This is a genomic window from Actinomadura miaoliensis (genome assembly GCF_039536785.1).
GTDB classification, from domain to species: Bacteria; Actinomycetota; Actinomycetes; order Streptosporangiales; family Streptosporangiaceae; genus Spirillospora; species Spirillospora miaoliensis.
Map to the genome: position 1 here is coordinate 237,525 of NZ_BAAAZG010000052.1, position 54,227 is coordinate 291,751.

General features: G+C 72.2%; 44 protein-coding genes and 2 pseudogenes. 22 read left to right on the forward strand and 24 right to left on the reverse strand.

Going from position 1 to position 54,227, the window contains the following annotated elements; all coding sequences use genetic code 11:
- Positions 1-98: 98 nt before the first annotated feature.
- Positions 99-305: a DUF397 domain-containing protein gene (locus ABD811_RS33760; protein WP_344955889.1), complete on the reverse strand. Its 207-nt coding sequence runs from the start codon at positions 303-305 to the stop codon at positions 99-101.
- 28 nt (positions 306-333) lie between these two features.
- Positions 334-705, reverse strand: a complete 372-nt coding sequence (locus ABD811_RS33765; protein WP_344955890.1) for a Scr1 family TA system antitoxin-like transcriptional regulator — start codon at positions 703-705, stop codon at positions 334-336.
- A gap of 135 nt (positions 706-840) precedes the next feature.
- On the opposite strand from ABD811_RS33765, the gene ABD811_RS33770 reads away from it, so the two are divergent.
- Positions 841-1,257 carry a hypothetical protein gene (locus tag ABD811_RS33770; protein ID WP_344955892.1) on the forward strand — a complete coding sequence of 139 codons (417 nt, stop codon included), beginning with the start codon at positions 841-843 and terminating at the stop codon, positions 1,255-1,257.
- Between the two features lie 266 nt (positions 1,258-1,523).
- On the opposite strand, the gene ABD811_RS33775 is transcribed toward ABD811_RS33770, so the two are convergent.
- Genes ABD811_RS33775 through ABD811_RS33795 form a run of 5 tightly spaced genes read right to left on the reverse strand, consistent with a single transcriptional unit; the run spans position 1,524 to position 6,163 of the window.
- Positions 1,524-2,264 carry an HpcH/HpaI aldolase family protein gene (locus ABD811_RS33775; RefSeq protein ID WP_344955894.1) on the reverse strand — a complete coding sequence of 247 codons (741 nt, stop codon included), beginning with the start codon at positions 2,262-2,264 and terminating at the stop codon, positions 1,524-1,526.
- Positions 2,261-3,028, reverse strand: coding sequence for an SDR family NAD(P)-dependent oxidoreductase (locus ABD811_RS33780; protein ID WP_344955895.1), 768 nt, complete (start codon positions 3,026-3,028; stop codon positions 2,261-2,263). The genes ABD811_RS33775 and ABD811_RS33780 overlap by 4 nt, the downstream gene beginning before the upstream one ends.
- Complete coding sequence (gene hisD, locus ABD811_RS33785) at positions 3,025-4,335, reverse strand: histidinol dehydrogenase (RefSeq protein ID WP_344955897.1); 1,311 nt, start codon at positions 4,333-4,335, stop codon at positions 3,025-3,027. Before hisD (ABD811_RS33785) ends, ABD811_RS33780 begins: the two co-directional genes overlap by 4 nt.
- A 20-nt stretch (positions 4,336-4,355) precedes the next feature.
- Positions 4,356-5,027 carry an alpha/beta fold hydrolase gene (locus ABD811_RS33790; protein ID WP_344955898.1) on the reverse strand — a complete coding sequence of 224 codons (672 nt, stop codon included), beginning with the start codon at positions 5,025-5,027 and terminating at the stop codon, positions 4,356-4,358.
- Complete coding sequence (locus ABD811_RS33795) at positions 5,024-6,163, reverse strand: cupin domain-containing protein (RefSeq protein ID WP_344955900.1); 1,140 nt, start codon at positions 6,161-6,163, stop codon at positions 5,024-5,026. Before ABD811_RS33795 ends, ABD811_RS33790 begins: the two co-directional genes overlap by 4 nt.
- A gap of 121 nt (positions 6,164-6,284) precedes the next feature.
- Between ABD811_RS33795 and ABD811_RS33800 the strand changes: the two genes are divergently transcribed.
- From ABD811_RS33800 to ABD811_RS33835, 8 genes are all read left to right on the forward strand, one after another.
- Positions 6,285-7,283 (forward strand): LacI family DNA-binding transcriptional regulator, encoded by a 999-nt coding sequence (locus ABD811_RS33800; RefSeq protein WP_344955901.1) that lies wholly within the window; start codon positions 6,285-6,287, stop codon positions 7,281-7,283.
- 672 nt (positions 7,284-7,955) lie between these two features.
- Positions 7,956-8,921 (forward strand): carbohydrate ABC transporter permease, encoded by a 966-nt coding sequence (locus ABD811_RS33805; RefSeq protein ID WP_344955903.1) that lies wholly within the window; start codon positions 7,956-7,958, stop codon positions 8,919-8,921.
- Positions 8,918-9,739 (forward strand): carbohydrate ABC transporter permease, encoded by an 822-nt coding sequence (locus tag ABD811_RS33810; protein ID WP_344955905.1) that lies wholly within the window; start codon positions 8,918-8,920, stop codon positions 9,737-9,739. The genes ABD811_RS33805 and ABD811_RS33810 overlap by 4 nt, the downstream gene beginning before the upstream one ends.
- Positions 9,736-11,127 carry an ABC transporter substrate-binding protein gene (locus ABD811_RS33815; protein ID WP_344955906.1) on the forward strand — a complete coding sequence of 464 codons (1,392 nt, stop codon included), beginning with the start codon at positions 9,736-9,738 and terminating at the stop codon, positions 11,125-11,127. Before ABD811_RS33810 ends, ABD811_RS33815 begins: the two co-directional genes overlap by 4 nt.
- Before the next feature lie 8 nt (positions 11,128-11,135).
- Positions 11,136-12,170: an ester cyclase gene (locus tag ABD811_RS33820; RefSeq protein ID WP_344955908.1), complete on the forward strand. Its 1,035-nt coding sequence runs from the start codon at positions 11,136-11,138 to the stop codon at positions 12,168-12,170.
- A gap of 47 nt (positions 12,171-12,217) precedes the next feature.
- Entirely contained in the window at positions 12,218-13,534 is a 1,317-nt protein-coding gene (hisD, locus tag ABD811_RS33825) for a histidinol dehydrogenase (protein WP_344955910.1), read from the forward strand.
- 85 nt (positions 13,535-13,619) lie between these two features.
- On the forward strand, positions 13,620-14,732 hold the full coding sequence (locus ABD811_RS33830; RefSeq protein WP_344955911.1) for an ester cyclase: 1,113 nt from the start codon (positions 13,620-13,622) through the stop codon (positions 14,730-14,732).
- Positions 14,729-15,529: a nitrilase-related carbon-nitrogen hydrolase gene (locus tag ABD811_RS33835; RefSeq protein WP_344955913.1), complete on the forward strand. Its 801-nt coding sequence runs from the start codon at positions 14,729-14,731 to the stop codon at positions 15,527-15,529. The genes ABD811_RS33830 and ABD811_RS33835 overlap by 4 nt, the downstream gene beginning before the upstream one ends.
- Positions 15,530-15,614: 85 nt before the next feature.
- Here ABD811_RS33835 and ABD811_RS33840 read toward each other — a convergent pair whose 3' ends face one another.
- From ABD811_RS33840 to ABD811_RS33850, 3 genes and pseudogenes are all read right to left on the reverse strand, one after another.
- Positions 15,615-16,079 (reverse strand): four-helix bundle copper-binding protein, encoded by a 465-nt coding sequence (locus tag ABD811_RS33840; RefSeq protein ID WP_344955914.1) that lies wholly within the window; start codon positions 16,077-16,079, stop codon positions 15,615-15,617.
- Between the two features lie 90 nt (positions 16,080-16,169).
- Positions 16,170-16,283 (reverse strand): annotated as a pseudogene (locus tag ABD811_RS33845) (LuxR C-terminal-related transcriptional regulator); the annotation flags it as partial.
- A gap of 2 nt (positions 16,284-16,285) precedes the next feature.
- Entirely contained in the window at positions 16,286-18,748 is a 2,463-nt protein-coding gene (locus ABD811_RS33850; RefSeq protein ID WP_344955916.1) for an NACHT domain-containing protein, read from the reverse strand.
- Positions 18,749-19,034: 286 nt separating this feature from the next.
- Between ABD811_RS33850 and ABD811_RS33855 the strand changes: the two genes are divergently transcribed.
- The gene (locus ABD811_RS33855; RefSeq protein ID WP_344955918.1) at positions 19,035-20,024 is read left to right on the forward strand and encodes a hypothetical protein; all 990 of its coding nucleotides are present in this window, start codon (positions 19,035-19,037) and stop codon (positions 20,022-20,024) included.
- A gap of 22 nt (positions 20,025-20,046) precedes the next feature.
- On the opposite strand, the gene ABD811_RS33860 is transcribed toward ABD811_RS33855, so the two are convergent.
- A complete protein-coding gene (locus ABD811_RS33860; protein ID WP_344955919.1) occupies positions 20,047-21,663 on the reverse strand; it encodes an ADP-ribosyltransferase domain-containing protein in 1,617 nt (538 codons plus the stop codon).
- Between the two features lie 308 nt (positions 21,664-21,971).
- On the opposite strand from ABD811_RS33860, the gene ABD811_RS33865 reads away from it, so the two are divergent.
- Both ABD811_RS33865 and ABD811_RS33870 read left to right on the forward strand, forming a co-directional pair.
- Positions 21,972-22,649, forward strand: coding sequence for a macro domain-containing protein (locus tag ABD811_RS33865; protein WP_344955921.1), 678 nt, complete (start codon positions 21,972-21,974; stop codon positions 22,647-22,649).
- Between the two features lie 183 nt (positions 22,650-22,832).
- Complete coding sequence (locus ABD811_RS33870) at positions 22,833-23,072, forward strand: EF-hand domain-containing protein (RefSeq protein WP_344955923.1); 240 nt, start codon at positions 22,833-22,835, stop codon at positions 23,070-23,072.
- A 311-nt stretch (positions 23,073-23,383) separates the two neighbouring features.
- Here ABD811_RS33870 and ABD811_RS33875 read toward each other — a convergent pair whose 3' ends face one another.
- Both ABD811_RS33875 and ABD811_RS33880 read right to left on the reverse strand, forming a co-directional pair.
- A complete protein-coding gene (locus ABD811_RS33875; protein WP_344955924.1) occupies positions 23,384-25,420 on the reverse strand; it encodes a protein kinase domain-containing protein in 2,037 nt (678 codons plus the stop codon).
- Between the two features lie 81 nt (positions 25,421-25,501).
- Positions 25,502-27,736, reverse strand: coding sequence for a WD40 repeat domain-containing serine/threonine protein kinase (locus ABD811_RS33880; RefSeq protein WP_344955927.1), 2,235 nt, complete (start codon positions 27,734-27,736; stop codon positions 25,502-25,504).
- 72 nt (positions 27,737-27,808) lie between these two features.
- Between ABD811_RS33880 and ABD811_RS33885 the strand changes: the two genes are divergently transcribed.
- A complete protein-coding gene (locus ABD811_RS33885; RefSeq protein ID WP_344955929.1) occupies positions 27,809-28,501 on the forward strand; it encodes a TetR/AcrR family transcriptional regulator in 693 nt (230 codons plus the stop codon).
- Positions 28,502-28,543: 42 nt separating this feature from the next.
- On the opposite strand, the gene ABD811_RS33890 is transcribed toward ABD811_RS33885, so the two are convergent.
- Together ABD811_RS33890 and ABD811_RS33895 are read right to left on the reverse strand one after the other, a co-directional pair.
- Entirely contained in the window at positions 28,544-29,173 is a 630-nt protein-coding gene (locus ABD811_RS33890; protein WP_344955930.1) for a hypothetical protein, read from the reverse strand.
- On the reverse strand, positions 29,166-30,137 hold the full coding sequence (locus ABD811_RS33895; RefSeq protein ID WP_344955932.1) for a WD40 repeat domain-containing protein: 972 nt from the start codon (positions 30,135-30,137) through the stop codon (positions 29,166-29,168). The genes ABD811_RS33890 and ABD811_RS33895 overlap by 8 nt, the downstream gene beginning before the upstream one ends.
- Positions 30,138-30,454: 317 nt before the next feature.
- Between ABD811_RS33895 and ABD811_RS33900 the strand changes: the two genes are divergently transcribed.
- From ABD811_RS33900 to ABD811_RS33915, 4 genes are all read left to right on the forward strand, one after another.
- The gene (locus ABD811_RS33900; protein ID WP_344955934.1) at positions 30,455-31,759 is read left to right on the forward strand and encodes a serine hydrolase domain-containing protein; all 1,305 of its coding nucleotides are present in this window, start codon (positions 30,455-30,457) and stop codon (positions 31,757-31,759) included.
- 246 nt (positions 31,760-32,005) lie between these two features.
- Positions 32,006-32,842, forward strand: a complete 837-nt coding sequence (locus ABD811_RS33905) for a CPBP family intramembrane glutamic endopeptidase (RefSeq protein ID WP_344955936.1) — start codon at positions 32,006-32,008, stop codon at positions 32,840-32,842.
- Positions 32,839-33,996 carry a sensor histidine kinase gene (locus ABD811_RS33910; RefSeq protein ID WP_344955938.1) on the forward strand — a complete coding sequence of 386 codons (1,158 nt, stop codon included), beginning with the start codon at positions 32,839-32,841 and terminating at the stop codon, positions 33,994-33,996. The genes ABD811_RS33905 and ABD811_RS33910 overlap by 4 nt, the downstream gene beginning before the upstream one ends.
- Positions 33,993-34,652 (forward strand): response regulator, encoded by a 660-nt coding sequence (locus tag ABD811_RS33915; protein WP_344955939.1) that lies wholly within the window; start codon positions 33,993-33,995, stop codon positions 34,650-34,652. Before ABD811_RS33910 ends, ABD811_RS33915 begins: the two co-directional genes overlap by 4 nt.
- A 40-nt stretch (positions 34,653-34,692) precedes the next feature.
- Here the strand turns inward: ABD811_RS33915 and ABD811_RS33920 are convergent, their stop codons facing one another.
- The 4 genes and pseudogenes from ABD811_RS33920 to ABD811_RS44065 all read right to left on the reverse strand — a co-directional run.
- Positions 34,693-36,735, reverse strand: coding sequence for a WD40 repeat domain-containing serine/threonine protein kinase (locus tag ABD811_RS33920; RefSeq protein WP_344955941.1), 2,043 nt, complete (start codon positions 36,733-36,735; stop codon positions 34,693-34,695).
- 119 nt (positions 36,736-36,854) lie between these two features.
- Complete coding sequence (locus ABD811_RS33925) at positions 36,855-37,589, reverse strand: SDR family oxidoreductase (protein ID WP_344955943.1); 735 nt, start codon at positions 37,587-37,589, stop codon at positions 36,855-36,857.
- Positions 37,590-37,653: 64 nt separating this feature from the next.
- Entirely contained in the window at positions 37,654-38,214 is a 561-nt protein-coding gene (locus tag ABD811_RS33930) for a hypothetical protein (RefSeq protein WP_344955945.1), read from the reverse strand.
- Between the two features lie 236 nt (positions 38,215-38,450).
- Positions 38,451-39,707: pseudogene (locus tag ABD811_RS44065) on the reverse strand (AfsR/SARP family transcriptional regulator); the annotation flags it as partial.
- A 310-nt stretch (positions 39,708-40,017) separates the two neighbouring features.
- Here ABD811_RS44065 and ABD811_RS33935 point away from each other — a divergent pair.
- From ABD811_RS33935 to ABD811_RS33945, 3 genes are read left to right on the forward strand one after another with little or no spacing between them, the layout of a single operon-like run.
- Positions 40,018-43,200 (forward strand): lantibiotic dehydratase, encoded by a 3,183-nt coding sequence (locus ABD811_RS33935; RefSeq protein ID WP_344955947.1) that lies wholly within the window; start codon positions 40,018-40,020, stop codon positions 43,198-43,200.
- Between the two features lie 29 nt (positions 43,201-43,229).
- Positions 43,230-44,582, forward strand: a complete 1,353-nt coding sequence (locus tag ABD811_RS33940) for a lanthionine synthetase C family protein (RefSeq protein ID WP_344955948.1) — start codon at positions 43,230-43,232, stop codon at positions 44,580-44,582.
- Between the two features lie 13 nt (positions 44,583-44,595).
- Positions 44,596-45,507, forward strand: a complete 912-nt coding sequence (locus ABD811_RS33945) for a JmjC domain-containing protein (protein ID WP_344955951.1) — start codon at positions 44,596-44,598, stop codon at positions 45,505-45,507.
- 102 nt (positions 45,508-45,609) lie between these two features.
- Here ABD811_RS33945 and ABD811_RS33950 read toward each other — a convergent pair whose 3' ends face one another.
- The 3 genes from ABD811_RS33950 to ABD811_RS33960 all read right to left on the reverse strand — a co-directional run bounded on the left by ABD811_RS33950 (position 45,610) and on the right by ABD811_RS33960 (position 49,048).
- Positions 45,610-46,845: a cupin domain-containing protein gene (locus tag ABD811_RS33950; protein WP_344955953.1), complete on the reverse strand. Its 1,236-nt coding sequence runs from the start codon at positions 46,843-46,845 to the stop codon at positions 45,610-45,612.
- A 19-nt stretch (positions 46,846-46,864) separates the two neighbouring features.
- Positions 46,865-48,742 carry an ABC transporter ATP-binding protein gene (locus ABD811_RS33955; protein ID WP_344955956.1) on the reverse strand — a complete coding sequence of 626 codons (1,878 nt, stop codon included), beginning with the start codon at positions 48,740-48,742 and terminating at the stop codon, positions 46,865-46,867.
- A gap of 90 nt (positions 48,743-48,832) precedes the next feature.
- The gene (locus ABD811_RS33960) at positions 48,833-49,048 is read right to left on the reverse strand and encodes a hypothetical protein (protein ID WP_344955958.1); all 216 of its coding nucleotides are present in this window, start codon (positions 49,046-49,048) and stop codon (positions 48,833-48,835) included.
- Positions 49,049-49,508: 460 nt separating this feature from the next.
- Between ABD811_RS33960 and ABD811_RS33965 the strand changes: the two genes are divergently transcribed.
- On the forward strand, positions 49,509-50,309 hold the full coding sequence (locus tag ABD811_RS33965; RefSeq protein ID WP_344955961.1) for an SAM-dependent methyltransferase: 801 nt from the start codon (positions 49,509-49,511) through the stop codon (positions 50,307-50,309).
- Positions 50,310-50,425: 116 nt separating this feature from the next.
- Here ABD811_RS33965 and ABD811_RS33970 read toward each other — a convergent pair whose 3' ends face one another.
- Positions 50,426-50,824 carry an AQJ64_40280 family protein gene (locus ABD811_RS33970; protein ID WP_344955963.1) on the reverse strand — a complete coding sequence of 133 codons (399 nt, stop codon included), beginning with the start codon at positions 50,822-50,824 and terminating at the stop codon, positions 50,426-50,428.
- Between the two features lie 265 nt (positions 50,825-51,089).
- On the opposite strand from ABD811_RS33970, the gene ABD811_RS33975 reads away from it, so the two are divergent.
- Positions 51,090-51,485: a hypothetical protein gene (locus tag ABD811_RS33975; protein WP_344955964.1), complete on the forward strand. Its 396-nt coding sequence runs from the start codon at positions 51,090-51,092 to the stop codon at positions 51,483-51,485.
- Positions 51,486-51,568: 83 nt separating this feature from the next.
- On the opposite strand, the gene ABD811_RS33980 is transcribed toward ABD811_RS33975, so the two are convergent.
- A complete protein-coding gene (locus ABD811_RS33980) occupies positions 51,569-54,166 on the reverse strand; it encodes an ABC transporter permease (RefSeq protein WP_344955966.1) in 2,598 nt (865 codons plus the stop codon).
- Positions 54,167-54,227 lie beyond the last annotated feature (61 nt).

The window sequence follows — 54,227 nt, forward strand, 5'->3', positions numbered from 1 at the left end:
GCGCTGACGCCGTTTGCTTGGTGTGAGCAGGGAGGCGTCTCCACGCGGCGCTTTGTCGCCGCTGCTGAGCTTCCCTGATCGAGGTGTGCGCTATCCGGCTACAGGTCGTGTCGTCCGGCTCGCGCTTGGGTCACGAATGCGGCCCATACCTGCGGACTGAAGATGAGATGACCTGAGTCGGGGGCCTTGCTGTCGCGCACTCCGATGTTGGCCACGAGGTTGGCGACCTCGACGCAGTCACCACCGGCGCCGTTGCTTCTGGAGCTCTTGCGCCACGTGGCGCGGGAAGCGTCCGGGGATCGCATGTTCTCCCGCACCTCCTGCCTTCCATTGTCACGTGGTTCGCGACATCTCGTCGGCTACGCGGGCGATGAGCGCCTGGGAGTCGCTGGGGCGCAGGGCCGCCGCGCGCAAGTGGTCGAATGCCAGCGTATATCGCTCGATCTCGTGTGGCTTCTCCAAGTAGAGCCGTTCGGCCAACTGTTCCGACGGTGGCTTGCGGCCGTTCGCGACTCGCGACAGGTGACCGGAATCGCACGGCACTTCACGCGCGAGTTCACGAATGCCGACGCCGCGATCAGCCATGAGCTCGCGCAACCTCTCGCCGAAGGTCATAGCTTCACCCGCTTTGCCCGCGTTGACCCTGCTGACCTTGCTGCTCTTGGACACAGACAGCAGGTCATCAGTTCCAACGTAGTCGTTCATGCGCTGGTCTGGTCCGCACGGCACAAAAAGCGGGCCCGGACACAGCGATTGCGCCGCCGATCCAGGCCCTTGACCGGAAGGAGCCTCCGGCCCATGAACGATCCTAGGTCCCACCGTGGCGAGGAGTGATCGCTAATGGGGCTGCACGCCCGCCACCGCACCCGTCCGGACTCTGGCGGAAGAGTCATCGGCCTCCCGGCCGTGGAGGAAACGTCCGACAGGCCCGGGGATTACTCGCCCCGGCTGGAACTCATCAAGCCCGTTCACGGTGAGCGCATGGAAGCGCTGGAAGTGATGCACGCGCTTTTGATCACAGACGTGAGACTCATGTGCACGATCACGGAAGACCAGGGTTACCCGGTGTTGGACGTGTACCGCGTGCGCAACCTGCGGCAGGGGGTTCGGTCGAAGCGCATCCGGGTTGGTCTCGCGTACGCCGACGACGAATGGTGGTTCGTGACTCCAGGCCCGGACGGTGGTACGCGCTTCATCGCGGCCATGCGGGATGGTGTCATCGCGGCCCGCATCGTTCGGAAGACGCTGCTCCCGTGACCTCCCGCCACGATGCGGGCCGCTCACCAGATCGCGGCGGTGCGGTGGTGATCGTGTGGGGCCGCGTGATGACCGGCCACCTGGCCGGCACTGCGGGGGTGAACGTGCGGGAGGTGCGCCGGTTCGTCCGGGAGGCGCTCAGCTCCGAGGACGGCACGTCGCGGGTGACGCGCGGGTCGGCGGGCAGGTGGAGGGGCGTGCCTTGGCTAGTGCGCGGACGCAATGAGCACCGGCCCGCGCGTCGGCGGCGACGCGCGGGCCGGGGGTTAGGGGGTGGGGCGGGGTTCGGTGAGGGTGCGGAAGGTTGTTAGTAGGACGTGGGCCAGGTTGTAGACGATCAGGCCCGGTGGGGCCTCGGCGGCCTGGGGTGGTGAGTTGACGATCGTCATCATCGGGGTGCCGGACGCCTCGGCGGCGGAGCGGACGCGGGCGGTGGCTTCCTGGACGGCGGGCTCGGCGGCGCCGCCGGTCAGGCCCATCGCGACCGACAGGTCGGCGGGGCCGATCATGATCGCGTCGACGCCCTCGACGGCGAGGATGGCCGGGGCGTTGGCGCAGGCCTCGGGTGTCTCGGCCATGACCACGACGAGCGTGCGGTCCGCAATGTCCCGCAGGTGGTCGGGGATGCTCGCCGCTCCGAACCGGCCTGCCCTGCTGTAGGTGGCGAAGCCCCGTTCGCCGAGCGGCGGGTAGTGCGCGGCGGCGACGGCGCGGCGGGCGTCCTCGGGGGTGTCCACGTGCGGGACGATGATGCCTGCCGCGCCGAGGTCGAGCACGCGCAGGACCAGGCCCGGATCGTCCCGCCCAACCCTGACCAGCACGGGCAGGCCGTGCGCCTGCGCCGCGGTCAGATGGTGCTGCAGGGCGACCAGGTCGGCCGGGCCGTGCTCGCAGTCGATGACGACGTAGTCCAGCCCGGCGACCCCGGCGAGCTCGACGAGGAACTCGCCGGGCATGCGCAGCAGGCCGCCGACCAGGGTCTCCCCATCGCGCACCCGTTGCCTCACCGCGCCACCATTCCCGCGGACAGGTCGATGTCGGCCGCGCACAGGCCCGGCATCGACAGCATCGCCAGCAGCGCCGCCGCGACCTCCTCCTCGGTGACCATGCGGCCCAGCGCCGAGCGGGAGACGAACGCCCGCTCGGCCTCCTCGTAGGACGTGCCGGTGCGTTCGGCCTCCAGCCGGAAGTTGCGCTCCATCCGCGGGCCCGCGACCGGGCCGGGGGACAGGGAGTTGACGTTCACGCCCGCCGGGCCGACCTCGGCGGCCAGCGTGGTCGTCAGCCCGATCACCGCCATCTTGGACGCGCAGTACGGGGTGCGCGCGGTGAGCGGACGCTTGCCGCTGACCGACGCGACGTTGACCACGTCGCCCGCGCCGCGCTCCACCATGGGCGGCAGGAACGCCCGGCACATGAGGTAGACGCCGCGGACGTTGACGTCGAAGACCGCGTCCCATTCGGCGGGTTCGATCTCGGTCAGCGGTTTGACGGGCCCCGGTACGCCGGCGTTGTTGACAAGGACGGAGATCTCCTCGTCGGCCAGCTCGGCGGCGAGGGCCGCGACGCTGCTCGGGTCGGAGACGTCGCAGGCGGCGGCCCGGCCCGGCGTGGAGAGCCTGGCCACGGCCGCCTCCGTCTTGGCCCGGTCCCGGCCCACCGCGATCACCCGGGCGCCGGCGTCCGCCAGGGCCCGGGCCATGGCGAGCCCGAGGCCGTTGCCGCCGCCGGTCACCAGTGCGGTGCGCCCGGCGATCCGGTTGCTGTTCACGCGTACGCCTCGTCGCGCCAGGGGAGGGACGCGTCGCCGAAGCGGGCGGCGCGGACGTCGCCGGAGCGGGCGTGCCCCTCGAACAGCTCGACCCGCGAGGCGCGGCCGCAGACCTCGCCGAGCCGGGCGCTCGCCGCCGGGTCGGTGACCTCCTGGTAGGTGACGGTCTTGAGGTACTTGCCGACCCACAGCCCGCCGGTGTACCGGGCCGCGCCGCGCGTCGGCAGGACGTGGTTGGTGCCGATGACCTTGTCGCCGTACGACACGCAGGTGCCCTCGCCGAGGAACAGCGCGCCGTAGTCGCGCATCGACTCCAGCGCCCGGCGGGGCTCGGCGGTGAGCACCTCGACGTGCTCGGCGGCGTAGCCGTCGGCGACCGCGAACGCCTCCTCGACCGAGTCCACGACGACCACTTCGCCGTGGTCGCGCCAGGCGGGCTCGGCGAAGTCGCGGGTCGGCATGCCGGGCAGCAGCCGCTCGACGTGCGCGATGACCTCCCGGCCGAGATCGGCGGAGGTGGTGACCAGGATCGCGGGGGAGTCGGGGCCGTGCTCGGCCTGCGACAGCAGGTCGACCGCCACGGTGAACGGATCGGCGGTCTCGTCGGCGATCACCAGGATCTCGGTGGGCCCGGCGAACAGGTCGATGCCGACCTCCCCGAACAGCTGCCGCTTGGCCTCGGCGACGTAGGCGTTGCCGGGCCCGGCGATCATGTTGACGCGGCCGATCGTCTCGGTGCCGACCGCCAGTGCCGCCACCGCCTGCACGCCGCCGAGCAGGTAGATCTCGTCCGCCCCGGCCAGGTGCATCGCGGTGACCGTCGCGGCCGGGACCTCGCCGCGGATCGGCGGCGTGCACGCGGTCACCCGCGGCACGCCGGCGACCTTGGCGGTGACGATCGTCATGTGCGCTGACGCGGTCAGCGGGTAACGGCCGCCCGGCACGTACGCTCCGGCCGCGGCGACGGGGATGTGCCGCTGTCCGAGCCGCACGCCCGGCAGCGTCTCGGCCTCGAAGTCGGTCAGCGAGTCGCGCTGCAGCTGCGCGAACCCGCGCACCTGCTCCTGCACGAACCGGATGTCCTCGATCACCTGGGCCGGGACGCCCGCGACGATCCGTTCGACCTCCTCGGGCGCGAGCCGGAACGACTCCGGCGACCAGCCGTCGAAGCGTTCGGAGTACTCGCGGACGGCGGCGTCCCCGCGTTCGCGCACGTCGGCGATGATCGCTTCGACGCGCTCGCGGACCTGTCCGAGGTCGTGGGCGACGCGTTCCTTGGGGACGGGCTTCTTCAGGATCTGGGGCACGGGGTCGCTCTCCTTCGTCGTCAGTGTTCGTTCAGCCACTCGTTCAGCAGGCCCGCCAGGACGCGCGGGCGTTCGATCGGCAGCAGGTGGCCGGCCCCCGGAAGGATGCGGAGCCGTCCCCGCCCGTCCGGCACGGCCTCGGCGATCCGGCGGTGGAACCCGACCGGGCACAGCGCGTCGCCGCTGCCGCAGACCGTCAGCACCCGGCACGACGCGGACGCGAGCACGCCGAACGCGTCGGTGCGGGTCGCCTGCGCCGCCAGCTGCGCGCGGAAGGTGTCCGGGCCGACGCGGCGGGCCATCCCCAGGAACCTGTCGTCGTGGCCGGGCTCGGCGAACATCGTCGGCAGGATGTCGTCGCGGACGACCGCCTCGAAACCGCCGCTCGCCGTGCGTTCGTCCATGGACCGCCAGCCGGCGCGCTGCTCCGGGGTCGGCGCGGCCGCGTTGGTGGAGATCGCGCACAACGCCGTGACGCGCTCGGGCGCCAGGCGCACCACCTCGAACCCGACGATCGCGCCGAGGCTCAGCCCGACCAGCGTGAACGGCCCGTCCACCGCGGCGAGCACCTGCTCGGCCATACCGGTGATGGTCGGCGCGGTGATCTCGGCGTGCACGGCGTCCGGCAGCTCCACCCCGGACCACAGGTCCGCGTCGCAGAGCATCCCGGGCACCAGGACGGTCGCCGTCACCGCCGCGGCACCAGCGCGGAGGGGGCCAGGTAGCCGCCGTGGTCGAGCGCGACGCCCGCGTCGGCGGCCCGCTTGACGACGTCCTCGTCCCACTCCAGGCGCACGCGGCCCTCGCCGCCGGTCACCACGACCATGGACGCCTCGGCGTCACCGGCGTTGCGGACGGTGCGCCACGCCCCCTCGGGGACCGACAGCATGTCCCACGGACCGAGCCGCACCGACAGCTCCTCGCCGGGGCCGTTCAGCGTGACCTCCCACTCGCCGTCCTTGACGATCAGCACCTGCGACCGGTCGTGGCGGTGCCGCGACACGCCCTGCCCGGGCAGCGCGCGCAGCCACGCGATCGAGTGGCCGTGCGGATTGCCGATCACCGGTTCCTGGAACCGGTCCTCGGTGATCCCATGGCCCACCACCGCGGCCAGCCGCGCGCCGCCGCCCGGCAGCCGGGCGTCCAGGAACGGCGTCTCACTCCACACCAGGTCATCGGGGGTGGCCACGCGCCGGCGCATCTCCTCGGCGGTGTAGGTGCGCAACCCGGCGATCTGCTCCGGCGTGATCGGCCGGACCAGTTGCGCCTCGTCCGGGAGCGGGTCGCCCGCGACCGTGTCGACCAGTTCGCCCGACGCCGTCAGGTACAGGCCGTGCTTCTCGGCCTCCCGCAGCACCGAGGGCGCCCAGATGATGCCGCCGGTGTCGTCCTCGCCGAGCGTGGTGAACAGCCAGCCGTCGTCGGGGCCCACGTTGGTGAAGCCGCGGAAGATCCAGGTGGGGATGGAGGCGATGTCCCCCTCGCGCAGCAGCAGCTCCCCGTCGACCCCGTCGGTGCCCCAGCGCACCAGGAACTCGCCCCGGAAGCACAGGAACACCTCGGCGGTGAAGTGCAGGTGCATGCTGTTGGTCACGCCGTGGGGCATGGCGGCGGCGCCGACGTTGAAGCCGTGCGGCTCGCGGAGGTTGATCACCTGGCCGGGGCTCTGGCTGACCCCCGGGCCGATCATCGCGTAGTTCTCCTTGCGGTCCGATCCGGGCGTCCGGCAGTCGATGAACGCCTGGTCGCAGGAGACGAAGTCGCTTCGCCGGATGGTGCGCCGGGCCAGCTCGGCCTGGTCCACCCGGACCGTCGTTATTGCGTTCATACGTATGCACGATACGGCAGTGCCGCGTCGGCTTGTCAACGAGGGCGTCGTTCTCCGCCTGGCCGAGGCGATGAAAGACGTATGCTTTCGGTCAGTACCGCTCAACCCGTGGAGGCAGCCGGTGGGCATCACCAGCCGTGACGTCGCCCGCCTGGCGGGCGTCTCCCAGCCCACCGTGTCGCGGGCGCTGCGGGGCGACCCGCGGATCTCCGCCGAGACGCGCCGCAAGGTGAAAGAGGCCGCGGAGGCGCTGAACTACGTCCCGAGCGAGGCCGGGCGCAGCCTGTCCACCCGCTCGACCAAGCGCGTCGGGGTCCTGGTCACCGACCTGACCAACCCGTTCTATCCGCATCTGGTCGCCCCCCTGCACGACGAGCTGGAGCGCCTGGGCTACCGGATGATGCTGTTCGCCGAGCGGTCCGACGAGGTGATCGCCTCCGAACGGCTGCTGGACCGCTCGATCGACGGCGTGGTGCTCACCACCCCGACCCTCGACTCCGGCCTGCCCGCCGAGTTGCACCGGCGCCGGCTGCCGTTCGTCTACCTCAACCGGGAGAGCGGGACGCCCGCCGACGCCGCCGTGGTCGACAACCGGCAGGGCGCCGGACTGGTGGCCCGGGAGCTGGCACGGCTCGGTCACACCCGGATCGCCGGGATCTTCGGCCCGGACGACACCAGCACGGGACGCGACCGCGAGTACGGCTTCCGGCTGGCGCTCGCCGAGGTCGGGATCGGGCTGCCGGAGGAGCGGGTGCGCCGCGGCCCGTTCGAGTACTCCACAGGCCGCGACGCCCTGGCGGAGCTGCTGGCCATCGACCCGCGCCCCACCGCCGTCTTCTGCGGCAACGACGTGATCGCCCTGGGCGCCCTGGACGCGGCGCTGCAGGCCGGCGTCCGCGTCCCGGACGAGCTGACCGTGATCGGCTTCGACGACATCCCGATGGCGTCCTGGACCGCGTTCGAGCTCACCACCGTCCGCCACGACCTGCACGGCATGGCCCGCGCCGCCGCCCGCCTCCTGGTGGCCCGCATCGACGCCCCCGACGCCGACCTGGAGCGCGTCGTCTACACCCCCGAACTGATCCTCCGCCGCACACACGCCCCCGCCCCCACCTCCTGACCGCCGCGCCGTCTCGGGCGCGCTTGCCTAGTCCGCGCCGGCGCTGTCACGCCGGGTCACGCCCGTCGAGTCCACGCCGGGTCCGGTCGCGCCGCCTCGAGAGCGCTTGGCTCGTCCGCGCTGACGCCGTCACGCCGTTCTCTTCGGGTTGGCCCGTTCACGTCAGCCCGGTCACGCGCTCACCGTCGCGTCGGTCCTCCACGTTGGCCCTGGGCACCCCGCCACAGTCGCGCTTGCCTTGTCCATGCTGGCGCCCCCTTCGCGTCGGCCTCGTCCACGGCACCTCGTCCACGCCAGGGCGGTCGCGCTGGCTCGGTGGCGCTTCTGGGGGGCTGGGTGGTGGGGGTGGGTGTGGGCTTGGGGGCTGACCTGGGTGTGCGCGGCTCTGGGAGGGAAGGGGCGGCGCGCATACGGGTTCCGGTTCGTGTCCGACTTGTCTGGCTTGTCGTTCGGCCAGTTATGCATACGGATATTCGCAGGGTGGCGGTCCGGGCGGGCTGACCAGCGGCTATGGCGGTGATGAGCAGGGTAGAGCCAGTGGTCATGGCGGAGAAAGTCCCTGGTGATGCCTTGATCCTCCGTTATGAATACGCATACACTGCCGGACACCTCAGCCCCCGTGCGATCCCGCCCTAAGGAGACCGCAGTGAAGCCGAACGGATGGAACGCGCCATGACCGCGGCCACGGCCGAGCGCCCGACGCGCCCCGCGAGGGACCGGCGGGCCGCGGCCAAGGGACCCCGGCGACCAGGCCGGCGCCGCCTGCGCCACCTGGCGGTGCCCTACGCGCATCTGGCGCCCGCGCTGATCGCGATTGTGCTCACCACGGTGTACCCGCTGGTCTCGGCGCTGGTGACCAGCTTCCGGCACTGGAGGCTGAACGAGACGCGCGCGCCCGGACGGTTCGTCGGCTTCGACCAGTACGTCCGGGCCTTTCACGACGGCACGTTCTTCAACAGCGTCTGGGTGACGGCCTGGTTCACGCTGCTGTCGGTGACGCTGTCGGTCGGGCTCGGTCTGGTGATCGCGCTGATCCTGAACCGCCGCGGCCGGCTGACCGGGCTCACCAAGGCGCTGCTGATCCTGCCGTTCGCGGTGGCCCCGGCGCTGAAGGGCTTCTCGTGGCGGTTCATGCTCAACCCCGACCACGGCGTGTACGACAAGATGCTCGGCGCGGTGCTGCCGTTCACCGCTGACGTGGACTGGCTCGGGTCGCCGTTCTGGGCGCAGATCGTGGTGGTGCTGACCGAGGTGTGGGGCTGGGCCCCGCTGATCGCGCTGATGCTGCTCGGCGGGCTCGGCTCGATCCCGCCGGAGGTGCACGAGGCGGCGCGGGTGGACGGCTGCGGGGCGTGGCAGCGGTTCCGGTACGTGACCTGGCCGCTGCTGCGGCCGCTGGTGCTGATCGTGATCTTCCTCAAGGCGGTGTTCTCGCTCAAGCTGTTCGACCAGGTCGTCACGATCACCGGCGGCGGGCCGGGGCGGGCCACCGAGACCCTCAACTTCTACGCCTACGCGCAGGGGTTCACCTTCCTCGACATCGGCTACGCCTCGGCGATCTCCTGGATCCTCGTCGTGGCCCTGGGCGTGCTCGCCGCGCTGTACCTGATCCTCATGGCCCGGCAGGAGGCGAAATGAAGGCCGGCCGCATCCTCGGCCGCGCGTGTCACGTGGTGGCGACGCTGGCGATCCTGTTCTTCGTCCTGTTCCCGATCGCCTGGCTGGCGATCACCGCGTTCCGGCCCGAGAAGGACGCGTTCTCCCCCTCGCCGTGGTTCTCCCCCACGCTGGAGAACTTCCGCGGGATCATCGGCGGTGAGAACGATCTGGTCGCGGCGACCCTCAACAGTGTGGTCGTCGGCGTGGCGACCACGGTGATCGCGATCCCGATGGCGCTGCTGGCGGCCTACGCGTTCTCCCGCCACCGCTTCCCGGGGCACCGGTCGATGCTGCTGGCGATGGTCGCCACGCAGTTCATTCCGGGTGTGGCGATCGCGCTGCCGTTCCTGACGCTCTTCCGCGACCTGGGCCTGCTGGACACCCGGACGGCCCTGGTGGTGGTGAACCTCTCGCTGGTGGTCCCGTACATCACCTGGCTGCTCAAGGGGTTCGTGGACGGGCTGCCGCTGGAGATCGAGGAGGCGGCGCGGCTGGACGGCTGCGGTCAGGTCCGGCTGCTGTGGCGGGTGGTGACCCCGCTGGCGGCCCCCGGGATCTTCGTCTGCGCGGTGTTCTCGTTCCTGCTGTCGTGGAACGAGTTCCTGTTCCCGACCTTCCTGGCCAAGGAGAAGGCGACGACGCTGCCGGTCGGGCTGATGACGCTGGTGCGCCCGGAGGGCGTGGCATGGGGGCAGATGGCCGCCGCCGGGCTGATGGTGATGGTCCCGATGCTGGTGCTGTCGCTGTTCGTCCGCAAGCACTTCGCCCAGGGCATGACGATGGGAGCGATCAAATGAGGCTGGCCCTGCTGCGGCGGCGCGCGACGCCGCCCGTCGCCCTCGCCCTGGCCTGCGCGCTGCTCGCCGGCGGCTGCGGCTCGGCACGGGCCGACCGCGACCTGACCGAGGTCGTCCGGACGGGCGCCGTGGACGACCTGGGACTGCTCACCGGCAAGCCGTACGGCGGGCAGAAGATCAGGCTGCTGATCTGCTGCAACACCGCCGCGCAGTTCCTGGGGCTGCGGGAGCGCACCGCCAAGGAGTTCACCCCGCGCACCGGGATCCAGGTGGAGTGGGCCAACATCCCCTACGAGTCGTTCCTGCAGAAGATCGTGGCCGAGAGCGCGCTCGGCACCGGCACCTATGACCTGGTCGGCTGGACGGACGCGTTCGGCGCGTCGATCCGCGCCGGGGTGCAGCCCCTCGACGGCGTGATGAAGCGGACCGGGATGACCCTCGACGACTTCCCGCCTCCGTTCCAGGAGGCCGCCACGGCCGGCGACCCGAAGGGCACCACGTACGGCATCCCGTTCCGGGGCTACGCCTACGCCCTCTACTACCGCAAGGACGAGTACGCCGAGCTCGGCCTCAAGCCACCGGAGACGTGGGACGAGTACATCGCCCAGCTCGAGAAGCTGAAGGCGAACGACTCGCGGCACCCGCTCGCGGGCCAGTACGGGCGCGGCAGCGGCCAGAACCTCTTCACGTGGCTGTCGATGCTGTGGAGCAACGGCGGCGACCTGTTCGACAAGGACGGCCGCGTCGCCTTCGACGGCCCCCAGGGCATCGAGGCCACCGAGAAGTACATCTCCATGATCCGCAAGCGGTACAGCCCGCCGGAGTCGGCCAACTGGACCGAGACCGACGCCACGCAGTCGATGGAGCAGGGCAACGCCAACACCGTCCTCACCTGGACCTGGCAGTACGACGACTTCACCGACCCGCTGAAGGTCAAGCCGGACGTGGCGAAGAACGTCACCCCCGCGCAGCTTCCGGGGTGGCCGGGCAAGCCGCGCGTCTCGTACGGGATGACCTGGCTGATGGGCGTGCTGCGCAGTTCCGAGAAGCAGGGCGCGGCCTGGGAGTACATCAAGTGGCTCACCCACCCCAGGACCGAACGCGCCGTCGCGCTCGACAAGTCCGACCCCAAGAAGGCCACCGGCGTCACCGTGCACGTCTCGAACATGCTGGACGAGCAGGTCAACAAGGCCAACGGCGGAGTGCCCAGGCTGCAGGAGGCGGCGCTGCGCAACGGCCGCATCATCCCCACCTCGATCGACTGGCCGCAGATCCAGGACGCCCTGGAGGTCGCGATCAACAAGATGGCGCACGGCGCGGACGTGCGCACCGAGCTGGCCGCGGCGGCCGACCGCATCCGGCAGATCAACGACGGCGAAGGGAACTGATCGCGGCCATGCAGCCGGAAGAGACGGCCCTGGAGAACGCGGCCCTGAAAGAGGTGGCCTACGCGCCGTACCGCGATCCGGAGGAGTTCATCGTCGAGTGGACCGACCGGATCTGGGTGCGCCGCGGCATCGGCCTGATCCGCGACAACTACGCTCCCGACGCCGTCGTGCACGGCGCCTACGGGACGGTCCGGGGCGTGGAGCCGGTGGTCTCGGGGACGCTGCAGAAGATCAACGCGTTTCCGGACCGGGTCGGGCAGGCCGACGACGTGGTGTGGGAGGCGCGCGGCGACGACGCGTTCGTCAGCTCGCACCGCGTGTTCAGCGCGGGCACCCACACCGGGATGTCGCACTACGGGCCGCCCACGCACCGGTCGTTCGCGTCCCGGACCATCGCGACCTGCCTGTACCGGCGGGGCGTCATGCAGGAGGAATGGGTCGTCCGGGACGAACTGGCGGTCGTGCGGGCCCTCGGCCTGGACCCGGACGAGGTCGCCCGCGGCCTGGCCTTCGCCCCCGGCGGCGTCGTCCGCGGCGAACCCCCGGAGTCCCCGCTGACGTGCGGTGACTCGGGCCCGCGGCCGGACGGCGGGGCGGCGTTTCGGGGCGAGTGCGAGCACGTCCTCGGGCTGGTCGAGGAGGTGTGGAACGGGCGGCGGCTCGACCGCGTCACCGAGTGGACCGCCCGCGACGTCACCTGCCACACGACCGGGCACCGCGACGTCATCCGCCCCGAGGGCTACCAGCGGGCGCTGCTGGACCTGCTCGCCCCGTTCCCCGACGCGCGGATCGAGGTCCGCGACGTCGCCGCCAACCACTCCGCCCCGCACGGCGGTGTCCGCGTCGCCGTGGTGTGGGTCCTGCGCGGGATCTACGACGGCGTCCCGCGCTACGGCCGGCCGACGGGCTCCCCCGTGGACGTGCTGGGCGCCTCGCAGTTCCTCTTCCGCGACGGCCGGGTCGTCCGGGAATGGCGGATCTACGACGAGATCGCGATCCGCGCCCAGATCGCCCACGCCCGCGGCGACGAGCCGTCCCCCTGACGGTCGTCCCCCTCGGCAAGTACCGACCCTGAGTGTGAGGTTGTGACATGCGTTTCACCCCTGCCCGTCTCGCCGAGCTGGACGGCGCCTACCGGATCCTGAAGGCGCCCGGCTCCGACGCGCCCGCGGCGCAGACCGTCCCGGGCGTCGCCGAGCGCGTCTCGGGCATGCTGGCCGACATCGAGCGCGGCGGCATGGACGCCGTCCTGCGGTACGCCCGCGAGCTGGACGGCTGGGAGCGTCCCGACGTGGAGGTGTCCGGCGCCGACCTGGCGCGGGCGGGTGACGGGCTGTCGCCGGAGCTGCGGCGGGCGCTGGAGCTCGGCGTGGAGCGGACCGGCGCGTTCGCCCGCGAGCAGCGCGCCCGCCTGACCGACTTCGAGGTCGAGCTCGCCCCCGGCCTGGTCGCGGGGCAGCGGTACGTCCCGGTCCAGCGGGTCGGCGCCTACCTGCCGGCCGGCCGCTTCCCGCTGCTCGCGGGGGCCTGCATGACCGTCGGGGTCGCCAAGGTCGCGGGCGTGGAGACGGTACTGGCGTGCACCCCGCCGCGCCCCGACGGGAGCGCCGACCCCGCCGTCCTGTACGCGGCGCACCTGTCCGGCGCCGACCGGGTGTACGTGCTCGGCGGCGTGCAGGCGCTCGCCGCGATGGCGTTCGGCCTGCTCGGCGAGCGTCCCGTCGACATGCTCGTCGGGCCCGGCAACGCCTACGTGGCCGAGGCGAAGCGGCAGCTGTTCGGGACCGTCGCGATCGACCTGCTCGCGGGGCCGTCCGAGGTCGCCGTCCTGGCCGACGAGACCGCCGACCCGGAGCTGGTCGCCGCCGACCTGCTCGGCCAGGCCGAACACGGCACCGAGTCGCCCGCCGCGCTGGTCACCACCTCCGAGGCGCTGGGCGTCAAGGTGATCGAGGAGGTCGAGCGGCAGCTGGCGGGCCTGGCGACGCGCGACATCGCCGGTCCCGCCTGGCGCGACCACGGCTCGGTGACCTGGGCCGCCGACCGGGAGACCGCGGTGGCGCTGATGGACGACCTGGCCCCCGAGCACCTGGAGATCCAGACCGCCGACGATGATTACTACCTGAACGCGCTGCACAACTACGGTTCGGTGTTCCTGGGGCCGTGGAGCACGGTCGCCTACTCCGACAAGGGCATGGCGGGCACCAACCACGTGCTCCCCACGGCGGGCGGCGCCCGGCACAGCGCCGGGCTGTCGGTCTCGCGGTTCCTCAAGCCGCTGACCTACCAGCGGGCCGCGCGGGAGGCGACGCCGCTGCTGGCCGAGGCCGTCGAGGTGATCTCGGAGTACGAGGGCATGGCGGCGCACGGCGCGACGGCGACGCTGCGCCTGGCCCGCCACCGCTGACCGGAACCGAACAGAGAAAGGCCGAGAACATATGGAGACAGAGCGGGATTCCGGGCCCGACCGCCCGGCGGGTGCGCCGATCGCCATGTCCGCGCCGATCCAGCGGACGATGCCGTCCGACTTTTCCATCGCCGTCCGCCCCGGCAACGGCGCGGACCTGCCCGGCGGCCCGGTGCACGGCGCGCGCCGGCAGCCGATGCGGGGCTTCGAGGACACCTACACCGACATCGTCGACTACATCGTCCGCATCACCCACCGCATCTGGGAGGACCAGGACGTCGGCTACATCTACGACACCTACAGCCCCGGGTGCCGCCTGTACGACGACAGCGGGCTGCGGTACGGGGTCGAAGGTCTGGTGAACGGCACGATCCAGAGCATCAACGCCTTCCCCGACTGCCGCCACTACGCCGACGACGTGATCTGGGCGGGCGACGAGGACCAGGGGTTCGTCACCTCGCACCGCGCCATCAACATCGGGCACCACACCGGCCCGTGGCGCTGGGGCCCGCCGACCGGCCGCCGCCTGGAGACCTGGGTGATCGCCAACTGCGTCGTCCGGGAGAACGAGATCTACGAGGAGTGGGTGCTCTACAACACGGCCGCCAAGCTGGCACAGCTCGGCATCGACGTGTACGAGGCGGCGCGGGCGTTCGGCAACGAGGGCGGCGCCGTGCCGTTCGCCAACCGCAACGTCACCGAGGTCGAGCGGCTGGTCGGCGGACGCAAGCCCCAGCCCTACCCGGCGGCCGACCCGAGCGCCGGCTTCGACCTGGAGCACACGGTGCGGGCGCTGTTCCACGACACCTACAACCGGCGCGACCTCAGCGCGATCGACCGCGCGTACGCGCCGAACGTGCGGTGGCACGGAACCACCAACCGCACCGGCTACGGCCGCGCCGACGTGCGCGGCATGGCCCGTAACCTGCTCGCCACGTTCCCCGACCTGGGCATGCAGGTCGACGAGGTCTACTGGATGGGCAACGACCGCGACGGCTACGCGGCGTCCGTGCGGTGGACGGCGGTCGGCACGCACCGCGGCTACGGCATGTACGGGCGGCCGACGGGCCGGCGCGTCCATCTGTGGGGCATTTCGCAGCTGTACTTCTCCGCTGGGCGGATAGTGGAGGAGTGGACGCTGTTCAACGAGTTCGACGTCCTGGCCCAGCTCCTGCGCGACGACCCGCCGGCCCGGTGATCCGCGTCGCCTGCCGTCAGCTCGCGCCGCGTCTCGGCGACCTGCCCGCCAACCGCGAGCTGACGGCCAGCGCGATCGGCGCCGCGGCGGCGGGCGGCGCGGACGTCGTCGTCCTGCCCGAGCTGGCCACCTCCGGATACGTCTTCGAGTCGCGGGAGGAGGCCGCAGCGGTCGCCGTGACGCCCTCCCACCCGCTGTTCGAGGAGTGGGCGTCGGCAGCCGGCCGGGCCGTGGTCGTCGGGGGGTTCTGCGAACGCGGCGAGGACGGCCGCCTGTACAACAGCGCGGCCGTCGTCGACCGCGGCGGCGTCCGCGTCGTCTACCGCAAGACCCACTTGTGGGACGGGGAGAAACTCCTGTTCACGCCCGGTGACCGGCCGCCCCCGGTGGTCCCGACCGCGGCCGGCCCGGTCGGCGTGCTGATCTGCTACGACCTGGAGTTCCCCGAGATGACGCGGACGCTCGCGCTGGCGGGCGCCCACCTGGTCGCCGCGCCCGTCAACTGGCCGCTCGTGGACCGCCCCGAGGGGGAGCGGCCGCCCGAGGTCGTCATCGCGATGGCGGCGGCCCGCGTCAACCGGATGGTCATCGCCTGCTGCGACCGGTCCGGCACCGAACGGGGCCAGGAGTGGACCGCCGGGACCACGATCGTCGGCGCCGACGGCTGGGTGCTCGCCGAGGGCGCCCACGCCACCGCCGACGTCGACCTGGACCACGCCGCGTCCAAGGCCCTCAATCCCCGCAACGACCTCTTCCGCGACCGCCGCCCGTCCCTCTACACCACCCTCCACAGGTGATGCCGGACGGGATGGTCCGACCTCACGCCCAGGTACTTCGCGATCGGCGCGGCGTGCGTGGGGCGTGAGGTCGGGACGCTCCCGTTCAGATGCCCTGCTGAGGCGCCGCCTGGTGCGGCTGCTGCACACCCGCGCCGCTCGGCGTGAGGTGAGGCACCAGGTCCCTGAGGGCCTGCTCGGTCTCCTGGCAGGACTGGGCGCACAGGCGGCAGTGCTCGTGCTGCTCGCTGTGCTCGGCGCAGGAGTCCCCGCAGGTCTTGGTGGCCTGAATGGCCGCTTCGACCTGGGCCTTGGTCAGCCGGGCGTCGTAACCGGTGTGCCGTGACAGCACGGCGGCGGTGGCCGTGCAGATGTCGGCGCAGTCGAGGTTGTCGCGGATGCAACGGGCCAGCCTGGGCAGTTCGTCGGCGGGCTCCGACAGACAGGCGTCGGCGCAGGCGGTGCAGGCCTGCGCGCAGCTGGTCAGCGCGTCGATGACACGGGACAGCCGGTCGTGCTCCAGGTTGATCTCGGCCGGATAGGTGTCCAGCATCTGCGCTGTGTACGTCATGGGTATCACCTCGCTATCTGTGTGCTGCCCTACCCTCCGGCCGCCCGGCAAACGTTCGCGGCGGCCGGCCACCGCACCCCCGCGCCGATGTCAGCCGGCCAGGCCGGACTGGTAGGCGAACACCACCAGCTGGGCGCGGTCCCGGGCGCCGAGCTTGACCATGGCGCGGCTGACGTGGGTGCGGGCCGTGGCCGGGCTGATCAGTGTCACTCCCGTCGAGCCCGCCGACGCGGTGCTCCATGAGGGGCGACATGCCGGGGCCTGGGGCTGACCGGGGGCCTGCCGGCGCCACTCGTGTGGTGGGCCGCGAGCCGGTCCTGGAGCTTGGCGTTCCGGAACTGGTGGACGGTTCCGGTCTGACGCAGCAGGCCGAGCCGGTGGGCGTCCTCCAGGAACCGCATGAGGCGAAGCGGCGCCATCCGGCGCGAGCGCAGGTACAGCAGCGCCACCAGGTACGTGCCGCTGCAGCTCCTCAATCCGATCATGAGGGCGAACGTGAGGCCGAACAGCAGCCCATAGCTGACCCCGTTCACGGGGCCGGCCACCATGCCCGTCGCGAGCCCGAAGGCCAGACCGACCGCCAGCCCCAGGGTGTGGGCCTCCAGGCACGCGACCAGCAGATCGCGGCGAAGTGACTGGCGCGGGGTCTGCGGCGGGCCGGTGGCCTGGGGGACGCGCGACCAGTTCCGGATTCCCAGCCCGACCCCGAACGTGAGACCGAACGTGATGCTCAGCGCGTAGTACATGCGCGACTGGTCGGTGAGGCCGTCCGTGACCACGTACACCGCCTCGTTCCCCAACGCGCCCGCCAGCACGTCCACGAGCCCGACCGCCGGTCCCAGCAGCAGCCCTCCGGCGAACCAGATCGCGACGTGCCGGAGCAGGGAACGGGCACGGCCGCGAAGCCGGAAGTCGGCGTGGACGGGTTCGGCGTCCGGCCCGCCGGCGCCGAAGAAGCCGGTCGCCAGGCCGTACGCGAGTCCCACGCCGAGCCCGTCGGCGAGGCCGATCGTCAGCCCGTCCGAGAGGCCGTCGCGGAGCCCGTCGGTGAGCGCGTCACCGAAGCCGCACGTCAACGCGAAGAGCAGGCCGCCGACGAGCCACTGCGCGGCCCTGCGCAGGCATTGGTCCCGCCGTCCGGCGGTCGCGCGGGCCGGTCGCCAGGTGAACACCCGGTGCATGACCACGAAGGCCGGCCCGTACGCGAGCGCGTTGCCCAGCTTGTCGCTGATCCCGAAGATGACCAGGTTCGTCAGTGCCAGGGTGACACCGGCCGGCAGCCCGACCGCGAGGGCGGTGAGGTTGTCGACGGTGCGGCGCGGCAGCATCCCGGGCAGGTGCCACCAGGCGATGTCGGTGGTGCCGGCCGCCCGCAGGTGAAGCGCCAGGTACGACAGCCAGCGGCGGACGTCCTCCGGCCGGTGGGCGCGGCGCGGCCGTGACGGGCGGCCCTCGTCCCGTGCGTCGCGGTTCGCGGGGACCAGGGCGTCGACGAGGTCGTCGAGCAGATGGTCGACGATCGCGCCGGGGCCGGTGAAACGCGACGCGTCCAGGAGCGGGGCCGGGTCGGTCCGCGTGTCGACGTAGACCTTGCGCAGGAGCCACAGGGCCAGCGGGGTGGCGAGCGCCCGGGTGAGCGGCGTGCGCTCGCCCGCGGCGAGGGCGGCGAGCAGGTCGGGCCACGCGCCGCAAGGACGCGGCGGCAGGCTGTGGGTCACGTAGGCGGCGATGTCGGCCGGCCGCAGGGGGCGGGGCTCGACGACCGCCCCCGCGGTGAGGACGTCGCCGCCCGGCGCGTTCACGGCGGCCTCGTACTCGGCGGTGCGGCAGGTGAGGATGACCGGATCGTCCTCGGTCAGGGCCTCGTTCAGCGCGCTGATCACTTTCGGGCGCGATGGTTCGGGCAGCTCGTCCAGACCGTCGAGGACCGGCAGGACGCGGCGTTCGCGCACCAGGGCCCTGGGCGCGTCCGGGCCGAAGGCGGTCGCGCGCAACGCCGGATAGGTCTCGGTGAGCCGGCCGGCGAGCCACTCGTCGAACGACACGGCGCCGGGGTCCCAGCCCGACAGCGACACCATGACGGGGACCCGCTCTCCCGGCCGCCGTTCCTGGAGCAGCCGGCGCAGCAGCAGGACGGCGAGCGTGGTCTTGCCCATGCCCGGCTCCCCGAGGATCACCAGGCGGCGGCGGGGCAGGTCACGGTACGCCCGTACCAGGTCGGCGACGCGGTCGCTGCGGCCGTCGAGCCGCGGCCGGTCCGCGCCGAACGGGAACCTGCGAGCCCGGACGACGTGCGCGGAATGATCCATCACGGGCAGCTCGGTCAGCCGCCACCGCACGGCCATCGGAGCCGGATCGTCCAGCCGGCGGACCCGGATCTCCTCACGCCACTGCTCCGACACCAGCCCGGCCAAGGTCTCCCGGGCCCGATCGAGCTGCTCGGGAGTGGACGTCCGCGCGTCCCGACCCGCTCGCCGCCACCCGGCGACCACGCTGGGCACGAGCGGGACGACCGCCAGGGGGATCGACGCCAGCTGAGCCCAGTTCGCCGCGGTCTGCAGCCCGCTCCGGCGCAGCACCACGACCAGACCGATGGAGATCGTCAGGATCAGCACGCCCAGGGCCGTGGCCCCCAGACTCCGCCACCACCCCGACCGGTAGCCCGCCACGATCACATACTGTCAACGCACATGGCCCGTCCGCACGCTGGGCAAGCAGACAACTACCTTTCGTCACGCTCCTGCGGCCGACGCCGCCGCCGGGTCGAGTGCCGTACGCCCCGGAGCGCTGCTGCAGTCCTCGCTGGTAACGGGCACAATGTCTGGCGCGGTCATCTCGCCCCTTCCGCCCTGGCCGGTGAGGGAGCGCGAGACGACCTCCTCAAACCACGGCGACACGTCCGTCCAGGCGTCACCGGGTACGAGGGCATTCGGTTCCTGACCCGTGGACGTGAAAATGGACGCTGAGACACAAGAGGCCCCTGGAAGGCTCACGAACATTCGGCTGAGGCTGTCCAAGGCGCAGGACCGGCCCCCGGCGTCGGTGTTCGTCGTCGGCACCCTGTTCTCGGGCTCGACGCTGATCGGGCGCGACATGACCACCCGCATCAGGAAGGCCCACTACGTCGGCGAGCTGAACAACTTCACGCAGTTCCCGGACCTCAGCCACCCGACCTCCGGACGGGAGTGCGGCCCCTGCTCCCTGCTCGGCAGGCAGTGCCGGCACTTCACCGACGCGCTGCGGGAACGCGTGACGTACGACGACATCCTCGGCATGCACGGGCAGTTCGCGCGGTCGCTCGGCGTCTCCGTCATCATCGACGGCAGCAAGTACGTCGCATGGCTGCGGCGCGCCGTCGAACAGCGGAGCGCCGACCCGGCGAACCGCACCCCGGTGAACGTGATCGCCACGGTGCGGAACCCGATCGCCTTCGCGATCAGCCACCGCAACCGGACGGGCGAGCCGCTGTGGCAGGGAGCCGAAATCTGGCGGGACACCTACGTCGACGCCCTCCGCACCGTCAACACGTTCGGGCTCCCGGTCCTGACGATGCGCTACGAGGACTACATGGCGGACCCGGAACGCTCACTGGAACGCCTGAGCGCCTTCCTGCATCTGCCGCTGGACGCCGAGCCGGACAACACCAGGCTGCACGACACCGGCGGGAACTGGAGCTCCTTCGTGCCCTACGTGGGCAAGGACCAGCTCGACAAGTTCATCGAGCGCCTGGACGGACCCGGGCGCGCGGAGGCGGAGAAGTTCGTCGCCCACGCGCGGGCGTACTGGAATGACGAGAAGCCCAGGGAGGACACCCGCTGGCATCGCAGCCTCAACGCCGGTGAAGCCAACTCGGTCCTGAGCACCCCCGGACTGGTCGACGTGGCGAGCCTCCTCGGCTACAACGTCGCCGAAATCGTCCACACGGCCGTCCGGGGGCGCGACTGAACAGGAGACAAGGCGCGAGTGGTCACGTCACCAGGGGCTGCTCTTCCAGTTCGGTCAGTTTCACGGTGCACAGGCCGCCGCGCTCGGCCTTCGTCTCCGTCACCTTGAGCCGCGTGCCCGGCGGGAGGATGAATTCCTCCTCGTCGGTGAACGCCGAGAAACTGCGGATGCCCACGGCCCGGGCGGGGGTGATCTCGAAGAGCGTCCGCTTGCCGCGGCCGCCGAGGAACGCCCGAGCCACGCCCAGCTTGGACGTGCAGGAGGACACGCCCCACCACGTCACGGTCCGGCCGAGCGGGTACTGCGCGCGGAGGTCCAGCGACACGCCCCGCCACAGCGGCTCCCTGCGGGCGGGCAGCCGGGACACCGCCGAGAACAGCAGCCGCAGGTACGGCAGGTACGGGACGGCCTTGCTCCGGTCCGGGTCGCGCAGCGTGGCGTTGATCCGCCGGTAGAACGCGGACTCGCAGGTGTAGAGGTAGAGCGCGGCGATCTCGTCGGCGGACGGGCCCCCGGCCGCCGCGTCGGCCTTGCGTTTGCCGAACTCGTGTGACGACTGGACGTGGTGGTCGAGACCCGACAGCAGCTTGGCGACCGGTGCCACCGCGTCACGGAAGTCCATGAGCGGGGTGTCGAACACGCCCGTGATCGGGGGCAGGACGAGCCCCTCGTCTTTGACGCTCGCGAGCCGTTCGAGGTAGAGCTGGTGCAGTTCCATGGTGGAGGCGATGAACGCGCTCATGCGGTCGGCCGTGTCCGCGTCCGTCCCGCCGGACTCCGCCGCCTGCTTCTGCCAGCCCCTGCTCGGCAGCCAGTCGATCTCGTCGGCGCCCAGGGAGGCGAGCGCCGCGTTCACCATTCCGAAATGGTCGCCCTCGCAGAAGATGTCGCCCTGCGCCGCCGGGTTGGGGTGGTCGATGTGCCGGACCTCGACCTCGGGGTACTTCTTCTGGAGCCGGAGGACGACCTTTTTCAGGTTGCGTGCGTGCGCCCCCCACCACGCGAACACGACGCCGCGGTCGTCCTCGTCCGCGTTCTGCTTGGCCCGGAGGATCTCCTCGATGATCCGCTCGACGACCGGACGCCAGAACGCGGTGTGCCGATCGGGCCCCATCGCCCCGTCGCCGCTGGCGGTGAGCGCCGAGTTCAACAGCAGCACGCCCTGCGTGAGCATCGCCTGGAACCACTCCGGCGGCTGGACGGTGTCCCGCTCCTTCAGCAGCGCACGGATGTCGGCGATCGGGGTCTTCTTGGGGATGCCGTACTTCCACATCGCCGCGGCCTTGATGATGCAGCGGATGCTGACGACCCTGCCGAACTGGCTGTCCTTCCAGTCGTGGAAGGTGTTGTCGAACATCGCGATGCCGGTGGCGCTCTCCGGCCGCGGGTAGGGGTTCTGGCCGAAGACGACGACCTTCCACTTGTGCGGCGGGTTGGGCTTGAGCGCCTGGAAGGTCAGTTCCCGGACGGGCACGATCTGCGGGCCGCGCCCCGGGCCGACGAACGTGGCCGCGTCCGGTTGCGCCTCGATGACCGGCTTCAGCAGCGGAAGCCATGGCTCGCCGCCGCCCCTGAACAATTCGGCGAGGGCGAGCGGGTCATTCGGGTCGGGCTGCGCGGGGGTTTCTGTGTCGCTCATCGTAAGGCTCCGAATTGTCGAACCGTGCTGGTGTCGGGGCGTGACCGGACGAGGCGGTGAATTTCCACGTGAAAGGCGCTGGACGCGATGTGGAGAACCCGTCCTGTCCGTTGGAATGGTGGGTTCTCCCGCCGCGGGTGACGGCTTTCAGGGCCTCGCCTGCGGAAGGCTGGCGGCAGGCTAACACCAGGTCAGAGCGTCCGCAATCGTGACGACAGGGGACGGATCTCCGTCCGGCGGTCGTTTTGTCGGTGGGGCGCGGTAGCGTCGTGAACGGTGGAAAGTCCGTCCCCGGATCGGAGTGATTCATGTCCGTCAATCGCGTGCCGTCGCCGCTCAGGGTGGTGCTCACCGACATCAACTCGAAAGTGGTGGATTCATGGCGGGCGGCGTTTGCCGGCACTCCTGGGATCGAGATCCGTAAGGGCTCGATTCTCGACGAGCACGTCGATGCCTGGGTCAGTCCGACCAATTCCCGCGGCCGGATGGACGGCGGCGTCGACGCGGTCATCAAGAGGCACCTCGGGGCGGGCATCCAGCTGCGCGTGCAGCGGGCGATCCGCGACGAGTTCGACGGCAGGCTTCCGGTGGGCGGTGCGGTGTGCGTCCCGTCCGGCGCGACCAATCCCCGGTTCCTGATCTCGACGCCCACGATGGAGCGGTCGTCGCAGAACGTCAGCGAGACCCTGAACGTGGCGCTGGCGTGCGCCGCGGCCTTCCAGGCGATCCACCGTCAGAACCAGGACGCTCCGGGCAGCATCACGTCGGTGGCGCTGGTCGGCATGGGCGCGCAGACCGGCCGGGTCCCGGCACGGGTGTGCGCCAACCTGATGTGGGCGGGCTACACGCTGTTCAACGACTACCGCTTCACTGACTACGACGAGCTGCGCAGCACGATCGTCGCGCAACTCGACGACATCGAGAACGCCCCCGAGGACCAGCGGGTGCGCATCCAGCCGCCCAAGCGTCCCGCCTCCCGTCGCTGACACGGCGGACGCCCCGCCCCTCCTGCTGGCACGGTGACACGGCCTGTCGTGGGACGAGCGGCGGCCGGAACGCCCGGCAGCCGGGCATCGGCCCGGTACGTCGGCGTTCGTGCCGTCCGGGGCGGTCGTCTCGTCCGGAAGTCGTTACGATCAGGGGCCACGGCTGCGTCGCGGAAGGGAATCATGTCCGATCAGTACGAGGCGGTGTTCGCTCGATACGACACCGATGGGGATGGGCGGCTCACCGTGGAAGAGGTGACCGCGGCGATCGCGGGGATGTTCCCGGCGGCCGAGGTGAATGATCTGTCCGGGATCGTCAGGGCGCTGTTCGCCGAGTACGACACCGACAACGACGGTCTGCTGACGGCGACCGAGTTCGTGCCGCTGGCGGAGAACCTCCCCGAACTCGGCTCGGAGAACTGAACGCCCGGGTGACACGGACCCGGTAGTCCACCGTCGGGCCCTTGCCGGTTGTTCGCCGTCAGGGGCGGCCGGCGGACGCCGCGTCCCATCGAGCCCATCGCGTCGGCCCGTCCCGGCACCGTGTCCCTGGGACTGGCCGACGCGCGTCCACGGCCGCACGCGCCCGCGCCGGTGGCCGCCGCGGTGAGGCTCGGTGCGGCAGGGCCCGGCGCGCCACTCACACGCCGCGTTGGCCGGCGCGCCGCGACGTCCCGTGCCCCGACCGCTGGGAACGGCACTTCACCAGCTGTCCACCACCGGGCTGCCGACGTCTAGCCCTTCCCCGGCACCGGCCACAGGCGTACGGTGTCGTCCCCGCCGCCGGTGGCGACGGTACGGCCGTCCGGGCTGAACCGCACGCTGAAGATGACGCCGTTGCTGCCGCTGAGCGTGGGGCCGATCTGCCGGTGGTCGGCCACGTTCCACAGCCGGACGGTGGTGCCCGAACCCCCGGCCGCCAGGGTGCGGCCGTCGGGACTGAACGCCACGGTGTAACAGCGGCCGTCGCAGCGGTACGGGGCGCCGACCTCCTGGTGCCGGGACACGTTCCACAGGCGTGTGATCTCACCGCCCGCGACGGCCAGCGTCCGTCCGTCGGGGCTGAACGCCACGCCCTGCGTCCAGGAGTCGTGCCCGGAGAAGTTCTCCCCGAGCTTCTTCCGGTCGTACACCTCCCACAGTTGCGCCAGGCCCTGGGTGTTGCCGGTGTCGAGGTTCTTCTCGGTGCCGGTCGTGCCGATGGCCAGGGTGCGGCTGTCCGGAGCGAACGCCAGGGCCTCGACGCCGCCGGCCTCCGTCTCCAGCAGCGGCCCCACCTTCCCGTCGTCCAGGTCCCACAGCCGCACGGACTGGGCCGAGTTGCTGGTGGCCAGGACGCGGCCGTCGGGACTCAGGGCCATCTCGGTGAGCGGGCCGAGCCCGGTCTCGAAACCACTCGAACGGCCGCGGCCCGACATCGGCCAGATCCTGAGGTAGCCGTCGTCGCCCGCGGTGTACAGGGCGCTGCCGTCATGGCTGATCGCCAGAGCGTTGAGGCCGTCGGGGTGACGGATGGGCGTACCGCGCTGCTTCCGGCTCGGCACGTCCCACAGCCGGACCGTGCCGTCGTCGCTCGCGCTGGCCAGCGTCCGGCCGTCCGGGCTGAACGCCACGTCGTACACGGCCGCGGTGTGCCCGCGCAGCTGCCAGTGGGCGGGCGGGGCCGCGGATCGGGACGGCTGCGGGGCGGTCCGCGCGGCCGACCCCGGCCCCGACCACGGCGCCACGATCACGACCGCGGTCACCGCCACCGCCACGGCGAGTGCGCCGCCCGCGAACGATACGCCCCGGCGGGTGCCGAGGACGGACAACAGGCCGCGGCGGGCGCCGTGCGGGCCGGGCACCGGGTCGATCACGGTCGGCGTCTGCGGCGGGCCGGCGACGGGCCCGAGCATCCTCGCGATCGCGGCCCGCCGTTCCTCGATCATCTGCTGAACCGCGGGCGCCCAGGGCCGGGTGGCCGGGGCGACCGCGCCGATCATCGCGGCCAGCCGGTCGGGCGTCGGCCGCTGCTTCGGATCCTTGGCCAGGCAGGCCGCGACGATCGGGCGGAGCCGGCCGGGGACGGCGGCCAGGTCGGGTTCGGCGTGCACCACGTTGTAGAGCGCCTGGGCGATGCCCGGGCCGTCGAAGGGCCCCTGGCCGGTGCAGGCGTACACCAGCACCGAGCCCAGCGAGAACACGTCCCCGGCCGCGGTCCCCGGCCCCTCCTGGGCCTGCTCGGGCGACATGTATCCGGGCGTGCCGGCGAGCGGGGAGGCCTCGGCCTGGTCGCCGCCGTCGGCCTCGATGGCCCGCGCGACACCGAAGTCGATCACTTTCGGGCCGTCCGCGGCCAGCAGCACGTTGGACGGCTTGAGGTCGCAGTGCACGAGCCCGGCCCGGTGGATCTCCAGGAGCGCGGCGGCCAGCCCGGCCGCCAGGCGCAGCGCGGCCTGCTCGGGCAGCGGACCGGCCGCCCGGACCGCCTCCCGCAACGACGGCCCCGGCACGTACACCGACGCCAGCCAGGGGGACGGCGCGTCCGCGTCCGCGTCGAGCACCGCCGCCGTGTACGCGCCGGACACCGTGCGGGTGGCCGCCACCTCGTGGCGGAACCGGTCGCGGAAGCCGGGGGCGCCGACGAGCCGGGCGTGCACCAGCTTGAGCGCGACCAGCCGCCCGTCGGGCGCCGACCCCAGCAGCACGCGGCCCATCCCGCCCCGGCCGAGCTCGGCGAGCATCCGGTAGTGCCCGACCCGGACCGGATCGGACGCGGTGAGCGGCCGCATGGGCAACCTCGATTCCGGTACGGCCGCCCCCGCGGCCGGTGGCGAGCGGCCGGTGGACGAGCGGCGGGTGGGCGGGGTGGGTCAGCTGCTGGTGCGGTCGGCGACGTTCCACAGGAACACGGTCTTGTCGCCCGCGGTGGCCAGGAGTCTCCCGTCCGGACTGAACGCCACGGCGCTGGCTGTCTTGACCCCGCTGGTGAGCGGTTTTCCGAGGGGCGCGCGCTTGGCCACGTCCCACAGCCGTGCGGTGGCGTCGTGGCTGACGCTGGCCAGGAACCGCCCGTCGTGGCTGAACGCCAGCCCCTGGATGACGTGGGAGTGGCCGCGCATCGGCTGCCCGATCGGCGTCCTGCTCTGGATGTCCCACAGTCGTATGGTCGTGTCCCAGCCGCCGGTGGCCAGCGTCCGGCCGTCCGGGCTCATCACCGCGTGGGCGATCTTGGCGGTGTGTCCGAGGAGGGACTGACCGACCTGCTTGCGGGAGTCGGCGTCCCACACCCGGATGAGCTGGTCGTCGGGAATGGCCAGGAGCCGCCCGTCGCCGCTGAAGGCGATCTGCGTCATCAGGTTGACCTTGTCGAAGGTCAGCGTGCCGGTCTTGTCGCGGGAGTCGGTGTCCCACATCTGCAGCATCTTGGTGCCCGCGGCGGCCAGCGTGTCCCCGTCCGGGCTGAAGGTCACGTCGCTCACCGGGCCGGGCCGGTCGCTGAAGTCGAACATCGGCACGCCGAGGGTCTCACCGACCTGGCGGCGGGTCTTGACGTCCCACAGCTTGACGGCACCGTCCACGCTGGCGGTGGCCAGCAGCTCTCCCACCCTGTCGAACGTCGCCTTGCGGGCGGACTCGGCGGCCACCTTGAGCGGTTCTCCGGAGATCTGCCGGGCGCGGACGTCCCACAGCCGCACCGTGCCGTCCTCGCCGGCGGTGACCAGCAGCTCCCCGCTCGGGTTGAACTCCGCGTAGTGGATCGAACCGGCGTGGCCGGTCAGGGTGGCCAGCGGTGACGCGGCCGCTCCGCCGGACGCACCGCTCCGCCTGGGTTCGGGCTTGTCGTCCCCGCGCAACGCCCACGCGATGGTGCCGCCGATCGCGCTGAGGCCGAGGACGGCGCCGCCGCCCGCCATCAGCAGAACGCGCCTCCGGTCAGGCCTGGCCGGAGCCGCACCGCCCGGACGTCCGCCCCCGGGGCCGGGCGGCTGCGCCATGCCGACGCCCCCCGGCGCACCCGCCGGAACGCCGGAGGGAACACCGTAGGACACGCCGGGCGGGACACCGGGGTGAAGGCTCGGTTGAGGGCCGGCTGAAACGCCGGGGTGAGAGCCGTGGTGAGAGGCCGGTGGGACTCCGGGGTGAGAGCCGGGGTGAGGAGCCGGTGGAACGCCGGGGGGAACGCCGGGCGGTCCGTGCGGCGCCTGGGGTTCAGGGGCGCGGAGCAACCGGGCGACCTCGGCGTCCTGCCGCGCGATGAGCTCGTGCACCGGTGCCGGCCAGGGGCGGGCGGCCGGCGCCACCTCGCCGATCGCGTTCAGCAGGTCGGCGGGCTTCGGCCGGGCGGCCGGGTCCTTGGCCAGGCACGCCGGGACGATGTCGCGGAGCCGGTCGGGGAGCGTCCCCAGGACGGGGTCGGCGTGGATCACGTTGTGCAGGGTCTGCGGGGTGTTCCGCGCATGGAACGGTCCCCGGCCGGTGCAGGCGTACACCAGCACCGAGCCCAGCGAGAAGATGTCGCTGGCGGTGGTCAGCGCCTGGCCGAGGGCCTGTTCCGGTGACATGAAACCGGGGGTGCCGACCAGGGCGCCGGTGCGGGTGACCTGGGTGCCGTCCTCGATCTCGGTCGCCCGCGCGATGCCGAAGTCGATCACCCGCAGGCCGTCGTCGGTGAGCAGCACGTTGGACGGTTTGAGGTCCCGGTGCACCAGCTCGGCCCGGTGGACCTCGATCAGCGCCGCGGCGAGGCCCGCGGCCAGCCGCAGCGCCGGCTCGGCCGCCAGCGGGCCGATGGTGTCGACCACCTCGCGCAGCGACGGCCCGGGCACGTAGACCGACGCCAGCCAGGGCTCCGGCGCCTCGGCGTCCGCGTCGATCACCGCCGCGGTGTAGGCGCCGGCGACCTTGCGGGAGGCCCGTACCTCGCGGCGGAACCGGGCGCGGAACCCGTCGTCGTTCACGAACTGCTCGTCCACCAGCTTGACCGCGACCAGCCGCCCGTCCGGTCCGCCGCCCAGCAGAACCCGCCCCATGCCGCCCCGGCCGAGCTGGGCGAGCATCCGGTAGTGCCCGATCTGAACGGGGTCCGACGTCTCCAGCGGTTGCACAAACCACCTCCCGGTCCTCAGAAAGACAATACCGTCTGAGTGATCGAGTGGTATGTCCTTTATCGTGGTCGGATGCAGGAGTCCGGGGCCCGCCGCCTGCCTCGCGGGCGCCACGCTCTGCCACGCGCGGAGGTGCAGCGCATCCAGCGGTCGCGGTTGTGCCGCGCGATGGCCGATGTGATGGCGGAGAAGGGGTACGTGGCCACGTCGGTGGCGGACGTGCTCAAACGCGCCGTGGTGTCGCGGCAGAGTTTCTACGAGCTTTTCGAGTCCAAGCTGGACTGCTTCATGGCCGCCTTCGAGGCGGCGGGCGAGCTGCTGTTGCAGCGGATCGCCGAGGCGGTCGACGACGGCGCGGGCTGGGCGCGCGACGGCGGGCCGCCCGCCGAGGCCGCGGGGGACCGGCTGGGGTTGTTCGAGCGGGCGATCACCGCGTACCTGCGCGCGCTGTCCGAGGAGATGTCCTACGCGCGGCTCTTCCTCGTGGAGGTGCACGCGGCCGGGCCCGAGGCGCTCCAGCGGCGCGCCGGGTTGCAGGACTACATCACCCAGGCGCTGGCCGACCTGCTGGGAGTGACGGACGAGGCCGGCCGCTTCGCCTGCCACGTGATCGTGGCGGCGACCAGCGCGATGGTGACCTCGGCCGTGGCCGACAACGACCCGGACGCGCTACGGGCCCTCGGGCCGCGCCTGATCGCCCATGTGCGCGTTCTGTGGGACGCCGGAGTCCTCGCCCCGTCCACAGGGCAGCCCGACGGCGCCTGAGCCGGCGGGCCGGCTCTGAAGTCCGGCGGTTTCAGGGGTGTTTCAGAAGTCCGGTTCGGGGCGGAGCGGCACTCCCAGGCCGATATGGGGCTCCCACAGGAGGAGTGCCAGCGCATACAGGCCGATGACCAGGACTGGCGACAGCCATGCGGCCACCCGTGAACGGCGCCCCTTCCGGAACAGGACCCACAGCACGAGGGTCGGTGCCAGCGAGGCCGCCACCCCGAGGACGTTGAGGACCGGACCTGGGCGGTGTACGCAATCGAACGATCCTTGCCCGCCTCCTTCACAGACTTCGCCGAGGACGAACCACACCGCGAGCGTGTACAGCCCGCCCAGCAGCCACGCCCCCACGCCGAGCACCAGGCCGAATCTCTGTGCGGTGCCGATGCCCCCGTAGGCGCTCTCCGCACGTCCGGAGTCGCTCTCCGCGCGTCCGGCGTCGATCATCGCCAGGGCGAACAGGACCGCGATGACACCCGCGAGGGCCAGCGTCCCCGCGTGCCATCCCAGCCCCCACATGCGGTCGGGCTCCGTAGTGCCGCGACCGTCATCGCCGAGGAAGGACAGCACCCTCATGGCCAGGGCTGTGATGGCCGCCAGGCCCACGCCGACGACGCCCGCCTCGTACAGCGGCCGCCAGGCGCCTGTGATCACCACGCGGTCAGTCATCTCCAGCCTCCCGCCACAGCCTGATTCCGTACCCCGCTACGGCCACCGTCCGCCCGTCCGGGCTGAACGCGACCGCGTCGATCCTGCTGACGTCCTCGTCGCCGGTGTTGACGACGGCGAGGTACCGGCGGTCGGCGACGTCCCACAGCCGCAGGTCCTGATCTCCCCCGATGGCCAGGGTCGCGCCATCGGGGCTGAACACCGCCGAGTTGACCCTGTGCTGGTGCCGCGAGGTGACGACGGCGGTACTCCGGCGGGCGGCCACGTCCCACAACCGGATCTCCCCGTCGTCTTTCGCGTTGGATCCGCTGGTGGCCAGGGTCTTTCCGTCCGGGCTGAACGCCACCGAGCGGAGCCGATGCCCGTGCGGGGCGGCGATGGTGGCGGTGTTCCGCCGAGTGCCCACGTCCCACAGCCGCACGTACTCGCTTCTCTCGATGGCCAGGGTCTTTCCGTCCGGGCTGAACGCCACCGACCCGTTCGCGTCGCCGGGCTCGGTGATGGTGACGGTGTTCCGGCGGGTGGTCAGGTCCCGCAGCTGAACGTTCCCTCCTGCGACGGCCAGGGTCTTACCGTCGGGACTGAACACCACCGATACGGCGGAGTTGCCCTGAGGCACCGTGAAGGGGTTCGACACCCGTCCTGCGGCCAGGTCCCACAGCCAGAACTTCTCGCGGCCTCCGCCGATCGCGACGGTCCTGCCGTCCGGGCTGAAGGCCACCGACGTGACCGGGAAGGTCCGCTCGATGGTCTTTCCGCGCTCCGGGCCCGGCACCCTGCCCGTGTTGGGGACGGTGATCTCGTTCGACATCCGGCGGGCGGCCACGTCCCACAACCAGACCTTCGCCTCGGCGTGCGGCCCGGTGTTGTGCTCCCCACCGACGGCAAGGGTCTTCCCGTCCGGGCTGAACGCCACCGAGGAGGCGTTGTAGCCGGGAGGGAGGAGACGAGCGGTTGAATGCACCGGTATGTGCTGATATGACGCATTCCAGAGCAGAACGCTCGCCAGGATCGCGGCAAGTCCCGCGACGAGCAAGGCCCACCACGGCCGATTCCCCTGCATAGCCCGGCCATTATGGGGCGTTCGTCTCCGGCCGACCACTGCTTCTCCTCCTCCACCGCCGCCCTGACCTGTCCCCGGCTCCCGGAGAACCTGGACCGCATCCCACTTCCTGTCGACCTCACCACACCGTGACGGAAAGCGGCACCCGCGCCACCAAGATCATGTAATTTCCGTGATCTCCCCATCGCAAGGGGTGGCGAGGCGAGCCAGGAGGACGGGTGTCACAGGAATTCCGCCGACGTGACTTCGGCAAGCTCATGGGACTGGCCGGGCTCGGCCTGGCGGTGCCCGCCCTGGCCGGAGGCTGCTCGACGCAGTCGCGCCCGGCCGCCCGGACGGGCGCCGCGGCGGCTCGGACGTGGCGGGTCTCCGGGACGGCGGGCGCCGGGCTGGACGGCTTCGACACCGCCGTCAAGAAGCTGATGCAGGACCGGAACATCCCGTGCGGGGCGCTCGCCGTGATGCGCGGCGGCAGGCTGCTGCACGCCCGCGGCTACACCTGGAGCGACGACACGTCGCTGAACGTCCAGCCCACGTCCCTGTTCCGGCTCGCCAGCCTCAGCAAGCCGATCACCGCGACGGCCGTCATGACGCTCGTCCAGGCCGGCCGGCTGAGCCTGTCGGCGCCGGTCACCGACCTGCTGACGCTGACCCCGCCGCCCGGGCGGTCGCTCGACCCGCGTCTCGGCAAGGTGACGGTGCGGCGCCTGCTCCAGCACCTCGGCGGCTGGGACCGCGACATCTCCGGCGACCCGACGTACAAGGACCGCGCCATCGCCGAGCTGCTGGGCGTCCCACTGCCGATCACCCGGGAGCACATGGTCCGCTACGGGGCGGGCCTGGCGCTCGACCACGACCCCGGCACCACCTACGCCTACAGCAACTACGGCTACCTGCTGCTCGGCCAGATCATCGAGAAGGTCTCGGGCATGGGGTACGCCGAGTACGTCCAACGCCACGTCCTGGCGCCGGTCGGCATCACCCGGATGCGTCCCGGCAGGACCATGCGGGCCGACCGCGCGCCGGGCGAGGTCCCCTACTTCTCGCAGCGCACCGGCCCGTCGGTGTTCGACGCGGCCGGGACGACCGTCCCCGCCCCCTACGGCACCTTCAACGTGGAGAACCGGACCGCGATGGGCGGCTGGCTGGCCTCCGCCGTCGACTACGTGCGCTTCACCACGATCCTCGACGGCGGGACGAGCGTGCTGAACGCCTCCTCGATCGCCTCGATCTTCGCCAAGCCGGAGACCGGGTTGAACTCCGGCGGCTCCTACTACGGCTTCGGCTGGCAGGTCCGGGACGTGACCGGGGGCCGCAACACCTGGCACGACGGCGCCTACGACGGCACCAGCACGATCGTGACCCGCCGCTACGACGGCGTGACGTGGGCGCTGCTGTTCGACCAGCGCGACGACCCGTCCGGCCTGCCCTACACCTACACCGACTTCAGCGCGCCCTTGCACACCGTCGCCAACGGCCTGAAGACCTGGCCGACCAAGGACCTGTTCGGCGACTATTTCTAACCGAACCCGTGAGGCGCGCGGTCCGCCACCAGGGAGGAAAGTGTCCGAGCCGCTCGACGGAATGGCCGCGTTGCGCGTGCAATTCGACCAGGCACGGACCTCGAAGCGCGATCGCGGCGGGGTTGTCCCCCGTGCGAGCTACACACGAGTGTCCACCGTGCGGTGAAGATTCGGGGCTGACGAATCCATAGCGTTTCTCCACGTCGCCGCGGCGCTCCGGCCGCGGAATCTCGCTAAGGAGTCGTCATGCGCCTGTTGGTGCAACTCGTGGCCGTCGCGGCGGTCGCCTTCGTCGGCAGCACGGCCGTCGCCGCGGTGGAGGGCAACGCCCTGCTCACCCTGGTCCTCGGCCTCGCGACGGCCGTGCTGGCGGTGGTCGTCTACGGACGTGTGGTGCGGTGGACCGAGCGCCGCGCGCCGGTGGAGGTGGCCGTGAAGGGCGCCGCCGCCGCCGTCGCCCGCGGGCTGGTGATCGGTGTCGCGATGTTCGCGGCCGTCATCGGGAACATCGCCTTCAACGACGGCTACCGGATCGACGGGCTGGGCTCGCCGGAGGGCGCGGCGGGGCTGGCCGGCTTCATGGCCGCCGCCGCCGTGACGGAGGAGCTGCTCTTCCGCGGCGTCCTGTTCCGGATCATCGAGGAGCGCATCGGCACCTGGCTGGCGCTGTCGCTGACCGGCCTGCTGTTCGGCCTGTCGCACCTGACCAACCCGCACGCCAGCCTGTGGGGCGCGATCGCGATCGCGATCGAGGCCGGCGGCATGCTGGCCGCCGCGTACGCCGCCACCCGCAACCTGTGGGTGCCGATCGGCCTGCACTTCGGCTGGAACTTCGCCGCGGCCGGCATCTTCAGCACCGAGGTCTCCGGCAACGGCGCGACGGAGGGGCTGCTGCGCGGGGAGACGTCGGGCCCGGCCCTGTTCACCGGCGGTGAGTTCGGGCCGGAGGCGAGCCCGCCCGCGATCGGGTTCGGCGTGCTGCTGACGATCGTGTTCCTGTGGCTGGCCCACCGGCGTGGCAACCTGGTTCCCCGCCGTCGGCGCACCGCCCCGGCCGCCGCGACCGCTACCCTCTCCCAGTGACCGATCTTCGGCGCATTCCGGACCTGTGGCGGCGGTGGGACGTCACGGTACGGGACCTCCCGTTCGCGCTGCTGCTCACCGTCGTGTCACTCCTGCCGGCGTTCCACAACCAGGGGACGCAGGTGGGCGACCTGCCGGCCCGCCCCTTCGACGAACTGGCCGTCGTGGCGGTCGCCCTGCAGTGCCTGCCGCTCGCCGTGCGGCGGCGGTGGCCGGCCGTCTGCGTCGCCCTCGTGGCGCTCGGCTTCGCCGTCGACCAGCTCCGCGGCTACCACGCGTACGCGGGCACCGCGCTGCCGATCGCGTTGCTGAGCGCGGGCGCCCATCTGGAACGTCACCGGCGCGTCACCGCCGTCCTCGCCTCGGTGGCGTACGTGCCGCTGGCGGTCGCGCTCGGCCGGCTCGGCTCGGGCGCCGGACCGGAGGAGTTCGTGACGTTCTACCTGGTGCTGGCGGGCGCGTGGGGGGTCGGGTCCTGGATGCGTTCCACCCGGGCGGCCGAGGCCGAACGCCGCCGTCGCGTCGCCGAGGCCACCCGCGCCGCCGAACGCGCCCGCATCGCCCGGGAACTGCACGACGTGGTGACCCACCACGTGACGGCGATGGTCGTGCAGGCCGAGGCGGCACGGTACCTGACCGCCGTGCCCGATCGTCTCGACGAGACCCTGAGCGCCGTCACCGACACCGGCCGACGGGCCATCACCGACCTGCGGCACCTGCTCGACCTGCTCAATCCCGACCACCAGGACACCGGCGACAGGACGCCGTCCGTCGGCGACCTGCACGCGCTCGTGGAGCAGACGCGCCGGGCCGGGCAGCCGGTGGAGTTCACCGAGGAGGGCAGGCCGGCGGAGACCACCGGAAGCGCCGAGCTGGTGGCGTTCCGGGTCGTGCAGGAGGCGTTGACGAACGCCCTCAAGTACGCCCACGGCAGCCGCACGGAGGTCGGCGTGCGCCATGGCGAAAAGGAGATCACCGTGGAGGTCAGCACCGACGGCACCGGCTCGAGCGCCGGCTCTCCCGGCGGAAGCGGGCGGGGCCTGGCCGGGCTCCGCGAACGGGTCGACGCCCTGGGCGGCGAGTTCACCGCGGACCGGCGGCCGGACGGCGGCTTCGTCGTGCGGGCCCGCATCCCCGCGGGGAGCCCGTCGTGAGCGCGCCGATCCGGGTCCTGGTCTGCGACGACCAGGCGCTGATCCGCACCGGGTTCGTCACGATCATCGATGCGCAGCCCGACCTGGAGATCGTGGGCGAGTGCGGGGACGGGCGCACCGCGGTCGACCTCGCCCACCGCCTGCGCCCGGACGTGGTGGTCATGGACGTGCGGATGCCGGTGCTCGACGGCATCGAGGCGACCCGCCTGCTGGCCGGTGCCGGGGTGTCGAAGCCCGTCAAGGTGCTCGTGGTGACGACGTTCAACCTGGACGAGTACGTGTACGAGGCGCTGCGGGCGGGGGCGAGCGGGTTCCTGCTCAAGGACGCCCCGCCGGCGCAGCTGCTGCACGGCATCCGCACCGTCGCGACCGGTGCCGCGCTGCTGGCACCGGAGGTGACGCGGCAGCTCGTCGGCAAGTACGCGGCGCGGATCCGTCCCGCCGAGACCACGCCGGGCGACGTCGCGTTGACCCCGCGCGAACTGGAGGTGCTGCGCCTCATCGCCAACGGGCTGTCCAACAGCGAGATCGCCGCGACGTTGGTGATCAGCCAGGAGACCGTGAAGACGTACGTGTCGCGCATCCTCACCAAGCTCGACCTGCGCGACCGCGTGCAGGCGGTCGTCTACGCCTACCGCAGGGGCCTGGTGACCTGAAGCCGGCCGCCTCCGCTCATGGCCTCGGCGGACTCCGCCTTCACCCGAGGGTCCAGAGGGTGAGCTTCCGGCCTCCGGCGGTGATGGTTCCGCCGTCCGGGCTGAACGCGACGCACCGGATCTCGGTGTTGGCGCCGGTGCTCAGGACGGTGACGCTCTTACCGGCGGTGACGTCCCACAACGTGACGGTGCCGTCGTTGAAGCCGCCCGCCAGCAGCCCGTTCGGACCGAACGCGATGCAGGTGACGCCGGAGCCGGGACCGGCGAGGGTGGCGGCGCGCTCCCGGGACGGCACGTTCCACAGCGTGATCAGGCCGTCGTTGCGGAGGTTCGCCAGCGTCCTGCCGTCCCGCGCGAACGCCAGGGACTGCACGTCGGAGTTGGTACGGGCCAGCGTGGCGATCTGCCCGTGGGTGGAGGTGTCCCACAGGTGGAGCAGTCCGTCGCCGGCCTTGTTACCGGGATTGCCGTTGCCGCTGGCGGTGGCCAGGACGTCGCCGGACGGACCGTACGCCATCGCCTGGACCCAGTAGCCGTCGCCGCTGGTGAGCGTCGCCCTGACCGCGCGGGCGGCCGGGTCCCACACCCTGACGATCGGGGCGTCGTAGGAGAACGCCACCGCCCCGTCCTTCGGGTTGACCGCGACGCAGCCGGTGGCGCTGTTCCACAGTTCCGGCTTGGGGGAGGGGAGGGTGGTGACGGCGGCGGTGGCGATGTTCCACAGATCGATCGTCCCGTCGCCGTTGCCGACCACCAGGCCGGACCCGTCCGGGGTGAACGCCGTCGAAAAGGTCGTCCCGAACTGGGGGTTGAAAGAGGTGACCCGGTCGAGCGAGGTGTTCCACGGGTTGGTGACCTTGTGGGTGAAGGTCTTGGCGAGCCTTCTGCCGTCGACCGTCCACAGCCTGGCCTTCCCGTCGTCGCCGACGGCTGCCAGGAGGTCGCCCTTCGGGCTGAACGCCATCGACCGTACGATTCCGTCGCCCTCGAACAGGGTGACGGGAGCGCCGGGACGGAGGGACGCCCTGGTCCGGCCCGGTTCGGGGGTGCGGGAACCGCCCGCGCGCGCGGGCAGTGACCGCAGCAGGGCGACCACCGGAACGCCCGCGGCGCCCCCCAGTCCGGCCAGTAGGAAACCCCGGCGGCTCGGCCGCCGCCGACGGTCGGCCCGCGTGGTGAGCGCCGTGTCGGCGGTGTCGTGGGGGCGGTCCGTGAAATCGCGGTCGTACTGGCTGATCAGCGCGGTGACGGTGGGGGGAAGCCACCCGCCCGAGTCGGACGGGGCCGACGGGACGGCCGCGAGGCTGTCCAGGATCTGGGCGAGGCGGGGCCGTTGCTCCGGGTCCTTGGCCAGGCAGGCGCGGACCAGGCCGGCGAGGTGGGCGGGCAACCCGGTCAGGTCGGGCTCCTGGTGGACGATCCGGTAGACGATCGCCTCGGCCGACCCCGTGCCGAAGGGGCCGCTCCCCGTCGCGGCGAACGTGAGCACCGAGCCCAGCGCGAACACGTCGCTGGGCGGCCCCACGTCCAGTCCGCGTGCCTGCTCGGGGGACATGAACCCGGGCGTCCCGAGCACGGCGGTGGAGGTGTGGGCGGCGTCCAGCGCGCGGACGATGCCGAAGTCGATGACGCGGGGACCGTCGGCGGCGAGGATGATGTTGCCGGGCTTGAGGTCCCGGTGCACCAGGCCCGCGCGGTGGATGGCGGCCAGTCCCTCCGCGAGGCCCGCTCCCAGCACGCCGAGGGTCCGCGCCGGGAGCGGCCCGTCTTCCTGGACGGCCTGCAGCAGTGACGGGCCGGGGACGAAGGCCGTGACGAGCCACGGCGGGTCCGCGTGGGGATCGGCGTCGACCACCTGGGCGGTGTAGAACCCGCCGACCCTGCGGGCGGCCTCCCCCTCCATGGCGAACCGCCGCCGGAACGCCGCGTCCCCGGCGAGTTCCGGGCGGACCACCTTCACCGCGACCGGCCGTCCGCCGGGGGAGCGGCCCAGGAACACCTGCCCCATCCCGCCCCCGCCCAGTCTCCGCTCCAGCCGGTACGGTCCCACCTGGCGCGGATCACCCGGTTGCAGGGGCATCATGAGGGCACCACCTCAAATGAACATCGATGTACGGTCAACGGATTCGATGCTCTCAGGCGCCCAACCGTTCGTGGAAGTTCCGTCCGCCGACGCCGCGCGCGGCTCCGGAAGGAGAACCCTCAGCGGGACCGCAGCCAGTCGCGGTAGCGCGTGGTGGCGAGGTGGGCGCCTTCGGGTGCGGTGAGCACGTCCCCCTTGGCGGCGGCGAACAGGCCGGCGGTGTCGTCGGTGACGACGCGGCGGCCGTCGCCGGTCGCCTCCAGGGTGATGCGGCCGAGTTCGTCCAGCGGGAAGACCTCGGGCCCGGCGATGTTCCGCGTGCCCCGCAGCGGGGCGCCAGTGGCGACTTCTGCGACCGCGGCGGCGACCTCCGCGGAGCTGATGGGCTGGATCGGGGTGGACGGCAGGCGCACGACGTCACCGTCGGTGGTCGCGTCCAGCACCGCCGGGATGAACTCCATGAACTGGGTGGCGCGGACGATCGAGTACGGGACGGACCCGGCCTTCACCAGGTTCTCCTGCAGCGTCTTGGCCCGGTAGTAGGCGAGTTCGGGGACCTGGTCGACGCCCACGATCGACAGCGTGACGACGTGCCCGACGCCCGCCTTCGCCGCGGCGGCGAGCAGGTTGCCGACCGAGGTGCGGAAGAAGTCGAGGGACGCCTCGTCGAAGGTCGGTGAGTTGCTCACGTCCACCACGGCCTGGGCGCCGCGCAGCGCCTCGTCGAGGCCCTCGCCGGTGAGCAGGTCGACCCCGGTGGAGCGGGAGTGACCGGCCGCGTCGTGGCGGGCCGCGGCGAGTTCGCGGACGACCTGCGAGCCGATGAGACCGGTGCCGATGACTGCGATCTTCATGGGATGTCCTCTCCGTCCGCCGTACTCCGGCCGCCCCGCGCCGAGCACCCCTCCGACCAGGGTGTTACCCCTCCAGGGCGTAAGTGATCCCACCCCCGACATCACTACGGCGGTTCACGGCGTACGCCGTCCGCCCGCCTGTGTCCTGCCACGGCAGCGTCTCCCAGACGAACGCGGAACGGCCGGCCGCGTCGATGCCGGCGGCGCGCGGCGTGCCCGGGCCCGGCGGGTCCCCTGCCGTGCCGACCGTGTGCTGCCACGAGAAGTACCGGCGCAAGGCGGCGGCGCGGTCCTCCTCGGCGTCCTCGGTCCGGGCCTTTTCGACGGCGTAGAGACGGAGCAGGTCGTGCAGCCGGTACCGTTCGCCGGGCAGGGGCTGCACCAGGTGGGACGCGGCCAGATCGGCGAGCAGCAGCCGGGCCCGCCCGAGGGGGACCGCGATGAGCGCGGCGGCGGCCGGCGCGGGGCAGGAGCGCGTCGGCGCCAACCCCAGCGCCCGGAACATGCGCCGGGCGTCCGGGGACACCGCCGCGTACGAAAGGTCGAAGGCGGAGCGCACCGCGACGGCCGGGTCGCCGCGCAGCACCAGCCGGTCGAGCGGTCCTGCGCTCGCCAGGTCGGCCACGTACTCCGCGATGCTCGGCTGGGGACGTCCGGACAGATCGGCCGCGGCGATGCGCAGGGCGAGGGGAAGGCGGGCGCAGAGCCGCGCGAGCCCGGCGAGCGCACGCCGCTCCCGGCCGGCCCGTTCCGTGCCGAGAAGGCGGGTGAGCAGCGTCTCGGCCTCACCCTGGCCCAGGACGTCGACGGTGAAATGCCGTGCGCCGTACAGCGCGACAGCGCGGACTGGTCCCTGCGGCTGGTCGCGAGGACGGCACAGCCGGGAGTGCCCGGAAGGAGCGGGCGGATCTGCCCGGTGTCGCGGACGTCGTCCACCACGAGCAGCACCCGCCGGTCCGCCAGATGGGCGCGGAGCATGCAGGCCCGGCCCTCCAGCGACGCCGGTACCTCGCCGCGTGGGATCCCGGCGGCCTCCAGCACCTCGGCCAGGACCTCGGCCGGATCGCGCGGCGCGGGTCCGGATCCCTCCATGCGCACGTACCACTGCCCGTCGGGGAACCGGGAACGCAGCGAGTGGGCCACCCGGACGGCGAGCGCGGTCTTGCCGGCCCCGGGCATGCCGGAGACGGCGACGATGGGAACCGCGGTGTCCGTCCCCTGGCCGGTGAGCGACGTCGTGATCTGTTCGAGAAGCTCCGCCCGCCCGGTGAAACCGCCGATGTCGGGTGGAAGCTGGCAGATCGCCTTCCAGGGCGGCGCCGGCGCGTGTTCGCACGTGACGGCGGTCGTCCGTGCTCCCGGCAGCAGGTCACGGTCGTTGTCCAGGATGGCCTGATGGATCCGGCGCAGCCGCTCACCCGGATCGACGCCCAGTTCCCACCGCAGTTTCTCCGACACCTCACGGTAGGCCGTGAGGGCCTCCGCCTGGCGCCCGCAGTGGAACAGCGCGAGCATCAGCTGCTCCCAGAACCGCTCGCGCAGCCCGTACGCGCCGGTGAGCCGCCGCAGCTCGCCGACCACCAGGGAGTGCCGGCCGAGCGCGAGGTCCACGTCGACGCGCCGTTCCACGGTCTGCAGCCACAGCTCGGTGAGCCGCGGCGCCTCCTCCCGTTGCAAGGACTCGGACGGCACGTCCATGAGGGCCGGGCCGCGCCACAGGGAGAGCGCCTCGGCCAGGTGGCCGGCTTCCCCGCTCAGGTCGCCGCGCCTGGACGCGGCCCTGCCCTGACGCCTCAGGGCCTCGAACCGGTTGAGGTCAAGGGCGTCGGGTGCGATGTCGACGAGGTAGCCGTCGGCGCCGGTACGGATCACGTCGTGTCCCGAAGGGGCATGCGGGTTCAGGATCCGCCGCAGGCGCATCACATAGGTCTGGAGCGTTCCCTTGCCGTACTGCGGGGGCGCGTCACCCCACAACCGCTCGACCAGCCGGGTCACGGGAACGGGCTGGTTCGCCTCCACGAGCAGGGACGCGAGCAGCACACGATGTTTGGCCGCGGACAGCGGCAGGGATCGTCCGTCGGCGGTGACCTCGAGCGGGCCCAGGATCGCGAAGCGCATCCGCGTCTCACCCCCCCACCTGCGTATGTCCAGCGGACCGGCCACCCGGAAGCACTCGCCCCCGCGAGAGAGCTTCGGCGCGTGACGGCACGGCCTCGTTCAGATGCCCGATCCGTCTCCAGAGCCCCTCACGGTAGGGGCCGGTGCTTGCGTTCCAGTTACACCGTGCTTACTCAGTGCGCCCGTCTTCGGCGCGCCTGTCCGCCGTGCCCTCGAACGGCCGGTCCGCGTCACCCGGACGACAGCGAGAAGAGACCGGGCGCGGGCAGTCTTGCGCAACGCCGACCATGCGAGAGAGGTGGACTCCGTAGTGCGCGACGTAGCGTTCCGTGCGGCGGATTTCGGCATAGCGCGGCTGCCGCTGCTGCCGGCGGAGCATCCGGTCCCGCGACCGCCCGGAGACCTGGACTCCACAGAGGAGACGCGGGACTTCCTCCGGCGACTGGCCGCCGATCCGGTCGTCCGGGAGGCGATCGCGGTGTCCAGCGGACCTCTGGACGCGATCCTGGAGAAGGTGGCGTCCGGCGTGCCGGTCGAACCGCCGAGGCTGCGGCGGGCCGCGATCTCCGCCGCCCGCTACCTGTCCCGGATGACGTCCCGCGCGACCCCCTTCGGGCTGATGGCCGGTGTCGCCGCGGTCCACGTGGAGGACGAGCCCAAGGTGCGGATGGAGGGCCGCCATCGCAGGCGGGTCCGCGCCGACATGGGATGGCTGACCGGCGTGGTCCGGGGCTGGGAGACGGATCCGGCCGTCCTCTCGCGGCTGCGGCTGGTCGCCAACGACCTGTGCGGGGTGCGCGGCGACAGGCTCGTCCTGCCCTACATGCTGGATTCCGGCGGACGGGACCCCGACGAGGACTGGGCGCCCGACGACAGGGAACGCACGATCCGTCACACGCGGGCCGTGCGCCTGGCCATGGCCGCCGCCCGGACCCCCGTCCGCCACGCCGACCTCGTCTCCCGGCTGGCCGCGGAGTTCGGGGACGTCGACAGGTCCGTGATCGAACGGATGGTCGCCGCCCTGGTCGAGGGGGAGTTCCTGCTCACCGACCTGCGGCCGCCGGCCGACGCCGAAGACCCCGTGGACCATGTGCTCGGCGTCATGGCGGCCCTGCCCGAACACCCCGGGCGGGCGGCCCTGGCCGAGGTCCGGGACGCCCTCGGCGCCTACCAGGCCACGCCGATCGGCGAGGGGCACGCGGCCTGGCGGCGGGCGACGGCCATGATGCGCGCCCTGCGGGCGGGCGACCGCCCGATCCAGGTGGACATGGAGGTGAACGCCGACATCGTGCTGCCGCGCGACGTCGTCGCCGAGCTGGAGCGGGCGGCGTCGGTCGCGTGGCGGGTGGCCCCGCCCAAGGACGGACGGAGCGACCGGCTCGGCGACTACCGGATGCGGTTCATCGAGCGTTACGGCGTCGACGTCGCGGTCCCGGTCAAGGAGGTGATCGATCCGCAGCTCGGGATCGGGGCCCCCGGCGGTTACCTGCTGCCGCCCGGCGGAGCCCCGAAGCGGGACCACCACCCGGCCGCAGAGCCCAACGAGCGCGACGTGCTGCTGTGCGCCCTGGCCCAGCGCGCCGCCGCGGACGGGGCGCGCGAGATCGTGCTGGATGACGAGCTCGTCGGCAGGCTCACCCGCCCGGGAGCGGCCGAGGAGCCCGCGAGCTATGTGGAGGCGGCGGTCCAGATCCTCGCGGACTCCGAGGACGACCTGCGCGACGGGGACTTCCACCTGGCGCTGGCCACGCCGATGATGAACCGTCCCGGCGCGATGTTCGGACGGTTCCTCCACCTGCTTCCCGGGCTGCGATCCGACTTCGCCGCACTCGTCCGGGACATCACGGCGGACGAGGACACGGGGAGCGGCGGCACCCCCGACGGCGCCGCCGACGGGGCGTCCGCGATCGCCGCCCAACTGCAGAGCATCGTGCTGCGGCCCCGCATCCTCAACGTCACCCAGGTGCCCACGCTCACCGGGACGACCGTGCGGGCCGGCGTCTTCGCCGACCGGGCCCGGCCGGACGTGCTCGGGCTCGACGACCTGGCGGTCAGCGCCGACTACGAACGGTTCAAGGTCGTCGCGACGCGGACCGGCAGGGAGGTCGTCCCGCTGCCGTTCCACGCGCTCAACCCGACGCTGACCCTGCCGAACGCGCTGCGCCTCCTCGCCGAGATCGGGGAGGAGCGCACCCGTCCATGGCCCCTGTGGAACTGGGGCCTGGCGAACCGGCTGCCCTACCTGCCTCGGGTGCGCCACGGGCGGACCGTGCTGGCACCGGCCCGCTGGCTGCCCGATCCGCGGCTCGCCGACTCCGGCCTGAGCCCGCACGAGTGGACGCGGTGCCTTGATCGCTGGCGCGCCCGGTGGACGCCGCCCGACGTCGTCTACGCGGTGAACGGGGACCACCGGCTCCGGCTGGACCTCTCCTCCGCCGCCGGACGGCGCCTGCTGCGCGACGAACTGCTCAAACGTCCCGGCGCCGTCCTGGAGGAGGAACCGCTGGGCGGCGCGGCCGGCACCGGCTGGCTCAACGGCCATGCCCACGAGATCGTCGTCCCGCTCCGCCCGGCGCGGCCGCGCCAGGCCGCTCCCGCACCGGAGGCCCGGTCCGCCGGCCGGACGCCGATCGCGGTGCGGCGCGTGCACCAGCCCGGCGGCGAATGGCTGTACGTGAAGGTCTACGCGGCCGAGGGACGCCACGGCGAGCTGCTCACGCGGCATCTGCCGGCGCTGGTCGAACAGGCCGCGCCCGTCTGCGACCGCTGGTTCTTCCTGAGGTACCGCGACGACGAGCCGCACCTGCGCGTCCGGTTCCACGGCGAGCCGGCCGCGCTGAACGGCCGCCTCCTGCCCGTCGTCCACCGGTGGGCCGCCGCGCTCGCGGACGGCGGCCTGATCCGCGACGTCGTGCTGGACGCCTACCGACCCGAGATCGCGCGGTACGGCGGCCCGGAGCTGATCGAAGCCGCCGAACGGGTCTTCTGGGCGGACAGCGTGAGCGTGATCGAGCAGCTCGTGCTGCGCTCCCAGGGGCTGCTCGACGTGCCGCTGGAACTGCTGGCCGCGGCGAACCATCTCGATCTCGCCGCACGGCTGCACGGGCACGGCTGGCGCGAGTGGATGCTGGACGCCTACCCCAAAGGCGCCCACCATTCCGCCTTCCAGAAGCGGCGCCGCGAGGCGGTGCGCCTTCTCGGGACGGCAGGCGATGGAGGGGAGCTGGCCCGGCTTCCCGGCGGCGACCGGCTGCTCGACGGCTGGCGACGTCGCGCGCCGCACGTCGCCGCCTACGGGCGGCTGGTCCGCGCGAAGGCGGCGGAGGGCGTGCTCGAGACGGTCACCGGTCCGTTCTCCAGCGTGCTGCACCTTCACCACAACCGGATCGCCGGAATCGACCACTCCGCGGAAGGCGCCGCCACCGCCATCGCCCGCGGTGTGCTGCAGGCCGAACTCGACCGAGAACGACACAGGGACCGCACAAAAAACTGATGAACGCCGAGAAGAAGAGCCCTCGACCCATGAGCCTCGATCCGGACGCGGTCGGCCGACGCGAACGCGCCGCGCGGGTCGTCGAGACGGTCGCCGGCCTCCTGGCCGACCCCGCCCGGGTCGCCGCCATCACCGACGCGCCGGACAACGCGATGGAGCTCCCGGAAGGCCCCTGGACGCCCTGGAACGCGGTGGCGCTCAGCGACGGATACCCGGCGGTCTCCCTGCTGTTCGCCGAGCTCGGCGCCGCCGACCCGGCACGACGCGGGACGGCGCACGAGTACCTCGCCGCGGCCCTCGCCTCTCCCGCCCCCGCGCCGCAACCCCGCCTGTTCGTCGGGGCCGGTTCACTGGCCTTCGCCGCCCACGCCGCCGCGGTCGGCTTCGGAGGCTATCGGACGCTGCTGGAGAAACTGGACGAGGGCCTCGTCGCCTGGATCCGGGCCCGTGCACGCGCCGACCGCGACCGGGTTCTCACCGGCAGGCCCATCGGCCACTGGGACGGTTTCGACGTCATCTCCGGTGCCGCCGGCCTCGGGCGCTACCTGCTGGGACGCCACGAGCACGCGGGCGGCGCCGCCGGTGAGGCCCTGTGCGAGGTGCTCACCACGCTGGTCGCCGTCGCGATGGCCGACGACGTCGAGGTGGAGGGCGTGCGCGTGCCCGCCTGGTGGGTCGAGCACGGCGTGACCGCCGAACGCGTCGACCGCGGCGGGCATCTCAACTTCGGTCTGGCCCACGGCGTGTGCGGGCCGCTCGCTCTGCTCGCCTGCGCCTGGCGGGCGGGCGTGCGCGTCGACCGGCAGGACGAGGCGATGGGACGCATCGTCGCGCTCCTGGACCGATGGCGCCATGCCGACGACGCGGGGCCCACCTGGCCGATGGCGGTCAACCTGCCCGCCCTCCGCGATCTCGATCATCGCTTCGAGCGGTACCGCGAGGTCTGGTGCTACGGGGCGGCGGGCATCGCCCGGGCTCTTTACCTGGCCGGTACCGCGCTCGGCGAGAGACGGTGGCAGGACGAGGCGCACGCCGCGCTGGCCGGAGTGCACGCCCTCGCCGGAGGGGCGGTGCGCGACCACACCCTGTGCCATGGCTGGGCCGGACTTCTCCAGATCTTCCTGCGCATGGCCCACGACACCGCGTCGGACGACACCGCGCCCCATGACTACGGGGCCGCGGTGGACATGTTCGCGGGGCGGATCCTCGACGGCTTCGACCCCGACGAGCCGTTCGGATTCCGGTACGTCCACCCCACGTCCATGGGGAAGAACCGGCCGGGATTCCTGGAAGGGGCCGCGGGCATAGCGCTGGCTCTGCACTGCTACGCCACCGGCCGTCCTCCGGTCACCGGCTGGGACACCGCACTACTGCTGAACTGAGGAGCATCACCCGATGGCCTGGTCCGACATATTCGCCGATCCCGCCGAGCACGAACGCATCGACTGGGGGAGAAGCTCGGCGCGCTTCACCGCCTCACCCGACACCACGGCGCTGCTCAGCTTCCAGCGCATCGACGACTGGATACGGTACGGGCACGTCCGCTACCCCCAGTTCCAGCTGAACACGCCCAGCGGCGGCGTGCCTCCCACGATGTTCACCGTCACCCGCCCATACCTCGCGCTCAGCATGCCCGGGTACCCCGACACCGACGCCATCGCGGCCCAGCTGGAACAGGGCGCCACGCTCCGGTTCGTCAACATCGAGGACTGGTACGCGCCGATGGCCGCGCTCGCCGACCGGCTCACCCGCCTTCTCAACGCGACCATCGCGACCTACGCGTTCTACACGCCGCCCGGTGACGACGGCGTCGGCGCCCACTTCGACTCCGCGGACGTCTTCGCCCTCCAGATCGAGGGCACGAAGACCTGGCACCTGTGGGACATACCCGACGGCACCGCCTGGCAGGAGAGCCAGACCCTGCGCACCGACCGCGCCCCCGACCAGGTCGTCGAGCTCCAGCCCGGCGACGGTCTCTACATTCCCGCGGGCATGGGCCACCGTGCCTTCGCCGGTCCCGAAGGAACGCTGCACCTGTCGATCGCCGTCCGCCCCACGTCGCACCGCGAGATCGTCCGGCGATGGGCCGAGGACCTCCTCGCCGCCATCCCCCGGTTGGAGCGGCTGCCGATCCACGGTGACCGCGTCCTCCCGGTGACCGAGCTGCTGAACGCCATCGCCGCCGCTGCGGCCAAGACCGACCCCACCGAGCTTCTCGCCAGGGCCGACGTCCACCGGCCGAACACCAGCGACACTCCGCTGATCGCCGGTGTCCTCCCGCGTTCGGCAGCGAGTCGGGACACCTGACGACGCGCCTGCCGAGCCGTCGTCGCACACCGGCATGGGCGTCCGGGAAGCCGGTCATGCGCCGGAGGCATGACCGGCTTCGAGCCGCGTCTTCGGGTCGTCTCACTCCGAGGGCGGGTCGGCGGGTACCGCCACTCCGTACCGGAGGAGCCGGTCGAAGACCTCTCCCGCGGCCCGGGGACCGATCCGGCCTGTCAGGTGCCGCAGCGTCATCCTCCCGTCGCCTTTCCGGGCGAGCTCCACCTCGCCGAACGCGACGCGGTCGAGCTCGACATCGGCGTCCCCGAGCCGCAGGACGACACGATCGCCGGATTCACGCACCGACAGCACCGCGTGCGGAACCAGGTCAACGGCCTCCGGCCGACCGCCGTCCGCACCGCCTCGCATGGCAGCCATGGCCGTCCTGACCGGCCGGCGTGCGGGCGCACCGAGAGTGGCGTGCAGCACGGGTGCCACCAGTTCCGCCAGCCGCTCGTCGCTCTGTGCCTGCAACCATTCGAGGAGAGCGCCGCGCGAACGTGCCACCGCGGCGCGCAGGGCGAGGTCGTCCAGCGCGACTCGGGGAGGCAGCGCCTCGCGCAGGGCCGGCTCCTCGGACGCGGCCCGCAGCAGCGGACCGAGCAACCAGTGCGGAGTGAACTGCCTGACTCCGACGGTGACATGCAGGGACCATTCGCCCGCCGTGACACCGTTGTGGATCCACCCGCGCGGCAACCACAGGACGTCCCCGGCGCGCAGTTCGACTTCCAGGAAGGGAGTGCGCGCGCCGAAGTCGGCGGGCAGCTCACCGGTCCGCACCGAGCCGGGCGTCATCGGGTCGGGCACCGCCGGCTCGAAGATCTGCCAGGTCTTGGCGCCCTCGGTCTGGATCAGGAAACCGGAGTGCCCGTCCCAGTGGTGGGCGAACCCACGCGACCGTGGCGGCGTGAGATAGGCGTTCGCCTGGACCGGATGGCCGATCTCGGCGGTCAGCGCACGGCAGAACGCGATGAGCGGAGCGTGCTCCTCGTCCAGGCCCTGGATCAGCAAGGTGCTCCCCTCCCGCAGCCGGTCGCCGAGCCCCACGGGGTCGATGGCGCCGGCGAGGGTGTAGCTCCGGGCGTCGACGAACCCACCGGCCGACATCGCCACCCGGGAAGGGGCCAGCGCCCGTTCCGCGACGAGCGCGTCGACCGCGTCGAACGACAGCAGCGACCGCGCCCACGCGGCATCGGAGCGGTGGACCGCTGGCCGCCCGGGCCATGACCGGCGGAAGTCCGCGGCCCGCCCGGTCAGCCGGGCGAGCGGGCCGTCCTCGACGTTCTCGTGTTCCATCCGGTCACCTCGTACCGTGTTCATCTGGCCGTCTCATTCGGGTTCATCCGGCCGCCTCGTACTGTGCGGCCTGGGCGCGGTACATCGCGGCGTACACGCCGTCGCTCCTCAGCAGCCGGTCATGGGTGCCCTGCTCGACCACCACGCCCCCGTCGAGCACGTAGATGCGGTCGGCCCGTGCCACCGAGGCGAGCCGGTGCGTGATGAGGATGACGGTGCGGCCGCGTCCGGCCAGTTCCATGATCCGATCAAAGATCTCAATTTCGGCGGTCGGGTCCAGCGCGGACGTCGGCTCGTCGACGACGAGCACGGGCGCGTCGCGGTACCAGGCCCGCGCCAGGCCGAGCCGCTGCCACTGCCCGCCGGACAGGTTGGTGCCGCCCCAGAACTCCCGCGCCAGGAGCGTGTCCCATCCGTCGTCGAGACGCGCGACCACGGGCTCCGCGCCCATCGCCGCCGCCGCGCGGCGCAGCAGCCGCTCGTCGAGCGGCCGGTCCGCGCGCCCGACGGCCACGTTCATCCGGGCGGTGAACGGCCACTGCACGAAATCCTGGGAGACCAGCGAGATCCGGTCGAAGAGGTCGCGCCGGTCGACCAGGTTGGTGGGGACGCCGTCCCACAGCACGGCGCCCTCGGACGGCACGTACAGGCCCGCGAGGAGTTTGGCCAGCGTCGACTTGCCGGAGCCGTTCTCGCCGACGAAGGCGACGACCTCACCGCGCCGGACGCGCACGTCGACGCCGTCCAGCGCCGGCCTGCGCGCCCCCGGATAGGTGAAGCACAGCCGATGGGTGGAGATGACCTCGGGATCCCCAGGCAGCCGCGCGCCCGGAGAAGGGATCGCCGACTCGTCCGCCCGCGTGCACGCCCGCCTCCAGTCGGCGATGTACATCGCGTCCTCATGAATCGTCTGCGTCTGCATCACCAGCGACGTCAGGCTCATCGAGCTGGACCGGATGGCGAACGCCGCCGTGCCGGCCACCGCGAACGACATCCGGCCGGTGGCCACCAGGAACGCCAGCAGCCCGTAGGCGTACGCACCGGCCGCGCCCGAGACGGCGCCGGCGATCATCTTGACGCAGGCCTCGCGCCGGGCCAGTCTCGCCTGCTCTTGCTCCGAGTGCATCGCCAGCCGCCGGTAATGGTGCAGCAGGAACCGCCCCATCCGATGGACCCGGACCTCCTCGGCGCTCTCCCGGTGCGTCAGCAGCATCGACAACTGGTCGAGCTGGCGCGTCAGTTCCATCCAACGGGTGATCGACGCGTGCCGGGCGCCCACCGTCCGCGCCATTCCCCACGCCTGCGGCACCAGGGTGAGCAGCAGCAGGGGAACCAGCAGCGCATCCATCGTGGCCAGCACCGCCACGGCGGCCACGATCGCCATCAGCCCGCCGCTCAGGCCGACGACGCGTTCGGTCACCCGGCGCGTGGCGTCCGCGCCCCGCTGCGCCGCCAGGAGCAGGTTGTGGAAGGCGGGATCCTCCATCCGGGCCAGCTCCACCTCGGCCGCCCGCTCCAGGAGGGCGGTGTGCGCCGACCGGGAGATGCGCGGGCCCAGCCGCCCCGACGCGCCCGTCGTCAGCGCGCCGGACAGGCCCCTGACCATCATGGCCACGACCATGACGACCAGCACCGAGGTCAGCATCTCGACCTTGCGGCCGGCCGGCCCCGCCGAGAACATCCCGGTGAGCAGGCGCTGGGTGGTCAGATAGGTCACGGTCGTGGCCGCCGCGCTCGCCAGCTGACCGGCCGCCACCGCGAGCAGCCCCCACCGGTCGGCCCGCCAGCCGAGCCTGGCCGTCATGCCGACGAGCACGGGAAGCCGCCAGAGAGCGGCCGGCCCGCCGCCCGCCGTGTCCCTGTCCTTCTCGTGGGCGATGCGCAGACCCGGTCCGAACAGGGGATCGGGACCTGCGACCATGTCCTGCCGATGCCGCGGCCCGTGCGAACGCTTCCGCGCACGGGCCGCCGCACCCGTCGTCACGAGTCTTCCTCCCAGGGGAGACGGCGATCAGCAGAAGCAGGGACGGCCGGTCCCTCCGCACGTGTTGGCGCAGGTGGGGCAGTTGTAGAGAGTGGGATGGCCGGTCGGGTCGCAGGGGTAGACGCAGTCGGTGCTCGCGGCCATCATGATGCCGCCGGCCTGCTGGGCCGCGGTGCGGAAGTGCGCCTCCCAGCCGAACCCGGCCGCTCCCTCGACCTGCGGGTCGAGATCGAATTCACCCATCGTGTGGTCCTCCTCGCGGTGCCTCGCACCGCTTCGTCCAGCGCTGACGCACCGGGCCGCGGGACCGCGCCGACCGGCGCGAACGCAGCCCGATCAGCCCCCAGGGGGCGGGGACTGATCCGCAAGGTTGCCGGGTGTCGCTGTCATCCGGATATCTCCGGACTGACGCGCCCGCCGCCTGCCGACGGACCGGCCAGGCACGCCGTAGGACTCGTGTGTGCCGCCGACACCGCCGACTCGACGAACACGTCGCGGAAACCGAACTCCTCATAACTGCGCGTGGTCTTTCCTCGTCTTCGGCGGAGTGCCCGACGGGCTCGTCCGCGACGGCCGCCTATTACCCTCGCCGAATCTCGCCGACGTCAAGAATCAGCCCGCACGTTCACCGGCCGATCGACTGTCCGGCACCGATACGCTTCTGTCCAAGCGACGGCGCCGGCTCTCCTGGGAAGCGACCTTCATGACAGAGATCCCACCTTCTGCGGAACTGCGTACCGACGAGCCGCACCCCGCGCGGGTTTACGACTTCTACCTCGGCGGCAAGGACCATTTCGGCGTCGACCGCGAGTTCGGCCAGCGGGTTCTGAACATCTGCCCGCAGTTGCGGCCGCTGGCGCAGGCCAACCGCAGGTTCCTGGTGCGCTCTGTCGGCCTGCTCGCGCGCGAGTACGGAATCCGGCAGTTCCTGGACCTCGGCACCGGATTGCCGACGTCACCCAACCTGCACGAGGTCGCCCAGAGCATCGCCCCCGACTCCCGGGTCGTGTACGTCGACAACGACCCCATCGTGCTCGTCCATGCCCGTGCGTTGCTGACCAGCCATCCTGAGGGCGTCACCGACTACATCGACTCGGACGTCGTCGACATCGACCGCATCATCCAGCAGGCCGCCCGGACGCTCGACTTCAGCCGGCCCGTCGCCGTCAGTGCGCTGGCCCTGTTCCACTTCCTGCCCGACCCCAAGCCCGCTGAACTGCTGGCCCGTCTCCGCGACCGGCTGGTCCCCGGCAGTTTCCTGACGATCAGCCATGTGCTCCCGGCTCTCCGCGACGTCGCCGCCGCGTACCAAGGGGCGATGGGCCTGGGCACCCTGCGCGACAGGGACGAGATCACGGCCCTGTTCGGCGACTTCGAACTTCTCGAGCCGGGCCTGGTCGAACCGTACCTCTGGCGGCCCGAACTGGGGCCCCACGGGGAGGAGTTCGGCGACGAGATCGCGAATCTGGGAGTCTGCGCGGTCGCCCGTAAGCCGACGGAGTGATTCAGGCTCGCCGTCCGCTTCGACGCCCGTCCGCCCCCTGGACCTAATCGTCTACTTCTGCTGAGTCGGCCACTCGCCGTGCCTCGGCGGACTCTTCGGGCCGCACAAGCGCGCCGCTACCGCTGCCCGTCCCTTTCACCCAGGGCGTGCTCGCGAGCGGCCTTCGCTTCCTCGCCCACCATGTGGTGCACGGTCGTGCCCGGCAGAGTGGGCAACTCGGCCCAATGGGTGACCGGCTCGATGGAGTCGGTGAGCAAGTCGGTGCCTTTCCGGCCGTAGGGCGGGCGGACGACACCGTCAGAGTCGACGAAGCAGTCGCGGTACTCACGCCCGTCCTCAGCGATGTGAAGGGTGGTGTAGTACATCGGCCTCACCAGCCAGAATTCCTGCCCGGCGTACGGATCGCCCTCGTCCGCATCGTTGGAGCGATAACGGCCCGAGATAGCGGCGGCCACGGGAATTCCGTCCCTCGGCACCCTGTCCCGTACGTCCACCCACTCCACCTCCGCGCGCATGTCCCTCCCGGTTGCGATCCTTTGTCAGGTACGGCCAGTTTCGCATTCCTGCCCCTGGGCCGTCCGCCTAATGCTTCCGGGGGCGCCGCGTTCGGGGCCGCCCCGGATGGCGGTTCCCATGCCCACTCCCTGAGCGGCGGTCCGGGCCATGGCACGTCCGTCGCTGCCGCTCCTGGTCGACGCCTTGAAAGATAGTCTCAGATGAGACTTTCTCGTATGATGCCTATGTGGGGCCGGAAGGCATGGTCGATCACGGAGGAGAACAATGCGTTTTCAGAGGTCCGCCCGCGCCGGCGCGCATCAGTCCGTTCAGGTGCCCGCGACCGTCAACTGGGCGCTGGCCGGCATCGCGGTGCTGCTCGTCGGACACGTGTTCGCCTGGCTGTATCCGCCGCAGGGACTCACGGACGTCTTCCACCTGGTCTGGGGCCTGGCGTACGCATGGCTGGCACTGCTTCTGCGGCAGCCGCGCCCGTGGGCCCGCAACTGGCTGACGGGCCTGATGGCGGTTCAGCTCGTCGGCAGGCTGGTGGTGTTCGCGCACGACGACCGGATGCTGCTCCGCACGCTCGTCGTCATCGGCTGGGTGGTGACGCTGGCCGTATTGGCCTTGCTGTGGTCCGCTCCCTCCCGCCGGTACTTCGCGTCACGACAGGGCTGAACCGGCGAACGTGCCTTCCCAGGACCGTCCCCGCCCTCTCCGCCGGGGACGGTCCTGGGTGTCTGCGGTGCATCCTCAGTGGCTCACTCCGCCTTGGCGGCCTCCAGGACGGGCACGGCCGCGGCCCGGCGTGCGGGCAGCGACGACGTCGCCAGCGTCGCCACCGCCGCGCCCGCCGTCACCAGCGGGAACAGCCACCACGGCGGATCCGGGCGCAGGAACGAACTGCCGGTCGTCACGTGCAGCAGTGCCAGCGTGCCGGTCGCGATCGCGAGGCCGAGGAGCGTGCCGAGGGCGACCACGGTGGCCGCCTCCCAGCGGACGATCGAGCGGATCTGCCTCATGGTCGCCCCCACGGCGCCCAGCAGCCCGAATTCCCGGGTGCGTTCGGCGACGCTCATCGACACCGTGGTCGCCATTCCGAACAGCGCGAGCAGCAGCGCCATGCCGACGAAACCATAGGTCGCCCGCAGTGCGCGGGTGAGAGAGGCCGACGCCGCGTCCACGTACGCGTCTCGGTCGAGGACCCGCACGCCCGGCACCGCGGCCACGGCGCGCGCCAGGGCTTGCGGGGAGCCGCCCCGCACCAGGACCGCCTGGGTCGCGGCGTTGGTGTCGAGCCGATCCATCGTCGCGGGCGCCACGAGCGCCTGCTCGGCGAACAGGTGAGACGGGTCGTGGTAGACGCCTGCCACCGTCAGTGTGACCCGGCCCTGAGCGCCCCGCACGACGATCTGCTCGCCGCGCGGGAGCCCCCGTTCCTTCATGACGGTCGACGACAGCGCGATCTGTCCAGGACGCAGCGCGGGCGGCCGGCCGCCCAGCCGCAGGACGTCGCGCAGCCCGGCCTGCTCGGCGCCGGTGACGAGGAAGCGGAACGGCTCCGGCTCTTCGTCCGGTCCGCTCCGGTCCGACGGCGATACGAGCTTGACCTGGGTCTGGGTGAGGGCGGTGGCCCGCGACACCCCGGGCGTGCCCGCCAGCCGGGCCGCCACGTCCCGGGCCAGCGGGGCGGGCCCGCCCTCGGCGGTCCTGGCGGTCGAGGCGACCGCGTGCTCGGCCGCCATCACCTGCCGTCCCGCCTCCTGGAACCGGTCGTGCACCGACAGCGTGACCATCGCCACGGAGGCGACCAGCGCGACGCCCAGCATCAGCGACGAGGCGGCCGACGACACCCGGCGCGGGCTGCGGGTGATGGTGGCGTGCGCCAGCCGTCCGGTCTCCCCGCCGACCGACGTCCCGACGCGGCCCACCAGCCCGCCCAGCGGCCCGACGAAGAACGGGGTGAGGACGGCCAGCCCGGTCACGGTCAGCATCGAACCAAAAGTGATCATCAGTGCGACCCCGAACGTGCGGTCCGGGCCGGGGGGTTCGCCGACGCGCACCGCCACCGCCACCGCGTACCAGAAGCCCGCACCGGCGAAGATCGCGGACGCGGCGAGCAGCCGCGGCCGGCGCCGTCCCCGGGGTTCGGTGACGGTGCTGCGCAACGCCTGCACGGGCGAGACGCCCGCGGCGCGGTGCGCCGCCCGCCAGGCGGCCAGCTGGGTGACCAGGATCCCGGCCGCGGCGGGGACGGCCAACGCGACCCAGCCGAACTGGGCGTCGGCGGCCGAGACGTCGAAGCCGTCCCGCGCGAACAGCCGGGTGAGCAGCGCCGACAGCGGATAGCCCGCGGCCACCCCGCCCACCGAGGCGATCGCGCCCATCACCAGCGCCTCCAGCCGTATCAGCCGCTTGATCTGCCGCGGCGTGGCGCCGATCGCGCCGAGCAGCGCCAGCCGCCGGGTGCGCTGGCGTACCAGGGTGCCGAACGTGTTGGCCACCACGAACAGGCCGACGAAGATCGCGACGGACGCGAGCATGCCGACGATGCCGGCGATCGAGGCGCCCTCGCCCGCCGCGGCGGCGGTCTGCGCCTGCCGTACGGACTGCGCGGTGTGCACCGTGGCCGCGCCGCCCAGGTCGCGGGCGAGGTCGGCGCGCAGCCGGTCGGCGGGCACGCCCGGGGCGGTCTTCACCCAGACGCTCTGCCAGGTGCCCCCGGGCAGCATCGCGGCACGCCGCACGGTCTCGGGCGGGGCCAGCACCAGGTCGCCGGCGGCCACCGCGTCGTGGCCCTGGACGGTGACGACCCCGGCGATCCGCACCCGGCGCGTCTCACGGGGCAGCGTCAGCGTCATCGTGTCGCCGACGCGCAGCTTCCCAGCGCGTGACATGTGCCGGACGACCGCCACTTCGCCGTCGCCGGCGGGGGCGCGCCCCGCCTCCAGCCGGTAGGGATTCAGCCGTGGGTCGGAGACCCAGGGACGCAGCAGCGTACGGCCCTCGGCCGACGCCGTGATCGCCTTCCCGTCGAGACGCGCGGCCGTCACCGCCACCGCGACGTCCCCGGCGACCGCCGCCACTCCCGGCCGGGACTCGACCTGGTCAAGGCGGATCCGGCCGTCCGGCGGCGCGTACGGGTCGTCCGCATCCACCGTCCCGCCCTGCACGAGCACGTCCGCGCGGAAGTACTCGCTGGCGTCGCTGCCCGACACCGCCTCCTGCGCGCGCAGCGCGAACTGCAGCGAACCCGCGATGAGCGCGATCGAACCCAGTGCCGCCAGCAGCGTGGCGGTCAGCCGCATCCAGCCCTCGGTGAACGAACGGCGCGCGATGAGCCACATGGCGTTGTCCACGGCGTCAGCCCTCCATCGCGCGCATGCGGGCGTGCACGGCGTCGATGGTCGGGGCGGCCAG

Coding starts and splice junctions, on each gene's coding strand:
- ABD811_RS33795 (WP_344955900.1), bottom strand. CDS start 6,163: ATGAACGCAATAACGACGGTCCGGGTGGACCAGGCCGAGCTGGCCCGG.
- ABD811_RS33830 (WP_344955911.1), top strand. CDS start 13,620: ATGTCCGCGCCGATCCAGCGGACGATGCCGTCCGACTTTTCCATCGCC.
- ABD811_RS33865 (WP_344955921.1), top strand. CDS start 21,972: ATGTCCGTCAATCGCGTGCCGTCGCCGCTCAGGGTGGTGCTCACCGAC.
- ABD811_RS33770 (WP_344955892.1), top strand. CDS start 841: ATGGGGCTGCACGCCCGCCACCGCACCCGTCCGGACTCTGGCGGAAGA.
- ABD811_RS33805 (WP_344955903.1), top strand. CDS start 7,956: ATGACCGCGGCCACGGCCGAGCGCCCGACGCGCCCCGCGAGGGACCGG.
- ABD811_RS33945 (WP_344955951.1), top strand. CDS start 44,596: ATGGCCTGGTCCGACATATTCGCCGATCCCGCCGAGCACGAACGCATC.
- ABD811_RS33925 (WP_344955943.1), bottom strand. CDS start 37,589: ATGAAGATCGCAGTCATCGGCACCGGTCTCATCGGCTCGCAGGTCGTC.
- ABD811_RS33855 (WP_344955918.1), top strand. CDS start 19,035: ATGGACGCTGAGACACAAGAGGCCCCTGGAAGGCTCACGAACATTCGG.
- ABD811_RS33885 (WP_344955929.1), top strand. CDS start 27,809: ATGCAGGAGTCCGGGGCCCGCCGCCTGCCTCGCGGGCGCCACGCTCTG.
- ABD811_RS33940 (WP_344955948.1), top strand. CDS start 43,230: ATGAGCCTCGATCCGGACGCGGTCGGCCGACGCGAACGCGCCGCGCGG.
- ABD811_RS33970 (WP_344955963.1), bottom strand. CDS start 50,824: ATGCGCGCGGAGGTGGAGTGGGTGGACGTACGGGACAGGGTGCCGAGG.
- ABD811_RS33960 (WP_344955958.1), bottom strand. CDS start 49,048: ATGGGTGAATTCGATCTCGACCCGCAGGTCGAGGGAGCGGCCGGGTTC.
- ABD811_RS33860 (WP_344955919.1), bottom strand. CDS start 21,663: ATGAGCGACACAGAAACCCCCGCGCAGCCCGACCCGAATGACCCGCTC.
- ABD811_RS33875 (WP_344955924.1), bottom strand. CDS start 25,420: ATGCGGCCGCTCACCGCGTCCGATCCGGTCCGGGTCGGGCACTACCGG.
- ABD811_RS33920 (WP_344955941.1), bottom strand. CDS start 36,735: ATGATGCCCCTGCAACCGGGTGATCCGCGCCAGGTGGGACCGTACCGG.
- ABD811_RS33890 (WP_344955930.1), bottom strand. CDS start 29,173: ATGACTGACCGCGTGGTGATCACAGGCGCCTGGCGGCCGCTGTACGAG.
- hisD (WP_344955910.1), top strand. CDS start 12,218: ATGCGTTTCACCCCTGCCCGTCTCGCCGAGCTGGACGGCGCCTACCGG.
- ABD811_RS33965 (WP_344955961.1), top strand. CDS start 49,509: ATGACAGAGATCCCACCTTCTGCGGAACTGCGTACCGACGAGCCGCAC.
- ABD811_RS33820 (WP_344955908.1), top strand. CDS start 11,136: ATGCAGCCGGAAGAGACGGCCCTGGAGAACGCGGCCCTGAAAGAGGTG.
- ABD811_RS33905 (WP_344955936.1), top strand. CDS start 32,006: ATGCGCCTGTTGGTGCAACTCGTGGCCGTCGCGGCGGTCGCCTTCGTC.
- ABD811_RS33815 (WP_344955906.1), top strand. CDS start 9,736: ATGAGGCTGGCCCTGCTGCGGCGGCGCGCGACGCCGCCCGTCGCCCTC.
- ABD811_RS33950 (WP_344955953.1), bottom strand. CDS start 46,845: ATGAACACGGTACGAGGTGACCGGATGGAACACGAGAACGTCGAGGAC.
- ABD811_RS33955 (WP_344955956.1), bottom strand. CDS start 48,742: ATGGTCGCAGGTCCCGATCCCCTGTTCGGACCGGGTCTGCGCATCGCC.
- ABD811_RS33870 (WP_344955923.1), top strand. CDS start 22,833: ATGTCCGATCAGTACGAGGCGGTGTTCGCTCGATACGACACCGATGGG.
- ABD811_RS33840 (WP_344955914.1), bottom strand. CDS start 16,079: ATGACGTACACAGCGCAGATGCTGGACACCTATCCGGCCGAGATCAAC.
- ABD811_RS33975 (WP_344955964.1), top strand. CDS start 51,090: ATGCGTTTTCAGAGGTCCGCCCGCGCCGGCGCGCATCAGTCCGTTCAG.
- ABD811_RS33765 (WP_344955890.1), bottom strand. CDS start 705: ATGAACGACTACGTTGGAACTGATGACCTGCTGTCTGTGTCCAAGAGC.
- ABD811_RS33810 (WP_344955905.1), top strand. CDS start 8,918: ATGAAGGCCGGCCGCATCCTCGGCCGCGCGTGTCACGTGGTGGCGACG.
- ABD811_RS33760 (WP_344955889.1), bottom strand. CDS start 305: ATGCGATCCCCGGACGCTTCCCGCGCCACGTGGCGCAAGAGCTCCAGA.